Here is a 57,671-nt window from a genome sequence, read left to right on the forward strand (position 1 = left end):
GAGGATTAATTATCACTGCATCGGGTGAACATATACATACATTCTAGTATGCAGCATAAGACTTGAACTGAAAAGTGCTTTTTTGTTTATAAATAGAATGTATTTGTTTACATTTGCATAATTAATACACTCACACATGGCAACTTATACTCATTTCGCAAAACAACCCGATGTCTTGAAACATCTGATACTCTGTGAAGTACTCAAGAATGAAACTCCGCAAGTATATGTAGAGACCAATTCGGCATGTGCCATCTATCCGATGACACAAACCCCGGAACAACAATATGGCATCTATCATTTCCTGGAGAAAGCAGATGAGGTCCCATCTCTAAAAGATTCTGTATATTACCAACTGGAAAGCGGAGAGATGGCAAAAGGAAATTATTTAGGTTCACCTGCCTTGGCTATGAATGTATTAGGGAAGCAAGCAAAAAGGTTTGTATTCTTTGATTTAGAAAAGAGTGCACTGGAGAATGTGGGTACCTATGCCAAACAAATCGGATTAAGTGCCTCTGTAGAGATACATCATGCCGACTCTTCGAGAGGTGCCATAGAGCTACTGCCTTCACTTCCCACATCCTCTTTCATCCATATCGATCCTTACGAAATAGACAAGAAAGGAGATTCTGGAGTAACCTATCTCGATGTCCTGATACAGGCTACTCTATTAGGAATGAAGTGTTTATTATGGTATGGATTCATGACCGGAGATGATAAAGCATCTTTGGACAACTATATTACATCCAGTCTGGAAAAGGCCGGCATCAAAGATTACACAGGTGTAGAGCTTACCATGAATTCAATAAGGAAAGACAGTGTATTATGTAATCCCGGCATTTTGGGAAGTGGTATTCTGGCGACCAATTTATCCCAAACCTCCACAGATATAATCCTTGATTACAGTAATCAACTGGTTGATATATACAAAGATGCTAAATACAAAGATTATGATGGGAGTTTATATATTCAGCATCTTTGATATCAACTTATTAACAATTTTATTTTAATCCATCTACTATCAATCAGTATCCTCCTCCCAATGCATGATAAAGATTAATAACTCCCTGTATTTCATCAAAACGATTGGAAGCGACGGATAATTCCGCCTGCAACAGAGTCTGACGAGCAGTAAGTACTTCCAGGTAGTTTTGCGAACTGTGCCGCATCAACAGTTCGGAACTACGCACCGCGGACTGAAGCGAAGTGACCTGCTGTTTGGAGAGTGCCAAACGGCCTTGCGCCTTCTGCCATTGCACCAACGCATCGTTTACTTCCGTTCCTGCATCAAGCAAACTTTGGCGGAAGGTGAGTAACGCCTCTTCCTGTTGTGCTTTCGCTATTTTCAGATTAGCAATATTCTGCCCGCGATTGAAAAGTGGCTGAACCAATGAGCCGACAGCGGAAAGCAACCACTGTCCGGGATTGGTTATAGAGCCACCTGCCGAGTTTGTCCATCCTGCGGAACCACTCAACGTGATAGAAGGATAAAAAGCAGAACGTGCCTGATTCGTTGCATAAAAAGCCCCAGCCAGTTCAGCTTCCTTTTGACGAATATCCGGACGACGGTGCAACAGTTGCAACGGTACTCCGGTTGAAAGGGATTCCGGGAAACGCTGGTTGTCAAGCGTAGAACGTGTTATCAGCTGCGGAGCCATACCCAACAGGGCGGAAAGAGAATTCTCCATTTCACTGATTTGCTGTTCAATAGAAAGTACAGAGGCATCTACCGATAGCTTGCTCGCTTCTGTTTGGGCAACAGCCATTTCCGTAGTTTGCCCGGCTCTTTTCAATGCTTTCATTACACGCAGGTTCTCATCCCATGTTTCAGCCGTGCGACGGGTAATATCCAGTTGCTTATCAAGCATCAATAAGGTGTAGTAACTATTGGCAATCGTTGCTACCAGTTGTGTCTGTACCGCTTGCCTATAGGCTTCACTCTGTTCGAGGGCGGCTTTGGCTCCTCGTTTGGCATTGGTCAACTTTCCGAAAATATCCAGTTCCCAGTCTGCCGATGCTGCCAGATCATAGGTCTTGGAGGTTTTCGAACCATCCACGCTACTCAATGTCCCTTGCGGAGTGAGCGATACAGAAGGCAGATAAGCCAACTTGGAAGAAAGCAGTAATGCTTCCGCTTCTTTCACTTTCAAACGAGCGATATTCAAATCGGTATTATTCGCAATACCCGTTTCAATCAGTTGCTGCAGTTGCGGGTCAGTAAATAGCTCCTTCCACGAAAGGGAAGCAATGGAAGCGGTATCCGCTGCAACCACCGGCTGCCGGTAAAGACTGTCGGTAACCGTCATATCCGGACGTTCATAAGTCCGGTACACATGACAACCACTCAATCCGGCCGACAGGAATAAACATATTATTATCTTTTTCATACACTTCAACAATTAAAGATTCTCCAACTCTGCCGGTTTACGTGCCGGCATCAGTTTTTCCTGAAGATACTGGAACACCATAAACAATACAGGTACGATAAACAACAGGGCAACCGTACCGATCAACATTCCACCTACGGTTCCTACACCGATGGAAATATTACCGTTCGCTCCTACTCCCGATGCAAACATCATCGGTAACATACCAAATATCATCGTAAGGGAGGTCATCAGGATTGGACGCAGACGGACTTGCGCAGCCGAAACAGCCGCTTGTATGATTGTCATTCCCTGACGACGGCGTTCGGAAGCATATTCCGTAAGCAGAATAGCTGTCTTCGACAACAAGCCGATTAGCATAATCAAACCTGTCTGTAAATAGATATTATTCTCCAGCCCGAACATCTTGGCAAAAAGGAAACTTCCGGCAAGTCCGAATGGTACAGAAAGAATCACCGCAATCGGAATGAACAAACTTTCGTAGAGCGCACAAAGAATAAGATAGATAAAAACTACACAGATGATAAATACCAGTGTTGTGGTATTCCCTGTGGAGGATTCTTCACGTGACATACCGCCGAACTCAAAGCCATAACCTGCCGGTAATACCTGTTCCGCAACCTCACGTACCACCTGAATAGCTTGTCCGGAACTGTAACCATCTGCCGGAGCACCATTGACGGAGATGGCAGAGAACAGATTGAAACGCGTTAGCGACTCTGCACCGTAGACTCGTGTCAAAGTGAGATACTGACTGACAGGAGACATCTCTCCGTCGGAATTGCGGACAAACATATTATTCAATGCTTCGGTATCCAGACGGAATTCCGGTGAAGCCTGTACCATTACACGGTAAAGTTTGGAGAAACGGTTCATATTGGATGCATAGTTACCACCGATATAGCCGGACAAAGTACTCAATACATCTGAAGGTGACACTCCATTCCGCTTACAAAGGGCGGCATCCACTTCTACCAGATATTGAGGGTATTTTGTATCGAACGAAGTAGAGGCACGTCCGATTTCAGGCCGGGCATTCAACGCGTCAATCATCTGACGGGTGTATTTCAGCAGATCTTCTACCGAACCACCTTTCTGGTCCTGGATATAAATCTCAAAACCACTACTTACCCCATACCCGGGAATCATCGGTTGTGCAAAGGCCATAATCTGTGCAGAAGAAATATCATCCGTACGCCGGTAAATCTCGTTAATAACAGCATTGATACCGTCTTCCTTTTCCGTACGTTCATCCCACGGTTTCAGACGAACGATAAACATACCGTTTGATGCTCCCTGACCGCTTATCATACCGTTACCCGTCACTTTAGAGAACATTCTGATTTGTGGTATGTCATGGATACGCTTATCTATTTCATCCATTACGATCTTGGTTTCTTCCAGACTGTTTCCGGGTGAAGTACGCACGTCTACAAAGATAGTTCCCATATCCTCTTGAGGAACCAATCCGGTCTTGGTGGTTTTCATCAGAAGAAACAATCCCGCACAAGCGACTAACAGCAATGCTCCCGCCAGCCATTTACGTTTCAACATGAAAAATACACCACTCTTATATTTCAGAACCAACCGATGAAAAGCACTATCAAATGCCATGTGGAAACGGGATGAGAAACTCAACTTCTCCCCTTTAGCAGCCTCCATGTGTGGTGTCATTATCAGTGCGCAGAGAGCGGGACTTAAAGTTAATGCGTTAATTAGAGATATTGCTACGGCAACAGCCATGGTCAGTCCAAACTGGGTGTAGAACGTTCCGGTAGTTCCTCCCATAAAACATACGGGAATAAATACCGCCATGAAGACAAAGGTGGTAGTTACCAATGCCGAAGTAATGCCACCCATAGCATCAATGGTGGCCCGGTAAGCAGATTTATATCCCTCGTCGAACTTTGCCTGCACCGCCTCCACCACAACAATAGCATCATCCACCACCGTTCCGATAACCAACACCAGTGCAAACAATGTCAACATATTCAGACTGAAACCTGCGGCATAGAGAAAAGCAAAAGTACCCACAAGGGAAACGATGATAGAAATGGCCGGAATAAACGTAGATCGCAAACTTTGCAGGAAAACGTAAACCACAAGTACCACTAACAGAATGGCTTCAATCAAGGTTTTTATCACATTCTTAATGGATGCATCCAAAAACTCTTTCGAACTCATCAGGTCTACCAGCTCCATCCCTTTAGGCAATCCTTGAGCAATTTCTGCTGTCACCTTATCTATTTCCTTAATAATCTCATTGGCGTTCGAACCGGAAGTCTGCGCAATCATACAGTTGGAACCGGGATGCCCGTTCACTTCACCGATGTATGTATAAGAGCTGGCACCTAATTCGATACGTGCCACATCTTTCAGTCGTAGCACCTCTCCTCCTGCCTGCGAACGGATCACCAGATTGCCATAATCCTTTTCTTCTTCATAACGTCCGCGATATTTCAGTACATACTGAAAAGTATTCTTCGATTCGGCGCCAAGCGTTCCCGTAGGGGCTTCCAGATTCTGTTCGTCAAGTACCGTCGTGATGTCGGACGGAACCAGTCCATATTTGGCCATCTTAGCCGGATCGAGCCAGATACGCAACGAATAGTCGGCTCCCATCACATTCACCTCACCCACACCGGCAATACGTGAAAGACGGGGTTCGATATTGATCTTCAGATAGTTATTCAGAAAACTTTCATCGAACGTGTTGTCGGGGCTATACAATGCCAATGCTTTGATATTACTTGTCTGGCGCTTGCGGACAGTGATACCGCTGCGGGTGACTTCTGCCGGTAATAATCCCTGTGCCGTAGCAATACGGTTCTGCACGTTAACTGTCGCCATATCGGGGTCAGTCCCCTGACGGAAGTAAATGGTTATTCTCGCTGAACCGTTATTGGTAGAGGAAGAGGTCATGTACATCATATTCTCTACTCCGTTGAGCGCTTCTTCCAATGGCACGACTACACTCTTCTGTACTGTTTCCGCATTAGCACCGGTATAGGTAGCGGAAACGCTGACGGTAGGAGGTGCAATTTCAGGAAACTGTTCAACGGGAAGCTGCGAGAGTCCTATCAATCCGATGATAAGAAAAACAACCGAAATTACTCCTGCGAGAATAGGCCGGTCTATAAATGTTCTGATTTTCATAACGGCATCTTATTCTTTAGTCGGATCACTCTTGATTACTGTTCCCTCACGCACCAGTCCGGCACCTTCGGCTATAATAACATCACCCGGCGCAAGTCCTGTTTCGACGATATATTCAGTACCGTTATTCAATCGGAACACTTCTACCGGAGTTGATTTCGCTTTGCCGTCGACTACTTTATATACAAATATACGATTCTGTAATTCGTAAGTAGCCGCTTGCGGAATGATGATACATCCTTCTTTGATAGTAGGAACTACGACTTTACCACTTCCACCGTTACGCAGGAACTGGTCGGGGTTGGCAAAAACAGCCCGCAACCCAACAGCACCGGTTCCTTCATCCACCGTACCGCTGATAGCGTCTACCTTTCCGGTATGAGAATAGGTTTTTCCATTACTCATAGTCAGTTCCACTTCGTCCATGTTTTCTATCGCTTTTTTAAGTGAGCCATACTGTTGCACAAAGTCGAGTATCTGATTCTCCGTCATGGAGAAATAGGCATATACTTCGCTGTCGTCCGAAACAGTGACTAACGGTTCGGTGATACTGCTGCTCACCAACGCCCCTACCCGATAAGGAATCATGCTGGCTACTCCGTTCACCGGACTTTTCACTTCGGTATAAGAAAGGTCATTGCGCGCATTCACTTCCTGTGCTTTAGCCTGTGCCAATGCCGCTTCTGCTGCCGCTTGTTCATTGCGGGCTGTTTGCAAATCGAACTCGGACACAATCTGTTCTTTGTAAAGTTCAGCTTTGCTATCCGCTGTCAATTTAGCAGTGGCAAGTTTGGCTTCCGCGCTTTTTACATTAGCCACTGCTGTTTCCAACGCTGCTTTATAAGGAACCTGGTCGATAATGAAAAGTGTCTGTCCTTTATGAACGGGATCTCCTTCATTGATACATATCCCGGTGATTATGCCACTCACCTGCGGACGAATTTCAACATACTGCCGCCCTCGTAGCGTAGCTGTATAATCGGATTTCAAAATCTGGTTACTTTGTGTTACGGTAAGTGTTTTGTACGTGGCATCTGCCTCTTTCTGTTGCGAACCTCCACAAGCGCATAACAGAGGCAAACAAACCAAGGCAAAAATGATTAGTTGTTTCATTGTAGCTATATTTAAATGATTGTTAATGATTTATAACCCATTATTCCATAAAAAACACGACTGACCAAATCTAAGAATTATCAAACAATAAAATAAGAATGTAGTGACGAACGGCAAGAATATGATGACGAACGACAAAAGGGAATGCTTGGGGTTTCAGAACAATCTTTTATCTTTGCAAAGAAGTGAGAAAATATACTTCCGGGAGTTAAACGAGCAATGAGAAGAATATGAAACGTACTAATATACCTGTTTACATCGACTTGCTTTTCTGTCTGGTAATCATGCCGCCCATTATCATGTTAGTGCCGGTAGACAAATGGATTGTACACCACACGGTCTTTATGCTGACCCTGATTGTCTATCTCTACGGTCTGTACTTCATCTACCGTAAAGTGAAACTACCGATGCTTTTCATGCAACGGAAGTTCGGACATATCTTATTGCTCATGTTATCGCTTATCTTTATCACATGGTTGCTAACCCACTTTCCATACCCACCGGAACCCAACAATATAGACCCGATGATGCATAAAGCCCGGCAACACATGCGGGCGCAAACTGTGTGGTTCTTTTTCCTGGTAGTGACGGGGTTCAGTCTTTCCATAGAACTGATCTTTGAGCTTTTCCGGCAAATTCTTTCCAAACAGGAGATTGAAGCGGAAAAGAACAAGGCGGAACTGGCTCTCTACAAGGCACAAATCAATCCGCACTTCCTTTTCAATACATTGAACGCTCTCTACGGACTGGTACTTACGAAGTCGGACAAAACAGAATCCGCCTTTATCAAGTTTTCCAATATCCTGAAATATATGTATGCCCAGACTACTTCAGATCTGATTTCCATAAGCAACGAAGTAGAATATATACGCCAATATGTTGATTTGCAATCTTTGCGTTTAAACAAGCATACGAAAGTGGTATTTGAAACCGAGATGGATGACGAACAGATACAGATTCCTCCGATGATTCTCATTACTTTTGTCGAGAACAGTTTCAAATACGGCGTTTCGTCCGACACGGACTGTACAATTTTTATTCGTATCATTGTAAAGGAAGGGCAGCTTATCTTCGAAACCGAGAATATGATTATGAAGGAGAACCATCAAAATCCTCATGCCATCGGAATAGACAATTGCCGTAAACGGCTGGAACTTCTTTATCCCAACCGCTTTATATTGCTTACAAAAGAAGAAAACGGATGCTTCAAAACCTATCTTAACATTCAACTACGATGAAAAAGCTGACTTGTATCGCTATTGACGACGAACCGATTGCATTGCTCATCATCAGCCAGTTTTGCGAACGAAAAGGCGGACTGGAACTTACTACTTTCAGCGAACCGCTGACCGGGCTGAAAGAAATAGCCCGGTGCAAACCTGATCTGGTCTTTCTGGATATTGAAATGAATAGCATCAGCGGACTGGATATTGCCCATGCACTTCCTCCCGAGAGTTGTCTCATCTTTACGACAGCCCATGCACAGTATGCACTGGACGGCTTCGACCTCGATGCCGTGGATTTCCTGCATAAACCCTTCGCTTACGAACGATTTGAAAAGGCAGTGGAGAAAGCGATTGTCTTTATCGAAGCACGCCAGAACAAACTGCCGGAAAACATCATAATCAAACAAGAATACAATAATATATCTATTCCTATCTCCGATATTCTTTATATCGAAGCAATGGAGAATTATACGAAAATATTCCGTATAAACGGCAACTATATATTATCGCGCACAAGTTTGAAAAGTATTCAGGAGATGTTACCCGAAAAGGCTTTTCTACGTACGCACCGCTCGTATATCATTCCGATTAATAAAGTGGAACGATTTTCTAAACGGGAAATAAACCTGACCGGATGCCGGATTGTAATCCCCATAGGAAGACAATACGCAGAAAATGTCTATGCTACATTGACGGCCAGGAATATGACACTATAAACAAGTATACAGAATACCGGAGCTTTTTAAATTAGCTCCCGGCCTTCTGGGTATAAATTAATTTATCTCTTTGGCTGATTGTCCACAAGCCATCTATCAGTCGTACATTTTTCGTATCATCGTCCTCCACGTTCCACGCATAACCTCCCGAAGGCAGGCTACGTCTCTCCAATATTTCATTGGGCTGATTATTGGAAAAGAAAAGTTCCAGCTGTGTAGAATCGGGACTAAAAACAATGAAAGCAGAAGTGTCACTATCATCCACCGCCTCTGTACGAATCCCTTTCTCGAACAAGCGGATACAGTCTTTTTGCACTTCACACCATACGTATCCGGCAGAACCGATACAACCATGTTCATCCCGGTCACCTCCCACAAGCGGAGATTGCGGATACTGAACTAATTTGGTAGCCGGCATCCCCGGTGTATATTTTCCTGTATAAAACACTTCCAGCGTATCATTCAGAAGTAAACCGTTGACTTCTTCTTTATTCGCATCCATCGTACTGAATGAAAGGGTATCATTCTTATCAGTGACAATCGTTACCGTATTCATGGTTGCATCACTTACAATTCCTTTAGAACTGCTCACTTTCGACGAGCAACCTGCCATGAGGCACAGAGTGCCTACCGCTAATAGCATTGTTTTCATTTTCTTTAAATTTTGCTTTGTTTTAAATTAATGCAAAGATAAAGGTTATACATCAATATCCCGCTTCTACAAAATAAATTAATTTCGGGACAGTTTGTTCAGTTGCACTGCCTAAAATGCCTATATTGGACAACGATCTATTAGAAATTCAGTCTACCTTTGTGATGTAGATAATCAAAAGTAAATACGGAATGCCATGAAAAAAACTTTTCAAATCCCAACTCCCGAAACTCTGGAAGCCTTGACAGGTAAGGAACTTTATGATCTATGGACTTCACTTCGCCAACTTATCGAACAGAAGTACAATATGGAACAAATGTGGAATCATGGAGGAAAAAAATGGACCTACGAATACAAATATCGCAGAGGCGGAAAAACTCTATGTGCCCTATACGCCAAAGAGCAAACGATTGGGTTCATGGTTATTTTAGGTAAAGATGAACGCACTAAATTCGAATCCATGCGAGAAATGTTCTCCAATGCGGCTCAAAAGATATATGATGAGACGACCACTTTCCATGATGGGAAGTGGCTTATGTTCGAATTAAAAGATACTTCTTTATTTAATGATATAGAGCGGCTCCTATCTATCAAACGAAAACCCAACCGATGATTGAATCAGAAATAAATAAGAGGTATTGTCAAAGTTGCGGGATGCCTCTCCGCTTTGATGTAGAGAAATATCTGGGTACTAACTCCGACGGTTCGCGAAGTGATGAATATTGCTATTACTGTCTGAAAGACGGAAAATATATCGTTGATATTCCGATGTCGGAAATGATTAATATCTGGATAAAATACACCGACAAGTACAATGAATATGCAGATACTGCTTATTCGCCGGAGGAACTTAGGCACATCCTCAACGAACGGTTACCCCATCTGAAACGGTGGAAACAGAAGCTGGAAACCTGTAATATCCATCACCAGAAGATTCAGGATATAATCGTTTATATCAATAATCACTTATTCGATACTTTGGATACAGACATGCTTAGCACGATAAGCGGACTTTCCAAATATCACTTCAGAAGAGTGTTTCAAACTGTTGCCGGAGAAAATATCGGAAGCTACATACAGCGTTTACGTCTCGAACATATAGCACATTTATTAGTATCCACCGAGTTTACATTAAATCAGATTTCGGAACAGACAAACTATCAGACCAAATTTAGTCTAGCCAAAGCCTTCAAAAAACATTTTGGCGTATCGAGCTCTCAATATAGAGAGAAGTACAAGCCGATGTATGATGAGCAACATGCGGTTATCACTCCTGAAATCCGGTCGATTCTGCCAATGAAAGTATTTTGTATCGAGGTTGGTGAAAAATACAAAGATGAGCTCCGATACAAATTAATATGGAACAGACTGACCAATTACGCCAAGCAACATAATGAAGAAAAGTTGAATTATAAGTTTGTCAGCCTTAGTATGGATGACCCGTCCATAACTCCCATGAATAAATGCCGCTTCTATCTCGGGGTGACAATTGATGACACTGAAAATGATTCGCAACCGGGAGTGATGGAAGTTCCCGGTGGACGTTATGCTGTATTCAGACATATTGGAGACTACTCTTTGTTGCATAAGTTATACCGGACTATTTATGAAGAGTGGTTTCCGGAAAGTAAATATCGCCCTCAAAGTACCTTTAGCTTTGAGATGTATATGAACCGTCCCTACTCTACTCTTAGAACAGAATTAATGACCGACATTTATATTCCGGTCACAAAGAAATAAGAAATTATCAACACTCTAAAAACAATGTATTATGGGAAAGATTTCAGAAATCATGCTATTGAAACAACCGGAACAATCCGCTTTGGCTGTTGAAGTACACACGGATATGAATGGAATGCCGGAGGCTATCGGGAAGAACTTCGTAAAAATAGACTCTTTATTTAAGGCACAAGGCGAAGTCACTACTGATATTCCTTACGTTGAGTATCCCGACTTTGAGAGTCTGACTGAACACAATATAAAAATGATTATTGGTCTAAAATCATCCAGAGAGTTACAGGGTGAAGGGGCTATACGATCTATTACGATACCGGAAAGAAAAATAGTTTCCTGTCTGCATAAAGGAACTTACAATGAACTGGCTGTCCTGTACAATGAAATGATGGAATGGATAAAAAACAACGGTTACAAACCTTCGGGAACATCCATAGAATATTATTACAGCAATCCCAATGTACCCGAAGAGGAGCAGGTGACGAGAATAGAAATGCCACTATTATGAATATTTACTTCATCTAGTTATTTCTTTCCTTACTATCAATAACTATCGAATATACATTCCAGTTTTCGTTCAACTTAAGTCAAACTAACGCTTGACTTAAGTTATTCTTTCGTTTGACTTAAGTCAAACGAAAACTCATTAGGCAACGAAAAAGATATTGTATTCAAAGATAACAACTAAAAATAGCATAGCGAAAAATTAGTTCTTATACCCTGAAGTACCCCACAAAATAGATCAAACACAACAGATGCAGACATCATTTTTGTATCTTTGCCGGATACAGAATAAACATGAAAAGAGAAATTCTATATCAAAAGATAGCCGGTACCATCGCCTGGCAGATAAAAACAGGTATATGGAAAGCAGGTGAGAAATTACCTTCTTTACGTACTATCAGCAATGAATATGGCGTGAGTTTAAACACGGCAATCCAGGTATATTATGAACTGGAAAAGGACGGATTTATCATCTCCCGCCCCAAATCAGGGTACATTGTCAATTATAAACCATTAAATTTGTCTGCTCCGGCAACAACACAACCTGCAACTCAATCTTTAGGAAAAGAAGAGGCTGACTTAATCATGGAAGTATATCATTCCATCGAAGATTCGTCCATCACCCGTTTCTCACTGGGAATACCGGAAGACGTTCTATTGCCTATTGCAAAGCTCAATAAGGAATTAATCAAGGCAATGTATTCACTTCCGGGAAACGGTACCAGGTATGAAGACCCGCAGGGAAATATTCGGTTAAGAAACTATATTGCCCGTTTTGCATATAGCTGGAATGGAAATCTGACTGAAGATGATATTGTCACTACCACGGGAGTGACCAATTCTATCTCTTTAGCATTATCTGTTATTGCCCGAAAAGGAGATACGATAGCTGTTGAAAGTCCTGTTTATTTCGGCATATTGCAGTTGGCCAACAGCATGGGACTCCGGGTGTTGGAACTGCCCACCAACCCTGTAACAGGTATTGAGCCCGATGCTTTAAGAAAAGTATTACCGCAGATTAATCTATGCCTGCTTATCAGTAATTTCAGTAATCCACTGGGAAGTTGTATGCCCGATGAGCATAAAAAAGAGGTAGTGCAGATGTTGGCTGAATATAATATTCCTCTGATTGAAGATGATTTATACGGTGATGTATTCTTCGGACATTCACGCCCTAAGCCATGCAAAGCTTTCGATAAAAAGGGACTTGTGTTATGGTGTGGCTCTGTGTCAAAGACATTAGCTCCCGGTTACCGGGTAGGCTGGATTGCCCCCGGTAAATTTAAGGATGCTGTTATTCGCCAAAAACATATTCATTTAATATCCACTCCTACCCTCAATCAGGAGGCCATTGCCAACTTTATGGAAAACGGCAGGTATGAGAATCATTTGCGCAGGTTGCGCCATGAATTACATTCCAACAGTCTTCATCTGGCACAATCTATTACCGACTATTTCCCCGAAGACACTAAAATCATAACTCCGCAGGGAGGTTTCATGCTTTGGGTGGAACTAAACAAAAAGATTGATACCACAGAATTATATTACAAAGCCATGCAACACAAGATCAGCATTGCTCCCGGACGCATGTTTACACTGCACGACCAGTACAGAAACTGTATGCGTTTGAGTTTCGGTCAGCAATGGAGTCCCTTTATCGAAGAACGCTTGCAGGTTTTAGGAAACATTATCAAAGAATCATTCTGATTGGCGGACATACTCCTTTACCACCTCTCCGAGAGTCTTCAGCCCTTTCTCTATTTTGTCTTCAGGCATATTGGAGTAGTTTATTCTAAGCGTATTTTCCTTGTTGCCATTCGGATAAAAAGAACCTCCCGGAACAAAAGCAATCTTTTTCTCCAGACTTCTGACTAAAACTTCGCGTGCTGAAATCCCCACAGGAAGTTCTATCCAGGTAAATAGTCCGCCTTCGGGACGAGTAAACTTTATTGTATCCGGAAAATAACGTTCTATACTTTCAATTGCAACATTCCTGCGCTTTCTATATACTTCGACTATTTTTGCAATATGTTTATCAATATCATATCGCTTCAGATATTCGGCAATGGTCATCTGGGCAATAGTGTTGCATTGTAAATCCGTACCTTGCTTGACTAATACATATTTGCGGATAATATCTTTATCCCCCGCAATCCAGCCAATCCGGAAGCCGGGACAGAATATTTTCGAAAAACTGCCTGTACACAAGATATTTCCAGCCTCATCAAAAGACTTTATAGAGGGCAAAGGTTCTCCCTCAAACCTTAACTCGCCATACGGATTATCCTCAATAACTGCAACACTGTATTTGGCAGATAATTCAGCTAATTTCCTGCGTCTTTCCAGACTCCACGTTTTTCCTGTAGGATTCTGAAAGGTAGGTATCGCATATATCAGTTTTATATGCGGAGTGTTACTCAAAACATCTTCCAAAACGTCCATCATCATCCCTTCCTCATCCGTGGGAATTTCAATGAAGCTACACCCATACGCTTTGAATGCGCTAATCGCAGCCAAATAGGTCGGGCTTTCACAAAGCACGACATCTCCTTCGTCCAAAAAGACTTTTCCGGATAAGTCTAATCCTTGTTGCGAACCATGAGTTATCAAAATATTGTCTTTATCGAAAGCAGTGCCCAAACGCCTGTTCATCCGGTTGGCAATCCATTCCCGCAAAGGAGCATAACCTTCCGTTGTGGTATATTGAAGTGCTTTTGTACCTGCTTCTTTCAATACAATCTGATTGATCTCATTGATTTCATCTATTGGGAAAAGTTCCGGAGCAGGCAGACCACCGGCAAACGAAATCACATCTTCCTGTTCAGTCACTTTTAATATCTCTCTTATTTCCGAAGCCTTTATATAAGACATTCTTTTAGCAAAATTCAACTTCATAACCTTTAAGTATATTAGGAGATTAAAACAACACTGCAAAGTAAAGCAAAAAAGAAAGACGAGAACAGATACACTTTTTTATATATTGACAGGTACAGATGAGGGAGTTTTCAAAGGATAGCTATATGAAGTTAATCTCCCATATTACTTATTTCGTCATGAGGAATCAGGGCATTCGTCGAATAATCCTATACAGAGCCCTGTTTAAACTTACCTTTGCACAGAAAACAAAAGTAATCGATAGTAACTATGGAAGAGCAAATACTAATTTTTCGCACCTCGGTTAAGAATGTACGGGATATCAAACATATCGCAGCGCTTTTCACCCTATGTCCCCAAATCTACAAATGGAATGTAGATATGGAGGACTGGGAAAAAGTGTTGAGAATAGAATGTCAGGGAATCACCCCGACTGAAATATCAAAGGCATTACGCGCCATCAACATTTATGCGCAGGAACTGGAATGAAGCAGAGAGAAAGCCATAAACTAATAACGAGGTAAATCCTTTACTTCTTCATAATATTTTTCTATTCCAATCTCTTGCATCCGTCTGTTGATGGCTACAAATCTCTTATATAAATGTTCATCAAAGCCAGTATTCTCACAAGGGAAATGGCTACACTGGAAGCAATAATCCACTTGCTTCTCTTCACTGCATACACGAACATTACAGGTTTTGAACAACTTGCATTTTTCTTTTCTGCACCCCTGACAAGTCGCCATATATAAATGATTCAAAAACTCTTTAAAATCGGGATATTTTGCAAATACAGGCTCATCAAGCATCTCTACAAAACGTTGTGCATAGACATCAAAATTGCCTAATACCTTCTTGAGTTCACCGCTGTGATAAGAAATATCTCCATTGGCAAAAGCAAAGCACTTTCCGCAATGCAGTCCACAAGGGGCAATCCGCCCCTTAATAAATTCACCATCCACCTTTTTCATTTTCACTCTTCAATCATTAATTCCATCTGTATGTCTCCTCTTTCATAAGTCGTGTGATATTCGGGAAGTTCCTTGAAGCCCAACTTATGATAAATATGGATAGCCGATTTCAAACGGGTATTGCTCTCTATAAAGATTCTTTTACCACCAAGCTCCTTCGCCTTATTTACAACAGCTTCACAAAGTAGTACTCCGATACCTTTTCCTTGAACCTTGGGGCTAACGGCCAACTTGGCTAACTCATAATCATACAACGGATGATCCATCTTGCACAAAGCACATACACCGACAGGTTCATCTTTATAAAGAGCCACTAAGATAGCTCCTCCCTTATCCAGAATATATTCCTGTGGATGGTCTAAAGCCTTGTAATCGGCCTCTTCCATCCGAAAGTAAGCAGTTATCCACTCTTCGTTAAGAGTCCGAAAGTCAGATTGATAGCAAGGTTCATAAGGAACAATTTTTATGTCCTTACTCTCACGTTCCTTTTTCGCCTCCTCTACCCGCTCCAACAGGGATTTATCCAACAAAAGATTCTCCCATTCTTCGATAGCTTTCCAAAGATCGTTCCGGGTTTGCTGCGTGATTTGCTCAATAGCTGCCGTAACATCTATGCACTGTTCCGAAAAAGAGTCGGACATTCTTTTTCCTTTGGCAGATAACATGACCATGTTTCTTCTCCCGTCGGATTTGTCCTTTGTCTCTTTCACTAATCCTTTAGCTACCATTTCTTTAATAATATTACTCACGGAAGGATGAGAATGACCAATCTCTTTGGCAATGGACGTAATGGTTTTTGCCTCCCCACGTGATAATACAAAAAATACAGGAAACCATTTCGGTTTGAGGTCTACTCCAAACATTTTATAGATGGCGGCTGCATCTACTGTTATTTTATCGGTCAACATGCGTAATCTGCTACCGATGGCTAATTTTCCTGTCTGATTAAAAAAGTCCATGTTTTTTATTAGTTGCGTTATTAAATACGTAATTGATTACGCAAATATATTAGCTTTTTATAATATGAACAAACATTTTTCGCAAAAATACGTAAGCAGTTACACAATTAGTTTCATTTATGGTTTAATAACAGGAAATTCAGTTCACCTACAGAGTGCTCCCCTGGATTTTTCCCAAAATTTTAGGGAACTGCCAGAAGAACAACAAAGTACAACAAATTGCCGCTGTCGCATCGGATATTGCTTCAGCCGCATATACACCGGCTACCCCCATAAAGTGTGGCAATATCAATGCCAATGGGGTCAGCAGAATTGCTTTGCGCAGCAAGGCTATGAAAATAGAAATTTTTGCTTGTCCCAAGGCTACAAACATATTTTGGCAGGCTCGTTGCAATCCGAAAATAGTCATACCACCCAAGAAAACAGGCATTGTCCAGCGGACTGTTTCTATCAGTCTTTCATCACTCGTAAAGGCGGAAGCTACTGTTGAGGGGAAAAGAATCATAAACAACATCAGCAGTAAGTTGAATGAGAACATGGTTATCAATGCGACACGAAAACAGTCTTTGACACGTTGTTTATCGCCGTGCCCATAATTATAACTCACAATAGGAACGAACCCTTGCGCAAATCCTGTTAATGGGACACTTGCAAATTGCATCGCACTTTGCAAGATGGTCAATGCGCTGACATAAATATCTCCAAAATCTTTCAGGCTGCTGTTCAGAACAAAGCCAACCAGGCTTTCGGTACTTGCCATAATAAACGGTGATACGCCCAAAGCAAATATAGAAAGTATTATTTCCCGGTTCAACGCCATATAACGTTTTTCTAAAGGGAGAGAGGCGTGCCGGGAGAAAAGGAAAGTTAAAACCCACACTGCACTACATGCCTGTGAAAGCACTGTAGCCAGAGCTGCACCTTTTACTCCCATATCGAGCCAAAAAATGAAAATCGGGTCGAGGACGATATTCAACAGTGCTCCTATTAATACCGAGTACATGGCGATAGCAGGACGCCCTTGTGCATTGATAAAAGAATTTAATCCTGTGGATATTTCCACGAAGATAGTTCCTAATAAATAGATAGAAAGATAGTTGACTGCATACTCCAATGTATTTTCTGAAGCTCCTGTAAAGAGTAGAATCGGCTCCATAAAGGTATACGCGATGAGAGAAGTAAACAAGGTAAATAGTATTAACAGGATAAAGCCATTACCCAGAATTTTTCCGGCACGTGAACGATCCCCCTGTCCGAGTGCGATAGCCGCTAACGGCGCACCCCCACCTCCTACTATCGCTGAAAAAGAAGAAATCAGTATAACAAGAGAAGTCGTTACTCCTACACCCGCCAATGCCATCCGTACCAATCCCAGGGATATGACCAATATAAATACGGTCGACCATGCTATAAAGCAAATTAACAAATTGCGCTGCCACAGCCGGAAGTGCCATCTTAAAAACAAGCGGTAACATGCGCTCTGTCCCCCAGTCGTTCTTCATATTTATTTATCATCCCAAACTTCTTTTTCTAAAATCAGTTGCAAAGTTATAAGAAAAACAGGCTTCCGATTTAAAACCATTGGATAAAATAAATATAATACATCAGTTATCTCCGTGTAAGAAATCCATAGATATACTGATTGATAAGGTTGTGTTGTTCTTCCGTTCCATTCTCCCCCATATTACTATGCGTTATTCCGTCCAATTTCACAACCTTCATCCGGAATTGTTCCTGCTCCTTTTCAGTGGGTAATACTCCTGAATCCGCATCATAATCGCATCCTCTTAACGTATAAAGTCGAGGATTCCGTGTTCTAGGCATTATCATTCTGCGATGATCCATAGATATGGCTTTATTTATCAACTGCGGATATCGGGTAGCAAATAACATGGTCATATCTCCGCCATTGGAATGTCCTATCAATATAAAGTCATTCCAATTTAATTGTGGCTTCAATTTCTTAAATTCCTGAATAGTAAAAAGAATATTTGCCACTCCCCTTTCCCAATTTGGCATGCGTGTTTCCATGAAATTACCTTCCATGGCCAAAAGAGGATCATCTGCCAATTCATGTTGTATGCTTATTACGTAAAAGCCTTTCTGGGAAAGGAATCGTGTTAGATAGGCATAAGTCTGATTGGACTTATTATTTTTATTTCCATCGTAGCCGTGGCTAAATATAATGACTTTTGTTTTCGAATTCACTTTGTGCGGCTGATAGACGGCTAGCGGTATCACTCTGTTTCTTGAAGCATCAAAAAGGCAAGTCAAAAACTCTATTTGTGAGAAACAAGAGAGTGCTGATAATAAAAGAACAAATACAATAATTAGTTTCTTCATGTCTATGATGTGATATTTATTATTCTATAAATCTAAGAGCAACTGAATTATAACAATGAATGCATAATGTAAGGAAGGGATTATAAAATGATTTTCTCATAAAGTTTGAACCACTCTAAACCGTAATGACCCAATCCTAAATCTACGGTATCAATGTATTCGAACCCATACTTTTCGTACAATGAAATAGCCGGAAGATTTTTCTCGTAAACATCTAACCGCACAGACTTTATCCCCGAACTTTGAGCCAATTCCAATGAATAATCCATTAATGCATGCCCTACTCCTATTTTCAAAAAAGAAGGATGTACAACAAAAGTATGTATCACAAAGATATGACTATAGTCCAGTTCTATTTTCCATTTGACATTCTCATAAGCCTTTTCCGGTTGATGATTTAAAATGACTGAACCGACAATTCTTCCATCATATCTTGCTACGTAAAGCGTTTCATCATTTACACCGGCAACCGCATCTTCCCGAACAGGATAAACACCTTTTATCCACCCGGGATAATTAGTCGTAACAGCCAGATAATCATTCAGTTCATCATACAGCTTTTCCAGTTCATCTATATCAGCAGAAGTTCCGGGCTCTATTATAAATTTCATATATACACACTGTTTATCTTTTTATCAGTTCTTCAATCTTTCCACCTGTAATATAAGGTATACATTCGGATATCTTCTCAATACTCCAATCCCACCATTGCAATTTCTGCAATTGGACAATCGTATTCTCATCAAAACGCTTCCGGATTTCTTTGGCTGGTGTCCCACCTACTATCGTATAAGGAGGAACATCTTTAGTAACCACTGCCCGCGACGCAATGACCGCTCCATCTCCGATATGAACTCCCGCCATGATAACAGCTTCATATCCAATCCAGACATCATTACCTATTACTATATCCCCTTTATTATCCCAGGCAGAGGTTACATCTCCTTTATCTAAATTCCATTCCTCAAAAAAGATAGGAAACGTATAATTGGATAAAGAACCCAATGTGTGGTTTGCGCTGTTAAAAAGAAATTTGGCTCCACAAGCAATGGAACAGAATTTGCCAATTATCAATCGGTCTTTATTAATCGGATAATGATATAATACATTGTTCTTCTCAAAAAGAACAGGATCATTTACAAAGTCATTATATATTGTATAATCACCTACCATAATGGCAGGATTCTTAATCACTGTATTCAGATAAACAGTCTGGAAATCATTGGTGCGAGGATATGTTTTTGAATTCATTGTGTCAGCAGAAGAGGATTTATATTACATAGCAAATATACAAGATAAATTTCAGACTATCACACAACGAACTAAATATGTATCCCATATTGATGCTTCACTTCAGCCATCACAAACGTGCTTTCCAGTGATCCCAAGCTATCAATCGTCCCCAACACATTCAGAATAAACTCCTGATAGTATTTCATATTGGGAGCATGAATCTTCAACAGGTAATCATAACTTCCTGATATGTTATAACATTCGGTTACTTCAGGAATATCCTGTATGATCCGTGTAAACTCGGCTGCTATATCCCTGTTCAGACGTCTAAGCTTCACACTGCAGAATACGACAAATCCCTGATTCAGCTTTTCCGCATCCAACACGGCAATATACTTCTTTATATATCCTCCACTCTCCAACCGTTTAAGACGTTCAAAAACAGGAGTTGAAGAAAGGCTCACCCGTGCAGCCAGCTCTTTAGTTGTCAATCGGGCGTTTTCTTGCAAAGTACGGAGTATTTGCAAATCGACTCTATCCAGTTTATCAAAAGTATCCATAAGAAAAATATTCTTCTAAAAGGTGATTTTTAGGAATAATGCAGATACATTATTCCATATAACGGCACAAAAATAGCTTTATTTTCTATATTTAAGCCATATATTGTTCGATATATCTACATCCCATAACTTTGCAAGAAAATAAAGAAAGAATATAAAACTTAAAAAACATACGATTATGGCAACAAAGAATTTACATTTCGAGACTTTACAAGTTCATGTAGGACAAGAACAAGCAGATCCGGCAACAGATGCCCGTGCAGTACCTATTTATCAGACTACCTCTTATGTATTTCACAATTCCGCTCACGCAGCCGCACGTTTCGGCCTGCAGGACCCGGGAAACATCTACGGCCGCCTGACCAACTCCACTCAAGGAGTTTTTGAACAACGCGTAGCCGCTCTTGAAGGAGGAGTAGCAGGGCTGGCAGTTGCTTCGGGTGCCGCTGCTATCACTTATGCTTTCGAGAACATCACTCGCGCAGGCGACCATATTGTAGCAGCCAAAACTATTTATGGAGGAAGTTATAACTTACTGGCTCATACCTTACCCAGCTATGGCATCACAACAACATTCGTTGATCCAAGTGATTTATCGAACTTTGAAAAAGCCATTCAGGAAAATACGAAAGCCGTATTTATCGAGACGCTGGGAAATCCGAACTCAAATATCATTGATATAGAGGCAGTAGCTGAAATAGCTCACCGCCACAAAATTCCTTTGATTATTGATAACACGTTCGGTACTCCGTATCTAATCCGCCCCATCGAACACGGAGCAGATATCGTAGTACATTCTGCAACAAAATTCATTGGCGGACACGGTTCTTCATTAGGAGGAGTTATTGTAGATTCGGGAAAATTCGACTGGGTAGCTTCCGGCAAATTTCCACAACTAACCGAACCTGATCCGTGCTATCATGGCGTACGCTTCGTTGATGCAGCCGGTCCGGCTGCCTATGCCATCCGTATCCGGGCTATTCTGCTGCGCGACACAGGTGCCACCATCAGTCCATTCAACGCTTTTATCCTGTTGCAAGGCTTGGAAACTCTTTCCTTGCGCGTAGAACGCCATGTAGAAAATGCATTGAAGGTAGTGAATTTCTTAAACAATCACCCGAAAGTGAAGAAAGTGAACCATCCGTCATTATCCAATCATCCTGACCATGCACTGTATCAACGTTACTTCCCGAATGGTGCCGGTTCCATTTTTACTTTCGAGGTAAAAGGCGGACAAGAAGAAGCACACCGCTTCATCGACAGCCTGGAGATTTTCTCCCTGCTTGCCAATGTTGCCGATGTGAAATCATTGGTGATCCACCCGGCAAGCACTACCCATTCACAGCTCAATGCACAGGAACTCGCCGAACAGGAGATTTATCCGGGCACCGTACGTTTATCAATTGGAACGGAACATATTGATGACCTGATTGCGGATTTGGATCAGGCGCTTGCCAAAATCTAACATTCAATCATTGAACTTTCCATGACTGCAAGATGTTATACCTATATAACATTAAAAACATTGCAGTCATGGAAAAATATTTAATACACAGCAACGAACTGCATCTGATAGACGCAGAGAAAATCCATCAAGCCGTAGAAAAGATGGTGGAATCACTCGATTTAGCCGCAGGATCAACCACTAACTTCGATCTCTATCAGGTTGTGGAAAACTACTTTAAAGATCTCGAGAAAAGGAGAAAAATTAATCATGTACTGGGAATCAAAGAAGATAGATATGAACTAGCCGAAGATTTCGGTATAAAATAAATAAGAGATTTATTCAATCACACCAGACAAGTTTTCCAAAAAATAAGGGAGTTGCACGTTAAGTACAACTCCCTTATTTTTTGAATTATCAGAGTATAACAATCAATTTCCCTGATGCACAGTAAGCTGTGGGAAAGGAAAGTTAATACCTTTTTCATTGAAGGTTTCGTAAATTGCTTTATTGGTATCGAAATAAACACCCCAATAATCTCCACTATTTACCCATACACGTACCACCACATTCACACTGCTGGCATCCAGCGCATGAAGAGCTATAAACGGAGCAGGTTCATTCAAGATACGTTTATCTTCAGCCAGAATATCACGAACTATCTGCTGAACCTTATTGTAATCTTCTCCATAATCTATACCAATAATCCATTCAACACGGCGGGTTTCCTGATGACTGTAGTTGGTCACTACTCCACTGCTCAATGAACCATTTGGAATATAAATCAATTTGTTGTCCGAAGTAGTAAGGATGGTATGAAATATCTGGATTTCTTTTACTGTACCGGCTGAACCTTGCTGTGTTTCTATCCAGTCACCTACCTTATAAGGTTTGAACAAAAGAATAACCAGTCCCCCGGCAAAATTCTGCAAATTGCCGGACAAAGCCATACCGACAGCCACACCGGCAGAAGCCAATAAAGCCGCAAACGAAGTTGTTTCAACTCCCAAGGCGCCGACAACAGAAATAATTAAAAGGATTGTCAACAGAATATTTACCAGACTTCTAACGAAAGTTTTGATACTAACATCCACCTTTCGTTTATCCAACAGACGTCTTATAAACTTGTTGAGCAACGAGATAAGGAAACGTCCGACAATAAAGACGATGACCGCAATCAGTATACGTTCTCCGGCACGAATACCGAAGTCTATCAGTTGTTGAGTAATCAGCGAAAGTTTATCCAATCCGTCAGCATTGGCAATCGCTTCTTCCATTAATTTATCTGCGGCCACTTGCACAGAATCCGCAGCTTGTGTTGCTTGCAATAATAGTAGCATAATTAAAATATATATTAAGTGAATAAATTGCTGTTTTGCTATTTCAACAATCTACAAAGTTATATTGTTTTTAGCGAATCTAAAAGTTTTTTTTGCTTTCCTCCTGCAAAAGCTGTATTTTTGTAACCGATTCACTGGTAGGGGTGCCTTAACATGACGGGCTGAGAACATACCCATAGAATCTGATCCGGGTAATGCCGGCGTAGAGAACTAATTAGTAAGCAAAAATGAAAAGAATTGTATGGATGGCCGTCGCCTTATTGGGCGCAGGCATCACTGTTCATGCACAGACGAGTGCAAAGGACAGTATGAGAGTAGTAAACCTGCAAGAGGTGCAGGTAGTATCCACACGTGCCACAGCCAAAACTCCCGTGGCATTCACCAATATAGGTAAAGCAGAACTCAAAAAGGTAAACTTCGGACAGGATATCCCCTATCTGCTAAGTATGACTCCTTCCACATTGACCACATCGGATGCAGGAGCCGGTATCGGTTATACGACACTTCGCGTACGTGGAACCGATGGCACACGAATCAACATCACAGTAAACGGCATACCGATGAACGATGCCGAAAGCCATAACCTGTTCTGGGTGAATATGCCCGACTTTTCTTCTTCCGTAAAAGATATGCAGGTGCAGCGCGGAGCAGGTACATCGACGAACGGAGCAGGTGCTTTTGGAGCCAGTGTCAATATGCAAACCGAAGGTGCATCTATGAAACCATACGCCGAATTCAATGGTTCATACGGTTCGTTCAATACACACAAGGAAACAGTGAAAGTGGGAACCGGCTTACTCAATAACCACTGGACGTTTGACGCCCGCCTTTCCAATATCGGTACGGACGGATACATAGACCGTGCTTCGGTGGACTTGAACTCTTACTACCTGCAAGGAGGTTATTTTGCAGAAAACACCTCTGTGAAACTGATTGCATTTGCCGGAAAAGAAAAGACATATCATGCTTGGGGATATGCAACAAAAGAGCAAATGGAAGAATTCGGCAGACGTTACAATCCTTGCGGGGAAATGTACACCGATGCCAACGGCAAAAAACATTATTACGACGACCAAACAGATAATTACCTGCAAAAGAATTATCAACTTCTCTTCAATCACACTTTCTCAACGGCTTGGAACCTAAACGTTGCCTTACATTATACCAAAGGTGACGGTTATTACGAAGAGTACAAAGACGGCAGATACCTGATAGAATATGGGTTAAAGCCATTTACAATAGATGGAACCGAAGTAGCTAAAAGCGATTTAGTCCGTCAAAAGAAGATGGATAATAAATTCGGCGGCGGTGTTTTTTCTCTCAATTACACAGCCAACAGGCTAAGTGCATCCCTGGGCGGCGGATTAAATCAATACCGGGGCAATAACTTCGGAAGAGTTCCCTGGGTGAAAAACTACGTAGGTTCTCTATCTCCCGACCATGAATATTACCGCAACAAATCCAAGAAGACCGATGGAAATATTTATCTGAAAGCGAACTACGATCTTACCAGAGGACTAAGTGCTTATGCCGATCTCCAGTATCGCCACATCAACTATACCATCGACGGAAACAATGATAAATATGACTGGAGCAAGAATGCGCTGCGTCCACTGGCAGTAGATAAAAAGTTCGATTTCTTTAACCCGAAAGTAGGATTAAACTGGAACATCACTTCCAACCATCGTGTGTATGCCTCTTTCTCGGTTGCTCAAAAAGAGCCGACAAGAAACAATTATACGGATGGTGATCCGGACTCGTACCCCAAAGCAGAAAAGCTGCTCGACTATGAAGCAGGATATACCTTTGCCAACCAATGGCTGACAGCAGGTGCAAACTTCTACTACATGGACTATACCGACCAACTGGTTCTGACCGGAGCCTTAAACGATATAGGTGAAGCACTGACCGAAAACGTGCAGGACAGTTATCGCATGGGAATCGAAATCATGCTGGGAATCAAACCGTGCAAATGGTTTCAATGGGATATCAACGCTACATGGAGCAAAAACCGTATTCAGGATTTCGTAGAGAGCCTGCCGGGCTACCACTATAATAACGACGGTAGCTCTACTTCTCTCCCAACTATTCAGATAAAGCATAAAGACACTCACATTGCTTTCTCACCAGACTTCTTACTCAACAATCGTTTCTCATTCAATTATAAGGGATTCGAAGCTGCCCTGCAATCACAGTTCGTAAGCAAACAGTATATGACAAACGCAGAAGTTGAAGAACTGACTCTTGATAAGTATTTTGTCAGCAACCTCAATCTGGCGTACAGCTTCCGTCCCAAGAAAGTACTGAAAGAAGTCACTGTAGGATTTACTGTATACAATTTGTTTAATGAAAAATATGAAAATAACGGCTGGGCATCAAGTGACTACACCGATACGCTGGAAAATCGGGGAAACTATGCCGGATATGCTGCACAAGCAGGAACAAACGTTATGGGACATGTTTCTTTCCGCTTTTAATCACACAGAGTTATGGAATTGAATTTTCTGGAAATATTCGGTACGATTGTCGGGCTGATCTACCTTTGGTTAGAGTACCGGGCAAGTATCTACCTTTGGATAGCGGGCATTGTGATGCCTGCCATCTACATCTTCGTATATTACAAAGCCGGATTGTATGCTGACTTTGGCATCAATATTTACTATCTGATAGCCGCTATCTACGGTTGGTTCTTCTGGATGTGGGGACACAGGAAAAAGAAAGGTCAGCAGTCAGCAAATATTTCAACCAATAACAACCCCAAAGACCTTCCTATCGTACATACTCCATGGAAATGTTACTTACCTCTTTTTCTGGTATTTATTGTTGCATTTATCGGCATTGCGTGGATACTGATCGAATATACGGACAGCAACGTGCCCTGGCTGGATAGTTTTACCACGGCATTGAGCATTGTCGGTATGTGGATGCTGGCACGCAAATACGTCGAGCAATGGTTTGCCTGGATTCTTGTGGATATTGTCTGCTGTGGACTTTATATCTATAAAGACCTTTATTTTACTTCTGCTTTGTACGGACTTTACTCCATTATAGCTATCTTTGGCTACTTTAAATGGAAAAAATTAATGAATATACAATGATAAACGAACACTATACTCCCGAAGCCGTGATACTTGCCAACGGTGAATATCCTACACATGTACTTCCCCTGAAAATGCTGGAAGAAGCTAAATTCGTGATTTGCTGCGATGGAGCAGCCAACGAGTATATTTCCTGCGGACATACCCCGGATGTGATTATCGGTGACGGAGATTCTCTTTCACCGGAAAACAAAACGCGCTTTTCAGATATTATTCACCATGTAACCGATCAGGAAACGAACGACCAAACCAAGGCTGTTCGCTTCCTGCAAGAAAAAGGCTACAGGAAAATTGCTATCGTCGGTGCTACTGGAAAACGGGAAGATCATACTCTCGGAAATATCAGTCTGTTACTGGACTATATGAAAAACGGCATGAAGGTACGGACGATCACCGATTACGGAGTATTCATTCCCGCAAGCGACACACAGACTTTCGCCTCTCATCCCGGCCAACAAATATCTATCATCAATTTTGGCGCTAAAGGATTGAAGGGCGAAGGATTGATTTACCCGCTTAGCGACTTTACCAATTGGTGGCAAGGCACGCTTAACGAAGCGATAACTGATGAGTTTACTATTCATTGCACGGGAGAGTATTTGATATTTCTTGCTTATTGAAAAAGAAGACTGAAGCGGGGCGAGAATGTTCGGCACCACTCCAGTCATTCGGAAAATAAGGTTTATTACTTACTCAGGTTTCTGAAGTAAGTTGAGTTAATTATTAGTAGCATAGACTTTATATATCTTTGTGAAATTAGTATTCAATCCTTTTCTTACTTGTGTGATGCGCAAAGTAAAATCGTCTCCTCGTTCTCCATAATAATAAGAGAAAGTGTTATTCCATTGAGATGTAGTTTCCTGATACACCATATCAGAAGATCTGACTCCGTAAAAATCAAATAACCCCCAAATAACTTCTGCATCATGCATAAACCATTCCCATTGATACATCGCGGATATAAAACCGTTCAGATCCACAGAGAAGTTATTATCGGAAGATGTATAAGTGAAATTGTGTGAACCATCATTATACAAAAAAGTCATATTACCATCTGAATAAGCCGGTTTCCAATACTGGATAGCACCAGTGCCTTTATATTCCACTCTATTTAAGTAATTCATATAATAATCCATATCCGTTATATAAACAAATGTGCTTACACCCCCACTTTCGCTAGTACCGTTCCACATCTTTGTCAAATATCCATTAGAACCTACAAAGCCCGTATTGACGATTTTCCCGTTAAGCCACAGATAAGCCTTCGTGTCATCATAAGTAAATGTATACGTTTTACTTGGAGTCTTATACCTCATGATACGTCCTCTGCCATCATATTCGAAGGTATATGTATCTTTATCGTCAACGACTATTTTCGTCACTTTAAATCTAGCGGAATAGGGCTTATAAGGATTATTATCATCGGTTCCACCTATTTCACTTTCCTCTCCATCATTTTGCTCCGGAGAGGAAAGTTTGTAATAGACAAACTTCAAATAATAGTCTTCATAGTTTATCACCAAAACAAGGATATTCTTTCCCAGCGTGTAGATTTCATAACGGATATCGGATATAAAGATGGAATAAAAATCTCCAGATAAGTCCCATTTCTGATTCACACTGTTTCCATTAGGATATGTCAACTTGCAGTTTCCATCCTCCGTAAATTCAAGATTCGGTTCTTCCGAAATATCCTCTTTGGATTGTTCTATCCCATCCTCATCGACCACTGTTTTAGATGACAACTTCCATTCTCCAAAAAGCATTTTACGTGCTTGCACATTTCCGGTTTCCAAAACAACCGTCTCATCTCCGTCAGAAATACAACTTGATATTGCAAACAGACAAAGCATTATTGCTAAAAACATTTTTATTCGTGCGATTACATATGTTACTTTCATATTCTGTCCTCCATTTATTTGATTTCAAATTCAACTCTGCGGTTTATCAATCTCCCTTCTTCCGTGTCATTAGAAGCTATCGGTTTAGTCATCCCATAATAAGTATAGGAAAGTTTGGAAGAACCAACCCCTTTCTTTATTAAATAATCGTATACAGCTTTCGCTCTTTTCCTGGAAAGTTCCATATTGAAATCTTCTTTACCCACATTATCCGTATGTCCTTTAATTTCAACACTAAGATTTGTTCTTTGCATCAACATGGCTATCTTATCAAGGTAAGCATATGAATTTTTGTTTATTGCACTCTTGCCAAATTCAAAATTGATAACATCTACTGCGCAGATTGTCTTTCCGGCGATAGTTTTTTGGGCTACCACTAAATCGAGAATCTCTTCCAACGTATAACACGGTTTTTTCTCCTCAATGATTACAGGTACTTCCTCTTCTTCTACCACAATCGGTTTCTCAACAACGGGAACGGGCTTTTCCTTTTTAGGCATCTTTTTAAATATACTCAAAGGAACGGACACAGCTGCCGTAATTTCTATGTCCTGATGTTTCCGTGTACCGGTAATATCATATATTGCCCGATTGACTGCGATAGCTTCCCCATCTTTTTCTTTACTTCCGTAAGTGTCAGTGATGCCATACTGATAATTTGCTTCCAAAGCCAAATGAATCTTTTTCCCTGCTGCAACTTTAATAGGAATCCGTATTCCCAACCCTGCAGCCACGCTAAAATTTACTTTAGAGAAGTTCGCGTCGTTTATATCCAGAGGTTCCCATTCATAAGCCTCACCATCATGGAATTCGGTATAATTAACTTCGCCTCCTCTGCCAATCCCTAACACGGGGGCTACATAGACATAAGGACCCACTTTAGATGGATTAGTAAAATTAAAGATAAAGGGCAGACGGAAATCTGTGTATTTCGTCTTTAGTTTATAAGAGATATTGCTATCTCCTATTTTAGTTCCACGTGACAAGAAGAGAATTTCCGGTCGGACAGAAAATTTTCGGTTTCTACCCAAATCAAACTCGGCAAATATCCCACCAACTCCATTAGAAATCCAGTCCGAACTGTACTGGTCAAGATTAGAATAATGCATATTAGACAAATGCATTCCTCCTTTTACTCCCAATCTTACTCTTTCAGATTTATCACCCGATTGAGCCATCACTAAAAAACAAAAACAGCACAGGGAAAAAAATAATAAACTCCTTGCTTTCATAAAAAATGTGTTTGTTCTGTCCGCAGTCCCTTAAGGCAGAATTTACAAAACGGAAGCGTGGAACTGCGTGCCATTCCGTTAACGAAGGTCCTGAGAAAACCCAATAACACAAAATGGACAGCAGCCCCACGCCTATAGCGCGAGAACCGCTCATGCCATTCTTGTGTTATTTTGAAAATTTCTCAGGTTTTCGTTAACAAGAATGAAGCACAACGCTTCTTACAATATCACTATAAAAAATGTTCAGGGACACTTCCCTTCAACGATGCTTGCAAAGATACACACTTTTTAGCAATTCTCCATATCTCATTTCCAATAATTCCCGTTTTCTCACCTATCAAGAACAACATTTATAAGAAATACATAATATGAAAATAAAAGTTCAAAACTCGATCCTATTTAACACATCAATATACTCTCACTCTGAATAGGGTGATACTTATACAATTGAATCGAAAATACCTTTATTCATTACGGTGCGGAAATGAACTAAACAGTAGCTTCCAATAGTCAGTAAGAGATAACCTGTCTTAATACTGTATTTAGTTTCCTGGCTTTTATAAATAATAATTAGATCTGCACTTCAGTTTTCGTTCTACTTAAGTCGAACGATAGAACCACTTAAGTTGAACTATCGCTCCACTTAAATGGAACGAAAACCCATTAGGAAACGAAGAAAATAATAGTTCTAAGAAGAATTACTAAAAACTGTATTGCGTTAGATTAGTCCTTGTAACTATGAATTTAGCTCAAAATCGTACGAAAAGCAGCTAAATGAGAATAAAATGAGGTATCTATCATTTTAAACGAAATGAGGATTCTCCTCTCCCTTGTATAATGTAGCTATACACTGTGAAAAGAGACTTCTCACTACGCTTAGAACAATAGATAAAACCGAAAATTCAATCCAAGACCTCTTCTGAAGTGATAAAAAGTGAATACTACAATGAAAGGAGATAGCTCTTGAAATCAGCAAAGTCTTTCGTCATTTGCAAACTCTTCTTCTCGCCTTTCATAAATTCCTGCAACTTGGCAGGTATCTCTACTGATTCACCGATAATGCTTTCCACTGTTTCAAGGAATTTAGCCGGATGAGCCGTTTCAAGGAACACACCTGCTTCACCCTCTTTCAAGCCTTCTACCAATGCGCGGTATCCGCAAGCTCCGTGAGGATCAAGGAGATAATGATGTTCTTTCCAAGTTTCTTTCACCGTTTCACGGATCTGCTCGTCGGTATAAGTTGTTCCTGAAATTTCGACAGAGATAGCAGCATGCGAACCATTATACAAATCAAGCACACGGGCAAAGTTACTAGGATCTCCCACGTCCATAGCGTTAGCGATTGTTGCAATAGACGGACGGGGATTGTATTTGCCAGTTTGCAGGTATTGATAGAAAATATCGTTGCGGTTGTTGGCAGCAATGAAACGCTTCACAGGCAATCCCATTTTCTTTCCGAACAATCCTGCGGTGATATTTCCGAAGTTTCCGCTAGGTACACAGATTACAACATTATCAGCTTTTCCGGCACGTTTCAATTGTGCATAAGCATAGAAATAATAAAATGCTTGTGGCAGGAAACGGGCTACATTGATGGAATTGGCAGAAGTCAATGACAGATGTTCATTCAACTCCTTATCCATAAAAGCAGCTTTTACCAATGCCTGGCAATCATCAAACGTTCCGTCCACTTCGAGCGCAGTGATGTTCTGCCCCAGTGTAGTGAATTGTTTTTCCTGTATTTCGCTGACTTTTCCTTTCGGATAGAGCACATATACATGAATACCGTCCACACCCAGAAAGCCGTTAGCCACGGCACTTCCCGTATCACCGGAAGTGGCTACCAGTACATTTACATTCTTCTGTCCTTCCTTCTTAATAAAGTATCCCAGCAGGCGCGCCATGAAACGACCGCCTACATCTTTGAAGGCCAATGTCGGTCCGTGGAAAAGTTCGAGCGAATAGATGTTATCTGCAACCTTAACCAAAGGTACATCGAAACTTAATGTATCATATACAATCTGTTTCAGCGTATCGGCAGGAATATCCTCACCGAAGAAAGCATCGGCTACGCGATAAGCAATTTCCTGAAAGGATAAACTATCAATCGTATCGTAAAAGTCCTGTGGAAGAGGTTTGATAGACATAGGCATAAACAGCCCTTTGTCGGCAGCAAGCCCTTTTACCACCGCTTCTTGCAGTGAGGCAACAGGTGCTTGTTTATTCGTACTATAATATTTCATAATCTGTGGTGACTTATTTCATGAATTCTTTTATAAACTCGTCTTCTTTCAGAAGTCCGTAACTACCGTTGCAAGCAGCTATTTCATCATACGTCTGCACTTCGTCCGGCTCGATACCCGGATACCAGATAAGAAACGGAATGGGATCAGATGTATGAGTACGAAGCTCACAGGGAGTAGGATGATCGGGCAATACAGCAATGGCTACTGGTTCGTCCCAATCTTTCACTGCTTCATAAATAGGACCTACGGCACGTTTATCAAGATTCTCGATAGTGAGAAGTTTCAAGTCGATGTCTCCTTCATGTCCGGCCTCATCACTGGCTTCGATATGCAGATAAACAAAATCATCCGTCTTCAATGCTTCCAAGGCAGCGGCCACTTTGTTTTCATAGTTCGTATTATAAAGTCCGGTTGCTCCCTCTACTGCGATGCGACGTAAATCAGCATAGTAACCGATTCCGTTTATCAGATCGACAGCCGAGATGACTGCTCCTTTCTTTACCTGTGGGAAAGTCTCGGAGAAAGTAGGCATCTGCGGACGGTAACCGGGACTCCAGGGCCAAATACTGTTCGCAGGATCTTTACCTTCTGCCATACGTTTCAGATTTAATGGATGATCTTTCAGCAATTCCTGTGATTTCAGAATCAGATCGTTAATCAGATCTGCCGTTTCTTGCGCTTCCGGAACCAATGGTTTCACCATCAATGGACGGAAAGGTTTCAAAGGTACATCATGCGGAGGTGTACAATCCAGTTCTTTATTACCTCCCTTGATAACCAATAGATGGCGATACTGAACTCCCGTATGAAAGCGTACGCGGTCATTGCCCAGTTTTTCTTGCAGATATTGAATCAATACATCTGCTTCTTCCGTAGATATATGTCCGGAGGAGTGATTCTTCAGAATTTCTCCTTCCACACAAATCAAATTACAGCGCATTGCCATCTCACCCGGTTTCAGATCCACACCAATACTGGCAGCTTCCAGCGGTCCGCGACCTTCATATACCTTTGGCAAATTATATCCCAACACGGACATATTGGCAACTTCACTACCCGGATGGAAACCTTCCGCCACAGTAATCAGGCGGCCGTTACGTCCCATGCGAGCTAGCTTATCCATATAAGGCGTCTTTGCATATTGCAGGAGCGTCTTGTCCCCTAATGACTTCACTGGCCAATCGGCCATTCCGTCTCCCAATATGATAATATGCTTCATAAATTGAAAATTGAGAATTGAGAATTAAAAAATGAAAGAAAGCCTTAGATCCGTTTCCGAATGGTATTTCTCAATTTTTAATTCTCAATTTTTAATTTATTAAACGTTTGCGATACTCATGATGTCGGCAAATACTCCGGCAGCCGTTACGCCGGCACCGGCACCGTATCCTTGAATCATCATCGGATATTCTTTATAGCGTTCCGTAGTGAGCAGGATAATATTGTTGCTGCCCTCCAGTCCGTAGAACGGATGGTTGGCTCCTACTTCCTGCAGGCCGACGGAGGCTTTTCCATTCTCCAGTTTGGCGACGAAGCGCCAGTGCTTGTTTTCTTTTTCCAATACCTGGCGACGGGCTTCAAAGTCTGCGTCGAGACTTGGAACACGTTTCCAGAAATCTTCCAGAGAACCTTCGAAGAAGTCATTCGGAACAAAGAGGTTCTTTTCAACATCTTCCTGTTCCAGACGGTATCCGGCTTCACGTGCCAGAATCACCAGTTTACGGATCACATCTTTTCCACTCAAGTCAATACGTGGGTCCGGTTCAGAGTAGCGTTCTTCCTGTGCCATTTTGATGGTACGGCTGAAAGGAATATCGGCGCTGATTTTATTAAATATATAGTTCAGTGTACCAGAAAGCACCGCTTCAATCTTCAGAATCTTGTCACCGCTATGAATCAGGTCATTAATTGTATTGATGATCGGAAGACCTGCACCTACGTTTGTTTCGAACAGATACTTCACACCCCGTTGGCGGGCAATCGTTTTCAGTTCACGATAGTTTTCATAAGCGGAAGAAGCCGCAATCTTATTGGCTGCTACCACAGAGATATTGTGTTGCAGGAAATCTTTGTAAAGCGATGCGATGTCAGCGCTGGCCGTACAGTCTACAAATACAGAATTAAAGATATTCATTCCGATAATCTCGTCGCGGATGGTTTGCAAGCTGCTGTCCTTGCCCTTTTCCAGCAGTTCTTCCCGGAAGTTGGCGAGATCGAAACCTTCACGGCTGAACATTGCCTTGGCTGCATCAATGATGCCTACTACATGAAGTTTCAGTCCGTTTTCCATCATCAGCTTTTGTTGCTGGCAACGAATCTGTTCTACCAGACTACCCCCTACCGTACCGACACCACAAATAAAGAGGTTCAATACTTGATATTCGGAGAGGAAGAAAGAGTCGTGAATAACATTCAATGATTTACGCAAGGATTTGGAATCGACCACAAAAGAGATATTGGTTTCCGAAGCTCCCTGTGCACAAGCAATTACGTTGATGCCATTACGTCCCAGTGTACCGAAAAGTTTACCTGCAATACCCGGTGTGTGTTTCATATTCTCACCTACAATAGCAACTGTTGCCAGATTTCTTTCTGCCAGAATCGGAGAAATCTCGCCCATCTCTATCTCTTTCGCAAATTCCTCGTTCAGCACTTCACAAGCCAGGTCGGCATCGGCATTACGCACACCGATAGAAGTACTGTTTTCCGATGAAGCCTGTGAGACGAGGAACACGCTGATTCCATTCTTTGCCAATGCTTTAAAAATGCGGTAGTTTACACCGATCACACCTACCATACCAAGACCCTGAACAGTAATCAGACTTGTGTCGTTGATGGAGGAAATCCCCTTGATAGCCTTGCTCTGCGGGTTGGAAACTTCTTGTTTGATAACCGTTCCCACTCCATCCGGGTTGAATGTATTCTTTATTATAATAGGAATATTCTTGTGACATACGGGATAGATAGTCGGCGGATAAACCACCTTTGCGCCGAAGTTACAAAGTTCGGTCGCTTCTACGTAACTCAATTCCGTAATCGTATAAGCCGTTGAAATAACACGCGGATCAGCCGTCATAAATCCGTCTACGTCCGTCCAGATTTCCAGACTTGCCGCATCCAGCGCCGCAGCAATAATGGCAGCCGTATAGTCCGAGCCACCGCGTCCGAGGTTCGTTACATCCCCTGTTGTTTTATCTGAAGAGATGAATCCCGGCACCAGCGCTACTTTAGGAATAGACTGGAAAGCCTCTTTCACCAGTTTATTAGTCAATTCTGTATCCAGCGTGTGCTTACTATGCTTTCTTTCCGTCTTGATAAAAGTGCGCGAATCGAACCATTTTGCTCCCTCAATCAGTGCGGTGACGATGATCGATGAAAGGCGTTCACCATAGCTGACGATTGTATCCGAAGTCTTCGGGGAAAGGTCTTTAATCAGGTAAATTCCCTGAAAGATATCCTTCAATTCGTTCAGTAGTTCGCCAATCTGACGTTGCAACGATACTTGCTTTTCTCCGGCAGGAATCACCTCCTTAATCATCTCCACATGACGGTAAACGATTTCGCGAAACTCACCCTCATAGGCTGAATCTCCCACTGCCGCCATCTTCGATGTATTTATCAATTTGTCAGTGATGCCTCCCAATGCGGAAACAACTACAATTACCGGCTCATTTGCCGACTCTACAATTCTCTTTACGCTTAAAATGCTGTTCACGGAACCTACGGATGTTCCGCCGAATTTCATTACTTTCATGAAGATACTTATTTAAATGCAATGTCCTGCAGTTTGCTTTTTACAGAACGATTGGTTGTTTACGAATAAAATTGAATTTGAATTTTGCCTGCTTATACAAGCGTGAATCACGTAGATACACAAAAACTATCCATTAACCCCTAAGGGTCATGGTACACATGGATGTGACTGTATGTGGATAGTACTTCATCATAGTCCTTGTTTCTACTCTTGTTTTTGATAAGTGTCGCAAAAGTAATAATAAAAACGTTCAATCTATCACTTTTTTCGGTTTTTTTCTGATAAAAAGAATCTTCCGCCTTCTCTTTATCCGGTCATCCGCCTTCACTTTTATGACATTTTGTTACTTATTTACCAAATCTATTATTATATTTGCGAAAACAATCGCACAAAATCAGTTTATGAGCCCATTAAATACTTCCGTATTGTTAATATACACCGGTGGAACAATTGGTATGATTGAGAATGCCGCGACAGGTGCTCTGGAGAACTTTAACTTCGAGCAACTGCAAAAGTATATCCCCGAACTGCAAAAGTTCAATTTTCCAATTGACACCTATCAGTTTGATCCTCCGATGGATTCGTCGGACATGGAACCGGACATGTGGCGGAAGCTGGTACGCATTATTCATGACAACTACAATCGTTACCACGGCTTCGTCATCCTGCACGGAACGGACACGATGGCTTATACCGCTTCCGCACTAAGTTTTATGCTGGAAGGACTGGACAAACCCGTTATTCTCACAGGCTCACAGCTTCCCATCGGCGTACTCCGCACGGACGGAAAGGAAAATCTGATGACCAGCATCGAGATTGCTGTCGCACAAAACAAGGAAGGGAGGGCGCTCGTACCGGAAGTGTGCATCTTCTTTGAAAACCATCTGATGCGGGGAAACCGCACGACCAAGATGAATGCGGAAAACTTCAACGCGTTCCGTTCTTTCAATTACCCGGTATTGGCGGAAGCCGGAATCCATATCAAATATAATAATGTGCAGATTCACGTAAATGGTGAAGAGCGGGAATTGAAGCCTCATTATCTGCTAGATACCAATGTAGTGGTACTGAAACTCTTCCCGGGCATCCAGGAAAATGTGATTGCCGCCATTCTGGGGATTGACGGATTGAAGGCTGTCGTGCTCGAAACATACGGTTCGGGAAATGCTCCCCGGAAGGAATGGTTTATACGCCGACTTTGTCAGGCCAGCGAACGTGGCATTGTGATTGTCAACGTGACGCAATGCAGCGCAGGAATGGTAGAGATGGAACGTTATGAAACGGGCTACCAGTTGTTGCAGGCAGGTGTTGTCTCCGGATATGACAGTACGACGGAATCTGCTGTGACGAAATTAATGTTCTTACTGGGACATGGATATACAGCGGACGAGGTGCGCGACCGGATGAACCGTTCGATGGCAGGAGAGATAACTCTGTAAATTCCCTGTTTGTTTTACGCATTGAACAGATTTTATCTGAATTTGTTTTGCGCGTTGAACAAATTATGCCTATTTTTGTATTCCATAGAAAACAAATAAAGATATGGATACACTAATCAGAAGATACAAAAGGTTATTAACAGCTACTTCCACGACCTATATCAGAAGCCTGATGAATACAATCAATTGGGATAACCGTCTGATTGCTATCCGAGGAGCTCGCGGAGTTGGGAAAACAACTTTAATGCTTCAATACTTAAAACTTCATTATGCCAATGATAGCCAAAGTGCCTTATATACAAGTTTAGATAGTCTGTATTTCACACAGCATTCTCTTAGCGAACTCGCCGAACAGTTTTACCTGAAAGGAGGTAAATGCCTGTTCTTGGATGAAGTGCACAAATATCCGTCATGGAGCAAGGAAATTAAAAATATATATGATGAGTTTCCTGAACTGAAAATAGTATTCACCGGGTCATCCTTACTCCAACTGCTGAATGCGGAGGCCGACTTGTCTCGTCGATGCATATCATATAATATGCAAGGGCTATCCTACCGTGAATATCTGAATTTATACCATCAGATTGACATCCGCCCTTACACGCTGGAAGAGATATTGGACAATAGTGATGGAATTTGTAATGAAGTGAATTCCCAATGCCGTCCCCTCGCCTATTTTGAAGACTATTTGAAACATGGATACTATCCTTTCTATTTGGAAGGAAATGCGGAATACTACACACGTATCGAAAATATAGCCAACCTGATACTCGAAATCGAACTTCCCCAGCAATGCGGAGTGGACATCAGTAACGTGCGAAAACTAAAAAGTCTGCTGGGAATCCTCTCCTCCGAAGTGCCTTTTATGGTGGACATCACTAAACTCTCTGCTATGGCAGAACTTTCACGTACTACTATTTTGGCCTATTTACAGTATCTGGACAGAGCTAAATTAATCCACCTTCTTTATTCGGATAATGACTCTATCAAAAAGTTACAAAAACCGGATAAGATTTATATGGAAAATACTAACCTGCTTTATGCATTGACCTTTAAAGATGTAAACAAAGGAACATTGAGAGAGGTGTTCATGGTAAACCAACTCGCCTATCAACATCGTGTGGAATATTGCACGCGTAGCGCAGACTATACGATAGACAGTAAATATACGATAGAAGTTGGCGGGAAAAGCAAAGACGGGAAACAGATAGCTAACACTAAACAGGCATTTATTGCCGCAGATGATATTGAATATTCGGCCGGAAATAAGATTCCACTCTGGGCATTCGGATTTTTATATTAAAGAAAGAGAATATGGCAAAAGAGAAAACCGTATATGTATGCAGTAATTGCGGACAGGATTCACCGAAATGGGTGGGTAAATGTCCGTCGTGTGGAGAATGGAATACGTATGTTGAAGAAATTGTACGGAAAGAACCTACCAACCGCCGTCCGGTGTCGGGCATTGAAACACAGAAACCCAAACCACTGGCACTTAGCGATATTGAAGCGGACGACGAGCCACGCATTAATATGCACGACGATGAATTGAATCGCGTATTGGGTGGCGGACTTGTACAAGGTTCTCTTGTCCTGATAGGCGGTGAGCCGGGAATCGGTAAATCCACGCTCGTCATGCAGACCGTACTGCACATGCCGGAAAAGAAAATCCTTTATGTGTCCGGTGAAGAAAGTGCACGACAGCTTAAACTCCGTGCCGACCGTCTCTCTGATACTTCCAGCGATTGCCTGATTGTTTGTGAGACTTCGCTCGAACAAATTTATGTGCATATCAAGAATACGAATCCCGATTTAGTGATTATTGACTCTATACAGACTATTTCCACCGAGAGTATCGAATCATCTCCCGGAAGTATTGCGCAAGTCAGAGAGTGTTCGGCATCTATTCTTCGTTTCGCGAAAGAAACGCATACCCCTGTGTTGCTGATCGGTCATATTAATAAAGAAGGAAGTATTGCAGGACCTAAAGTATTGGAACATATCGTAGATACCGTCCTTCAATTTGAAGGCGATCAGCATTATATGTATCGTATTCTGCGCAGTATCAAGAATCGTTTCGGCAGTACGGCAGAATTAGGGATTTATGAAATGCGTCAGGATGGGTTGCGCCAGGTGAATAATCCTTCCGAGCTTTTGCTTAGTCAGGATCATGAGGGAATGAGTGGAGTGGCTATTGCTTCCGCTATCGAAGGGATCCGCCCGTTCTTGATCGAGACACAGGCTTTGGTCAGTTCTGCTGTTTATGGAAATCCTCAACGTTCGGCAACCGGTTTCGATTTAAGAAGAATGAATATGCTGCTGGCTGTTCTCGAAAAGCGTGTCGGATTTAAGCTGGCACAGAAAGATGTGTTCCTGAATATTGCCGGAGGATTGAAAGTGAATGATCCGGCTATCGATCTGCCGGTTATCAGTGCGATCCTTTCTTCCAATATGGATGCAGCCATTGAACCGGAAGTTTGCATGGCGGGAGAAATCGGTCTGTCGGGAGAGATACGTCCTGTGAATCGAATTGAACAGCGTATCGGTGAAGCTGAAAAGTTAGGTTTCAAACGTTTCTTGCTGCCTAAATATAACTTGCAAGGGATCGATACCCAAAAACTGAAGATAGAATTAGTACCGGTGAGAAAAGTAGAAGAGGCGTTCAGGGCTTTATTCGGATAAGCAATAAATTTCTATCTCTGCTACTTATAAGCCAAAATATTTTCACATATATAATATTAATAGAATATCTCAATCTTTTTAACAACACCTATTTTATAGCATCAACGCAATAGATAAAAAGAAATAAAATTGTATATTTGCACAATTATAATTAAAACGAGAAACAAAAAACAGTAAGCTTTAATTCTGACATATTAGTATTTGCTATTATTTCTTGTGTAGTAAAACGACCAAATAAAAAGCTCGAAAGAAATAAACTTGGTGAATACACCTTCAACGGGGTGTGTTCCTACGGTTTATTTGGTTCGGGCTGGGTGCTTGGTCGTACCTTCTACATTCTGAATAAATACGAGGTCACACCTTTTTTATGCCCGAATACACCCCCTTAAAATTGCATAGCCTATGGTATAAATTTTCAATCTTCTTATAATAGAATATTGCTTCACAACATTTCTCCGATAGAAAAACGACCAATTTATTCTAAAGCCCAGAGAAAGGTATAGGTGAATGCATCCCGTTTTATTTTGTTACGAACTGGGTGCGTTTCGCTTTGTATACTTCCCTCCAGAGAAAAGATACAAAGTGGAGCGCACTTTTTCCATAACAAATTAAAACTTATTAAACAATGACAGACGAAGAGCTTCAATCAAAAAGCATCGATTTCCTCCGCTTTCCACTAATTGTAGGAGTAGTGCTAATTCATGCACATTTTTCCAATGTAATTATGAATGGTGTTAATGTTAATATATTGCATGAATACTCATGCCCGATATATGATACAACATCTTATTTTTTTTCAGAACTAATTGGCCGTATTGCCGTTCCACTGTTCTTTTTCATTTCCGGCTTTTTATTCTTTTACCGATCGAAGGAATTCTCACTATCAGTATATAGACATAAATTAAAGAATCGTGGACGCTCTATCTTGCTCCCCTACTTATTTTGGAACCTAATGATTATTTCATATTCCATTCTCATACAAACGATTCCGGGACTTTCGTCAAGTACCAATCAGTTAATGGATATGTATTCATTGACTGATTGGTTAGATGCTTTTTGGAGCATAAATGGAGGATGTCCTATTTGTTATCAATTCTGGTTTTTACGCGATTTAATAGTTATGATACTTTTTTCCCCGTTGATATATATACTTGTGAAATACTTCCGTTGGTTTAGTGTCTTTGTATTAGGAGTATTGTGGTACTTTAATTGGTGGTTCTCTCTTCCCGGATTTAGTATAGCAGCCTTTTTTTTCTTCTCTGCAGGAGCTTATTTCAGTGTTCAAAACTGTAACTTTGTTGCATTGCTAAAGCCTTGCCTATTTCCTTCAGCAATGTTTTATTCTCTATTGGCGCTTGTATGCATATATTTTAGGGAACAACCATGGATAAACTTTATCCATTCATTGAGTATTCTTACAGGTATTGTTCTTGCCATTTCTCTATCAGCCCACTTTATAGAACGAAGAATGTGGACTGCAAATACTTTCCTTGTAGGTGGCGCTTTTTTCATTTATGCCTTTCATGGTATACCATTAGGAGTTATCTTAAAATATACCCTTAAATACCTTCCCGTTTCAAACGATATGATATTTTTGAGTATTTACTTTTTGAGTGCAGGATTTATCATTCTTACAAGTTTGGGAATTTACAGTCTATTGAAGAAATGGCTTCCCCGTTTCTTAAGTGTTGTGACAGGGGGACGCTAAAGATATAGTTTGAAATCAAGTGTTGTATGGCTATAACACTTGATTTTTTTTGATACCTTTGTAGCAAATTCTAAATCGATGATACAAGAATACCAACTCCGCATCCTTCCCGAAATCGCAGCAAACGAACAGCGATTGAAAGAATATCTTTCTAAAGAAAAAGGTTTGAACCTGCGTGACATCACTGCTACCCGAATCTTGAAACGAAGCATCGACGCACGTCAGCGGACTATCTTCGTCAATCTGAAGGTACGGGTATACATTCGTGAGATGCCTAAGGATGACGAATACGAACATACTATATATAATAAGGTAGAGGGAAAACCGCAAGTGATTGTCGTGGGTGCAGGTCCTGGCGGACTATTTGCAGCCCTGCGTCTCATCGAACTGGGGTTACGTCCCGTTGTTATCGAACGCGGAAAAGATGTGCGCGAGCGAAAAAAAGATTTAGCACAGATCAGCAGGGAACACACGGTTGACCCGGAATCGAATTACAGTTTTGGCGAAGGGGGTGCAGGAGCTTATTCGGATGGGAAACTCTATACCCGGAGCAAGAAGAGAGGGAATGTAGATAAGATTCTGAACGTATTTTGCCAGCATGGAGCTTCGACTTCGATATTGGTGGATGCGCATCCGCATATCGGAACAGACAAATTGCCACGTGTCATTGAAAATATGCGGAACACCATTATCGAATGTGGCGGAGAAGTACATTTCCAGACACGAATGGATGCATTGATTATTGAGAACGATGAAGTCAAAGGTATCGAAACAAATACAAGAAAGACTTTTCTCGGACCCGTGATACTGGCAACCGGACATTCGGCGAGAGATGTATATCGTTGGCTGGCTGCGAATCATGTGGCGATTGAAGCGAAAGGCATTGCAGTCGGTGTCCGTTTGGAGCATCCGGCAATCTTGATCGATCAAATACAATACCATAATAAGAATGGACGGGGCAAATACCTGCCCGCTGCTGAATACAGCTTTGTAACACAGGCAGAAGGCAGAGGAGTATATAGTTTCTGTATGTGTCCCGGAGGTTTCATCGTTCCTGCCGCCAGCGGACCGGAACAAGTGGTAGTAAACGGCATGTCTCCTGCCAACCGTGGGTCACGGTGGAGTAATTCGGGAATGGTAGTGGAAATTCAACCGGAAGATTTGGGAAATGAAGAATTAAAAATGAGGAATAAAGAATTGGCTGCGCAACAAGATGAACAGCTGATGGCACTAAACCCGAATTTGAAAAGTTCACAACTTTCAGAGATTAATTCACAGTTACTATCTGTTCTTCACTTTCAAGAGGAATTGGAACGTCAATGCTGGTTGCAGGGAGGCAGACGACAGACTGCTCCGGCACAACGCATGCTGGATTTTACCCGCAAGAAATTGAGTTACGATCTGCCCGAGTCATCCTATAGTCCGGGATTGATTTCGTCTCCACTTCATTTCTGGATGCCATCATTTATTAGCAAAAGGCTATCTCTTGGTTTCCAACAATTCGGACGAAGCAGTCACGGATTCCTGACAAATGAGGCAGTAATGATTGGTGTGGAAACACGAACTTCTTCCCCCGTTCGTATCATACGCGATAAGGATACTCTACAACATGTCACCGTTCGCGGATTATTTCCTTGCGGAGAAGGCGCAGGCTATGCCGGAGGAATTGTGTCTGCCGGGGTGGACGGCGAACGATGTGCAGAAGCAGCAGCCAACTATTTCAATCATTAATTAAACTTACACTAAAATGAATTATCAACCCGAAATAGCAATCGTAGAAGCCAATACATTGACCTGTCTCGGTCTGAAAGGAATCCTGGAGGAAATGATTCCTATGGCAACCATACGGACTTTTCATCACTTCAGCGAACTGATGGACGATACTCCCGATATGTATGCCCACTATTTCATTTCCGCACAGATTTACGTGGAGCACAATGCTTTCTTTCTCCCCCGGAAACGAAAAACGATTGTATTGGCAAGCGACAGTCCGCAATTCCAACTGTCCGGCGTACCTGTACTCAACATTCACGAATCCGAAGAAGAGCTGGTGAAAAACATATTGAAACTTCACCAACATGCTCACCATGACGGTTATCCGGTAAAAGATATGCCACCCATGCCTCCGATGCAGCCTCATCAGGAAATTCTATCCGCCCGTGAAATAGAAGTGCTCGTACTGATAACCAAAGGATTAATCAACAAAGAAATAGCAGATAAACTGAATATCAGCCTGACTACCGTTATCACTCACCGAAAAAATATCATGGAGAAATTAGGCATTAAGTCCGTCTCCGGGCTGACTATTTATGCTGTAATGAACGGATATATCGAAGCTGACCGAATCTGACCTCTTAAAAAATAAGTCATAATCCTAATAAATGAGGATTGACCGTCATCTATATTTGCCGTTACTTTGCACCAGATAAATTAACAGCAGATGAAGAGAAAGAATTTTATGATTGCCCTTACGCTCCTGACGACAGGTACAGCATGGGCAGAAGATTTCCCGAAAGACTCACTAAAAATAGTAGACATCGAAGAAGTGGTAGTGATTGCCACTCCGAAAGAGAATCGTAAGTTGCGTGAATTACCGGTGGCAGCCACTGTTTTATCACAAGATAATATGCGTGCCAATCAGGTGAACTCTGTGAAAAACCTGACAGGCATCGTCCCTAATCTGTTTATCCCCGATTATGGTTCCAAACTGACCACTTCCATTTATATCCGCGGAATCGGCTCACGTATCAACACTCCGTCCGTAGGGCTTTATGTAGACAACATCCCTTATATCGACAAATCAGCTTTCGACTTCAACTATTGCGATATTGAACGTATCGACGTACTTCGTGGCCCTCAAGGAACCCTGTACGGACGTAATACAATGGGCGGACTTATCAAGGTACATACTAAATCTCCTTTCACTTATCAGGGAACCGATATGCGAATGGGAGCAGCGACCTACAACAATTATAATGTTTCGCTCACCCATTATCACCGTATATCCGACCGCTTTGCTTTCTCTACGGGTGGCTTTTATGAACATACGGGCGGCTTCTTTGAGAATTCTGCACGAAACAATGAAAAGATAGATAAAAGTAATGCCGGTGGTGGACGTTTCCGTGGTATCTATATGCCGACATCCAATCTGAAAATAGATATGACCCTTAGTTATGAATACAACGATCAGGGCGGTTATCCCTATTATTATACCGGAATTACTCAAAACGGCATAGCAGAAGCTAAAAGCAAAGGTAAAGAACTGACTGAAGACCGGGCAGATTATATCGGAAAGATTTCATATAACGAACGTAGTAGCTATCGCCGTGGATTAATGAATGCAGGAGTCAATTTGGAATACCAGGCCCAGAACTTCATTCTTAGTGCCGTCACAGGCTATCAAAATCTGAATGACCGAATGTTCCTTGATCAGGATTTTACAGAAAAGGCGATCTATACGCTGGAACAAAAACAAAAGTCAAATACAATTTCCGAAGAAATCGTATTGAAATCAAAAGCCAATAAAAGATGGCAATGGGCAACGGGTATTTTTGGTTTATATCAAACATTGAATACGAAAGGTCCCGTGACGTTTTGGAAAGATGGAGTGAAAAATGTTATTGAAGGAAATGCAAACAATATTTTTGCAGGCATGGGCCCCACTGCTCCTGAATTGCATCTAACAGTAAACAACCCGACCATATTAGTAGGTGGTAATTTTGATACTCCCATTTGGAATGCCGCAATCTTCCATCAATCAACATTAAATGATCTTTTTGTAGAAGGATTATCACTGACTGTAGGATTGCGCTTAGATTATGAAAAAATGAATATGAAATATAATTCAATCAGTGATCCTACGGATTTCAATTTCAGCATGAAAATGGCAGCAATGCCACCGAGACCACCTATGGCTTTAGAGGCTAAGAACTTGATTGCCAATGCCGGTTATGATGGAAAAATCTCGGATGACTATGTACAACTACTACCTAAATTTGCTTTACAATACGAATGGAAGAAAGGCAACAATGTATATGCAACCGTATCTAAAGGATATCGTTCCGGCGGTTATAACGTACAAATGTTCTCGGATCTAATCAGTGGAAATCTACAAAACTCCATGATAGATGCTATAAAAGAAAGTACAGAATTTGCCGCAGCTGCCACTATGATTGACAAATATGCAAAAAAAGCAAATGTACCTGAAGTCAAAGAAGCTACTCGTTATAAACCTGAATATTCATGGAACTACGAAGTAGGCACTCACCTGACTCTTTGGGAAGGTAAACTTTGGGCAGACCTTTCTGCTTTCTACATGGATATGCATGACCAACAGATCTCCCAGTTTGCCGCAAGTGGTTTAGGGCGTACAACTCTCAATGCAGGAAAAAGCCATAGCTATGGAGCAGAAGCCTCTCTTCGTGCCAGTCTGACTAGTGAACTAAGTCTGAACGCAAGCTATGGATATACTTATGCTACCTTTACAGACTATGTGGAATACGAAAAAGATACAGAGGGACAACTTTCTGTAAAGGCTGATTACAATGGCAAATATGTTCCCTTCGTCCCCAAGCATACCTTAAATATCGGTGGAGAATATGCCATCACCTGCAGCCCACGTTCTATCTTCGACCGGGTTGTATTCCAAGCGAACTATAACGCTGCCGGACGTATCTACTGGACTGAACAAAACGACGTCAGCCAATCCTTCTACGGCACACTCAACTGGAGAACGAATCTGGAAATCGGTGATGCAATGATTAGTTTCTGGGCACGCAACTTCCTGAATAAAGACTATGCTGCCTTCTATTTCGAAACGATGAACAAAGGTTTCATACAGAAAGGACGCCCTATGCAATTGGGGGTAGATCTTCGATGCCGCTTCTAATCATTATTACTCATAGGAATATTATTTAGTCTTTTTATTGTCAGCTAAAGATTTCATACATATAAGACAATGATTTTTAGTTCATTAGCAGCTGACAATAAGCGCTGACAATAACCCAAAAACAGGCTGGCAATAAAAGATTCGGACTTTTATTGTCAGCCTGTTTCTTTATAGATTGATGACATAGAATACGGGATAGAAGGACGTATGCCCCTATGAAGTATGTATTATAAAGCCGTTATGCTTAATCTATCCAATAGGCATTATTCTGTTAGACCTACGCTATTCTTAACTCTCCATGGCTGTGGTAGCTTCTCTTCACGGCCGTGGAGAGATCTTGTCACGGCTGTGGAAAGAAGTCACCACGGCCGTGACGAACTAAAGATACCGGTACTTTAGTAGAACTATACCGGCACCTTAACGGAACTTTATCGGTGTCCTGGCATTACTTTACCTACAGTTTCATATTAGTTTGTTTATACCTAAGATTATCTTGTCCACATCTAATACACTTCACCACGATTAAGCAAGCTTCTCCGTTCCATCAGGCAAACGCTTCATCTGATAAGCGATACGCTCCGTCCCATTCTTTACATAAATGATGCCGCAACGTTGAAAGCCATACTTCGTCAGTATATGTTGCATGACCTTATTATCCCGGTGAGTATCTACCCGGACATTAGGCCAACGTTCGAAACACCAGTCCAGACAAGCTCCCGACACCCCTTTCTGTTTTCCGTTCGTTGCCAACCGGTGAATCACTCCATAAGGTTCGTCATTGAGCCACGCGCCTTCATAAATTTGTAGATAAGTAGGATCTTCTCCCAAAATGAAACAAAAAGTTCCAAAGATTTCTCCTTGTTCACCAGTACAGACAAAGCTATGACCCTCTTCAATTTCCTGACGAATCAATGCTTCAGACGGATAGCCGTCAATCCATTGAGTCGTATTTCCGGTAGTACGCATAAAAGCACGGGCATAGTCATAAATCTCCATTACTAAAGGGAGATCTTTTATTTCGGTAGACCTGATTTCCATCATTTGAAAAGTTATTCAGAAATAAAACAGATAATAAAATTACTCGTTAATCGCTCCACAATGGGGGCATAGACCTTTCTCTTTTAGTTTCTCCCCGCAATGTCCGCAACGATACTTATACCCAATGTTCCGATAGACCTTCTTCGCAAAAACCAAAATAAAAAAGGCTAGGAATAGATAACCGATATAGATATGTGTCATCAGGATAAAGAAGAAATAACAGAAAATACAACAGGACATCAGTCCCAGCAGATAAAAGATAGCTGCAGCGGGAGTCAATTGCCGGAACAAATCATCCAATACCGCCAAAGCGACTATCAGAAACAACCAGATACTCAACAGGAAAACAGAGAGAATGAAAGGTACTTTGAACGGCGACAAAGTTGGATTGAAATAGAAATGTTCCCACGTTTCCGGCACAAAGACCTGCATAGACTCATAGATTGTTGCACTGAACGCCATCAGCAGACAGAGAAATAATGGATAAACACTGTCTATATCATTAAAATAAACCATCTGCAACTGCTTCCGACGGAAAGCACGGAACAAATAAGCTCCAACAAATAAAGCAAAAATAACCACAAAATAAGAGGCATGTGTATCGCTGAAAAGATGAATAGCCTGCGAAATACTATCAGTCGGTACAAATGACTTCTTGAGTTCTTTCTCACGTATCCAGCCCTGTTCATCTTGCGTATGTGCCAGTTTCACCCAAATGCTGTCTACACTATCGGCAGGATGAACCGCAAACTCTGCAACCACTACCCTATCCCCCCTATTCAACTGAATAAAAGTATCTTTTATCGGGAGGCATTCCAAAGAGATGGAATCATCGACTACTTCCAAGTTTGTATTCCATGTATAATGGCGTTCATACAGGTAAGTCAGCGAATCTTTTGTTTTCTTCGACAGCTCCTCCGAATCCAGAGCAGGCGTTTTATAATAACAAGACGAAAGCAAAAACAGACACAATAGCAAGCTCATGACAGACTTCACCACAGAGAATGCAGAAAACACAGAGTTACTATAAGACACGGACGACATAGAAGACACAGAGAACATGAAGAAGAATTTTCCATCTCTCTTCCACAAACCGTTCAAACGAGCGGTTCCGGAAGGATGAGTTGAAACGTTGTCTCCTCTACGTCCTCTGTGACGAATAATTCCGTGATTAATTATCCTCATTGTGCCGCCTTTACTTTCATTTGACAATTCTTACAATCAAATTCCAGACGAAAACGTTTGCCGTCATTCGACACCAAATAATAGGGTTCTTTATAAGGCGAACGGACCCGTTGATGGATAGGACACCAGCCCATACTATAGCGCAAACAATGTTTGCAGAACATCAGTACCGCATCTTCCACTGCTTCTTTTTCGTATGCTGCCGCTACCTGTTGTACCCCATGCTCCTGATAGAAAGAAGCTGCACGGGTGTTCATTACATTCCCCAGATAGGTTAATGTAGTTTGCGGAAAAGCATGACTCGTTGGCTTCCATACTGCCAATTCCTGACGATAATTGATTCGACGGGCAATTATCAATTGGTCGATTGCCTGTCTGCGGAAATCGGCTAACACTGAAGCTGGCAAAAACCAATTTCCGGTAAAGGATATTTCTATTTCTTTTGCTTCAAAAGGTGTATTCCCCAGTTTGGACAGTTGCGTTTTCAGATTGTCCGTCTGTGGAGTGCGGGCAAGTTCTTTCTCACGAGGGAGGGTGATTGTGACGCTATTATCATCTTCATCAGTCAATGTCAGGGAGAAACCAAAATTATTGTCGGCAAGCAAGATTTTCACTGCGATTTTCCTTTCGGCAGATTTGCGGGAAAGGATTCGTTCAAATTCCTGGTCGAAATTACGATACAGTGTAGTACGCGGCTTAATACGGGGCATTTCCTGCGGATAGAGTTTGTTACTGTCCACCCGGTTGATACGGAAACCCTGCAAACGTCCCTGTTCGTCGATATAGCAAACACCGTCTCCATTGTTAAAGGATTTAAGTCCGGCAACTGTCAGATAGTTGCCCCGGGCCTCTTTCATGGTTCCCATCTCTTCACCCAGCGACTTAGGAGTGTCGAAAGAGAAAATCTCTTTATCACGTCCATTCAGGAAATAATGCGTGAATCCACGACTGAAACTCTTATCGAGTTGTGGTTTAAATTCGAAACTACACGTACCCGAAGAAGCACGTACATATTCCGGACGACGGGCAAAGATCGCATCCAGTTTCTGGCGATAAGCGGCCGTCACATTCTTCACATAAGATACGTCTTTCAGTCGTCCCTCTATTTTAAATGAAGAAGCTCCGGCATCCAGTAGTTGCTCCAGTTCGTCGCTTTGATTCATATCTTTCAGGGAAAGCAGATGTTTGTCTTTGACAATCACTTTCCCGTCCGCATCTACCAGACTAAAAGGCAGACGGCAGAATTGTGCACACTCTCCACGATTGGCACTACGACCGAAACAGGCTTGACTAACATAGCATTGCCCGCTATAACTGACACAAAGAGCACCATGTACAAATACTTCCAAAGGTACTTCCGGACAGCTTTCATGAATCTTCTTTATTTCACGCAACGATAACTCCCGCGCCAACACCACTTGACGGAAACCTGCTTCCCAAAGGAACTTCACTTTTTCCGGCGTACGATTGTCCATCTGCGTACTGGCATGAAGTGGTATCGGAGGAAGATTCAGTTTCGTGATTCCCATATCCTGTACAATCAGTGCATCGACACCGATCCGATAAAGTGCATGAATCATCTCCTCCGTTTCTTTCAACTCCTCTTCTTTCAGAATCGTATTGACCGTGACATAAATACGTGCATTATACAAATGAGCATGCTGCACCAATGCTTCAATATCTTCCAATGAGTTCACAGCTGCCGCACGGGCACCGAATTTCGGAGCACCGATATATACAGCATCTGCACCATGGTTGATAGCTTCAATACCACATTCCAGGTTTTTCGCCGGAGCGAGAAGTTCTATTTTACGCTGCTTTATCATTTAATATCATTGATGTTGTAAGGTGTTTCCTGATAAACAAAGTAGTTCAACCAGTTGGAGAACAACAAATTGGCATGAGCACGCCAACGTACCAACGGGCCTTTTTCAGGATCATCGTCTATATAATAATTGCGGGGAATCTCTATTGGCAGGCCTTTATCCAAGTCACGGCGGTATTCCGTATCCAGTGTCAGCGGAGAATATTCAGAGTGCCCCGTGACAAAGAACTCACGCCCGCCCCGTGCCATTGCCATATAGACACCGGCCTCTTTCGATTCGGAAAGCAACGTCAGTTCCGGAACTTTCAGAATATCTTCCCTGCGCACTTCCGTATGACGGCTATGCGGCACATAGAAACAATCGTCAAAACCACGGAAGATGGAATGGAAAGGTTCCAGTACACGATGCTCAAAGATGCCGAACATTTTCTCTTCCAACGGATATTTAGGAATTCCATAATGATGATACAATCCGGCCTGCGCTGCCCAACATATATATAAGGTAGAAGTGACATGCGTACGTGCCCAATCAAAGATTTCCGTAATCTCATCCCAATAGGTCACTTCTTCGAAGTCCATCTGTTCTACAGGAGCTCCGGTGATAATCATACCATCATACTTCTCATGACGCATCTGATCGAAATCCGTATAGAACGTTTTCATGTGTTCTATCGGTGTATTCTTCGACGTGTGGCTCTTAATCTTCATAAACGAAATCTCCACCTGAAGAGGTGTATTCGAAAGTAAGCGCACCAAGTCTGTTTCCGTTGTAATCTTCAACGGCATCAGATTCAGAATCACAATCCGTAGCGGACGAATATCTTGCTGCGTAGCGCGGGAAGTGTCGATCACAAAAATATTTTCTTCCTTCAAAAGCTCTATCGCAGGTAGTTTATCGGGTAAATTTAAAGGCATAATCGCTATATATTAATAATTTGAGTGCAAAAATACGAAAAATATAGCAGATTATAGGGAGGTTGCTTATTTAGAAGACGTACAAATTAAGTCAATTTAATCATCGAAGCATAACAACTAATCAATAAAAGCTTTATTTTTGCCGAAGAAATTAGTACTAATAATTTAAATCTTAGAAAAATGGCTTACGTAATTAGTGACGATTGTATTGCTTGCGGAACTTGCATTGACGAGTGTCCGGTAGAAGCTATCTCTGAAGGTGATATCTATTCTATCAACCCAGATGTATGTACTGACTGTGGTACTTGCGCAGACGTTTGTCCGTCTGAAGCAATTCACCCGGCTGAATAATACAAGCTACAAAAAATGTACAGGCTGCTTTCTACGGAAGGCAGCCTTTTTTATTTCTTGTCTTCACCACAGATTACACAGATGGACACAGGTTATTTATATTCAACTAAATAAAAATTCCCTCACTGCAACATATTACAGCAAGGGAATCACAATTTAAACATATATTGAACAATAAAAAATCTTTTAATCTGTGTTCATCCGTGTAATCTGTGGTGAACTCTTATTTCAATTTAGCTAATGCTTCCTTGATACGACGGATAGCCTCTACGATATTTTCATCGCTTGTAGCATAACTCATGCGGATACATTCAGGAGCACCAAAAGAGGCACCACCTACACAAGCCACGTGAGCTTCTTCAAGCAAGTACATTGCCAAATCATCAGAATCTGCAATCTTACGTTCACCGTTGCTCTTTCCAAAGAAAGCATCGCATTTCGGGAACAAGTAGAAAGCACCTTGCGGAACGTTTACTTCAAATCCCGGAACTTCTTTAGCCAACTTCACAATCAGGTCACGACGGCGTTCGAATGCTTTCTGCATTTCTTTTACCGGTTCTTGTGTTCCTGTATATGCAGCTTCAGCAGCTTTTTGAGAAACAGAGCAAGGACCTGAAGTGTACTGACCTTGCAACTTGTTGCAAGCTTTTACAATCCATTCCGGACCGGCAATGAAACCGATTCTCCATCCTGTCATAGCGTAAGCCTTAGATACACCGTTTACAATCACTGTACGTTCCTTCATTTCAGGGAATTGAGCGATACTCTGATGTGCGCCGATATAATTGATGTGTTCGTAAATCTCATCAGCGATTACTATCACCTGCGGATGTTTTGCCAATACTGCAGACAATCCGGCCAATTCTTCTTTTGTATATACAGAACCTGTCGGATTAGACGGAGAGCAAAGAATCAATGCTTTCGTCTTCGGAGTAATAGCTGCTTCCAGCTGTTCCGGAGTAATCTTGAAATCTTGTTCGATACCTGCCGAAACGATTACGGGAGTACCTTCTGCCATTTTCACCATTTCCGGGTAGCTTACCCAGTAAGGAGCCGGCACGATTACTTCGTCACCCGGATTTACCAATACAAGGATTGTATTACAAACAGATTGTTTGGCACCATTTGCACACGAAATCTGGGCGGCAGTATATTCAAGACCGTTTTCTTTTTTCAGTTTCTCAACAATAGCATTGCGCAAAGCCGGATAGCCCGGTACCGGAGAGTAGCGGGAAAAGTTATCATCTACGGCTTTTTTCGCAGCTTCTTTGATGTGGTCAGGAGTATTAAAATCAGGCTCTCCTACACTTAAGTTAATAACATCAATGCCTTGTGCCTTGAGCTCGTTGCTCTTTTGAGACATGGCAAGCGTCGCCGACGGCGACAAGCTGTTCAAACGATCTGATAATTGATTCATTTTGTATCTATTTTATTGTTGTTGAGTGAAAATCGCTGCAAAATAAGCGATAATATTTGATATATGAAAACAAATTGGCAATTTACTTATTAAAATGTAAAGTATGTCCCATTCTTTCTTTCTTTGTTCTCAAGTATCGCTCATTATACGGATTAGGAACTGTTTCAACAGGCACATTTTCTACAATCTCCAATCCATAGGCTTCCAAACCAACACGTTTTACCGGATTATTTGTCAAAAGTCTCATTTTGTGTACTCCCAGCTCACGAAGGATCTGTGCACCTACTCCATAATCACGTTCGTCAGCAAGATGTCCTAAGCAAATATTCGCATCAACGGTATCCATACCGTCTTCCTGCAACTTATAGGCTTTCATCTTTTCCATCAGACCGATGCCACGTCCTTCCTGATTAAGGTAAACCACCACACCTTTTCCTTCTTTTTCGATCATTTCCATCGCTTTATGCAGCTGCTCGCCACAGTCACAACGCTGCGAACCAAGGATATCTCCAGTAGCACAAGATGAGTGAACACGTACCAGGATAGGTTCGTCTTCACTCCACGTACCTTTAAATATAGCCATGTGCTCCAATCCGTTTGATTTCTGGCGGAAAGGAATCAGACGGAACATCCCGTGTTCAGTAGGCATGTTTACTTCCACTCCTTTTTCCACAATGGATTCCTGTTTCAAACGATAGACAATCAGGTCATGGATAGAGATCAGTTTCAGTCCATGTTCATCTGCCATCTGGCGGAGTTCGGGCAAACGTGCCATTGTTCCATCTTCACTCATGATTTCCATCAAGGCACCTGCGGGGTAAAGTCCTGCCAGACGAGCCATGTCAATCGTAGCTTCCGTATGTCCGGCACGACGAAGCACTCCTTTTTCTTGTGCATATAACGGATTGATGTGCCCGGGACGCCCGAAGGTTGCCGGTGTAGAAGTAGGATCGGCCAACGCCTGAATAGTAGCGGCACGGTCGGAAGCAGAAACACCTGTTGTACAGCCTTCCAGTTTGTCAATGGTAACCGTAAAAGGAGTTCCCAACACGGAAGTATTGTCACTTACCTGATGCGGCAAATCCAACTCCTTGCAACGAGACACTGTGACAGGTGCACAAAGCACCCCACGCGCATGCTTCAACATGAAATTCACTTTCTCGGGAGTTATCTTTTCAGCGGCAATAATCAAGTCGCCTTCATTTTCGCGGTCCTCATCATCCACTACTATGACAAACTTGCCTTCTTTGAAGTCGGCAATCGCATCTTCTATTCTATCCATTTTAATAGTCTCTTTCATAACACTTATTTATTGATTTTCTGTATGATGAATTGAATTTGTTCATTGTTCTTTATAATCCGTTCCATATCCTTAGCCAGACGAACGCGGAACGCCCAGATGCGGAAATAGAAAAATAAACCGATAGGGAAAATAACTCCGGCTACCAGATTCAACCAATATATATGGAACGGGCGCACATGAGCAGAAACGGAAATAACCGGATAATTGTTTAATGCACCGATCAAAGTGGCAGATTTCGTATTGGACATTTCTTCAACCAACGCTTCCAGCTTCTCATTGATAGCCATTACTTCGTTGTCATCTTCGCTTGACATCCACAATTTAAAGTAATTGGGTGCTTTTTCCAATCGTTTCTTGGCAGCATACGCTCTGCACTCTGCTGTGAGTTGTTCCAAATCACCAGTCAGACGTGGATAATCAGGATCATGGATAATCACTTCTTTCTTAAATATATGGCGTACACTACGGATTCCCATAATCTTCTTGAACCAGTTGATATAGGCATCTGCATTAAGCACAACAGAGTCCTTATTCGATTTATAGGTAAGGAAAACTCCTAATGGGGCAAGGACCGCACTACTTGTCCACATTCCCATCCATACTATCCACTTACCGTCACGGGCCATTTTATATCCTGTATTATCTATGATATAGTAAATAATAAATACCAACACGGATACAATTACCGGCATTCCCAACCCTCCTTTGCGGATAATTCCACCCAATGGAGCTCCGATAAAGAAGAACAGCAGACAAGAGAGTGAAATCGTTATCTTCTTATGCCATTCCGTCTTATGCTTGCGAATACTATAATCATTGTTCTCCATCGTGAATTTCTTGAACCCAAGATCGTTGGCCACATTCTCCGCCCGACTGACAGCAGAAGAAAGCACCTTCTGTTTCTGCGTTAAAGAGGCTACCTCGTAAAGGCTGTCCACATTATATTCATGGATATCCGCCTTTTCTATTTTGACCGTATCTTCCTTTGTCAATCCATAAGAAGCGCGGAAATTCCCTTCTGCCACTTCCCTGTAATATTGTCGTCCGATACTATCTCCCACTACCGTCATTGAGTCGATAGAGCTTTGCAACTGCGCCATATCCTTAGCACTGGACTGCTTGCCCATAATGTCGCCATCAACCATATTGAAATCGGAATTAAATTCAATAATGGTATGTTTTTCCCGGAATGACTCACGCCGATAAGGCACATTCTGCGATTTCAGGCTCTGCGCTTTCAGGTTCTCGAATAAATCGCCACTATATAAATGCAACCAGAGATGTTGTTTATCTGCAGTCATCTCCAGACGTCCGGAGTCGGCATATATAATATGTGCGTTTTCGAATCCGTCCTTCATATTATAAATCAGCACATCATATAGCATACCGGTCTTCCGGTTCTTCTTAGCTACCTTTAAATTATAATCCTTTATTTCAGAATAGAAAACTCCTTCCGGAATATCCAACTCCGGAGATTTCTGTTTCATCGAAAGAATCAGGGTTCCCAGCTTAGCCTGGGCGATAGGACCAACAACATTTTGGAAATAGAATGAGACACCGACAAGTCCGCAAACAAAGAAAGCGAGCGGACGCATGATTTTAAGTAGAGAAATACCCGCAGCTTTCATTGCAAGTAATTCATAACGCTCGCCAAAGTTACCGAAAGTAATCAAAGAAGCCAGTAACACTGCCAATGGCAACGATACTGGCACTAATGTTAATGCGGAATAAAAGAAGAATTGAGCCATAACGCTCATCTCCAACCCTTTTCCGACCAATTCGTCTACATATCTCCACAGGAACTGCATCATGAATATGAACAGACAGATGAAGAATGTACCAATAAAGAGCATCAAAAAACTCTTTACGATGAATATATCTAATTTCTTTATGCGTAGCATCTTAATAGGTTCGTGCAATTAGGATGCAAAATTAGCACAAAAAAAGGAGCATCGAAAATTTTTAGTTGAAAGTTAACTAAAAACCACAAGTTCTTCTTAATTTAGCTACTTGCGACTCCCACAATTCTTTCATATCGGCTACTTCATCCGGCTCTGCGAAATCGGTAATTTCCAACACATAGTCACTAGTCAGCTCATTATAAGTCATCTTGATTTCAAAATAATCGCGTTCGTTTTCATCATCCTGCCAACGGAAGCGGATAAAAGAGAAAGAGCGAATGGCAATAATCTCTGCTTTCCTCTGTTCTGTCTTGCCCCAATGAAACTCTACTATTTTATCGTCAGAAATAACTTTGTCTGCAAACCAGTCCTCCAACCCGGTCGGTGTACTAATAGCTCCCCAAAGAATATTTTTAGACGTTGCATTCAACAAATACTCCAAATGAATCTTTTCCTTTTTCATAGCAATTTCGAATTGTTTTTACGTGTGCCAAGATAAATACTTTTTTCTAAATACGCTGCATAAATCAGACACTTTATTAATTATTCTTTCATTATCGGGCATCAAACTCCCTATTTATAGAGAAAATCAAGACCCGTATTAAAGAAAAAACACAAAAAAGTTATGAATTGTTTTGGAGATTATAAAAAATCATCTATCTTTGCACCCGCAATCGAGAAACGATGGCGGGATAGCTCAGCTGGTTAGAGCGCATGATTCATAATCATGAGGTCCCCGGTTCAATCCCGGGTCCCGCTACTTGATAAGAATAAGGCATTTGGGAGGCTTCCACTTCTGGGTGCCTTTTTCTTTTTATCTCTTCGCGAAATCATTGTGAAATCTTCAATTACATTTCTACCAGAAGCCAACGTTGAACCATAAAAATAGCCTCAACTTACAAAAAATTGAGGCTATCGAAATATCATTTAAAAAGTTTTTCTATTCCCATTCTATAGTCGCATTAGGTTTCGGCGACATATCATAACAAACGCGATTTACATTCTTCACTTCTTTCAGAATACGGTCTGTTATCTTCATCAGGATAGGCCAATCAATCGGCTCAATAGTAGCCGTCATAGCATCCACCGTATTGACAGCGCGAATAATAACCGGCCAATCAAAAGAACGAGCATTGTCACGTACACCCACGGATTTAAAATCAGGCACTACGGTAAAGTATTGCCATACTTTTTTATCCAGTCCGGCAAGTTGGAACTCTTCACGCAGAATGGCATCGGATTCACGCACTGCCTCCAAACGATCACGTGTAATAGCACCTAAACAACGTACACCCAAACCAGGTCCAGGGAACGGTTGACGGTAAACCATTTCATAAGGTAAACCTAACTCCAAGCCACAAGCACGAACTTCATCTTTAAATAATTGGCGCAATGGTTCTACAAGTTGGAATTTTAAATCTTCGGGCAAACCACCTACATTATGGTGAGATTTCACCATTTTAGCAGTTTTCGTTCCACTTTCCACAATATCCGGATAAATAGTACCTTGACCTAAGAAATCAATACCGTTCAACTTACGCGCTTCTTCTTCGAACACACGAATAAACTCGCCACC

48 protein-coding genes, 1 tRNA gene, 1 pseudogene and 1 riboswitch (2 of these 51 only partly in view) are annotated in these 57,671 nt (G+C 41.8%); of the genes and pseudogenes, 23 read left to right on the plus strand and 27 right to left on the minus strand.

Going from position 1 to position 57,671, the window contains the following annotated elements:
- Window positions 1-47, plus strand: partial view of a hypothetical protein gene (locus NQ505_RS00900; RefSeq protein ID WP_008999018.1) — the end only. The gene continues 448 nt to the left of window position 1, outside the view; the window shows 47 of its 495 coding nt (coding positions 449-495); its start codon lies off the left edge, out of view; its stop codon occupies window positions 45-47.
- Window positions 48-136: 89 nt separating this feature from the next.
- Window positions 137-982 carry a hypothetical protein gene (locus tag NQ505_RS00905; protein WP_008999019.1) on the plus strand — a complete coding sequence of 282 codons (846 nt, stop codon included), beginning with the start codon at window positions 137-139 and terminating at the stop codon, window positions 980-982.
- 43 nt (window positions 983-1,025) lie between these two features.
- Here the strand turns inward: NQ505_RS00905 and NQ505_RS00910 are convergent, their stop codons facing one another.
- Genes NQ505_RS00910 through NQ505_RS00920 form a run of 3 tightly spaced genes read right to left on the minus strand, consistent with a single transcriptional unit; the run spans window position 1,026 to window position 6,656 of the window.
- Window positions 1,026-2,387, minus strand: coding sequence for an efflux transporter outer membrane subunit (locus NQ505_RS00910; RefSeq protein WP_008999020.1), 1,362 nt, complete (start codon window positions 2,385-2,387; stop codon window positions 1,026-1,028).
- Window positions 2,388-2,399: 12 nt separating this feature from the next.
- A complete protein-coding gene (locus NQ505_RS00915; RefSeq protein WP_008999021.1) occupies window positions 2,400-5,543 on the minus strand; it encodes an efflux RND transporter permease subunit in 3,144 nt (1,047 codons plus the stop codon).
- A gap of 9 nt (window positions 5,544-5,552) precedes the next feature.
- Window positions 5,553-6,656, minus strand: coding sequence for an efflux RND transporter periplasmic adaptor subunit (locus NQ505_RS00920; RefSeq protein ID WP_008999022.1), 1,104 nt, complete (start codon window positions 6,654-6,656; stop codon window positions 5,553-5,555).
- A 230-nt stretch (window positions 6,657-6,886) separates the two neighbouring features.
- Between NQ505_RS00920 and NQ505_RS00925 the strand changes: the two genes are divergently transcribed.
- Entirely contained in the window at window positions 6,887-7,894 is a 1,008-nt protein-coding gene (locus tag NQ505_RS00925) for a sensor histidine kinase (protein ID WP_008999023.1), read from the plus strand.
- Window positions 7,891-8,598 carry a LytR/AlgR family response regulator transcription factor gene (locus NQ505_RS00930; protein ID WP_008999024.1) on the plus strand — a complete coding sequence of 236 codons (708 nt, stop codon included), beginning with the start codon at window positions 7,891-7,893 and terminating at the stop codon, window positions 8,596-8,598. Before NQ505_RS00925 ends, NQ505_RS00930 begins: the two co-directional genes overlap by 4 nt.
- Window positions 8,599-8,629: 31 nt before the next feature.
- On the opposite strand, the gene NQ505_RS00935 is transcribed toward NQ505_RS00930, so the two are convergent.
- Window positions 8,630-9,250 (minus strand): hypothetical protein, encoded by a 621-nt coding sequence (locus NQ505_RS00935; RefSeq protein WP_032853508.1) that lies wholly within the window; start codon window positions 9,248-9,250, stop codon window positions 8,630-8,632.
- 196 nt (window positions 9,251-9,446) lie between these two features.
- Between NQ505_RS00935 and NQ505_RS00940 the strand changes: the two genes are divergently transcribed.
- From NQ505_RS00940 to NQ505_RS00955, 4 genes are all read left to right on the plus strand, one after another.
- Window positions 9,447-9,863 carry a DUF3788 domain-containing protein gene (locus NQ505_RS00940; protein ID WP_008999026.1) on the plus strand — a complete coding sequence of 139 codons (417 nt, stop codon included), beginning with the start codon at window positions 9,447-9,449 and terminating at the stop codon, window positions 9,861-9,863.
- Window positions 9,860-10,990: a GyrI-like domain-containing protein gene (locus tag NQ505_RS00945; RefSeq protein WP_008999027.1), complete on the plus strand. Its 1,131-nt coding sequence runs from the start codon at window positions 9,860-9,862 to the stop codon at window positions 10,988-10,990. Before NQ505_RS00940 ends, NQ505_RS00945 begins: the two co-directional genes overlap by 4 nt.
- Before the next feature lie 31 nt (window positions 10,991-11,021).
- Window positions 11,022-11,492: a GyrI-like domain-containing protein gene (locus tag NQ505_RS00950; RefSeq protein WP_008999028.1), complete on the plus strand. Its 471-nt coding sequence runs from the start codon at window positions 11,022-11,024 to the stop codon at window positions 11,490-11,492.
- A 290-nt stretch (window positions 11,493-11,782) separates the two neighbouring features.
- A complete protein-coding gene (locus NQ505_RS00955; RefSeq protein WP_008999029.1) occupies window positions 11,783-13,195 on the plus strand; it encodes a PLP-dependent aminotransferase family protein in 1,413 nt (470 codons plus the stop codon).
- On the opposite strand, the gene NQ505_RS00960 is transcribed toward NQ505_RS00955, so the two are convergent.
- On the minus strand, window positions 13,187-14,383 hold the full coding sequence (locus NQ505_RS00960) for a PLP-dependent aminotransferase family protein (protein ID WP_008999030.1): 1,197 nt from the start codon (window positions 14,381-14,383) through the stop codon (window positions 13,187-13,189). The two genes, NQ505_RS00955 and NQ505_RS00960, sit on opposite strands and share 9 nt — an antisense overlap.
- Before the next feature lie 249 nt (window positions 14,384-14,632).
- Here NQ505_RS00960 and NQ505_RS00965 point away from each other — a divergent pair, with 249 nt between their 5' ends.
- The gene (locus tag NQ505_RS00965; RefSeq protein ID WP_008999031.1) at window positions 14,633-14,851 is read left to right on the plus strand and encodes a hypothetical protein; all 219 of its coding nucleotides are present in this window, start codon (window positions 14,633-14,635) and stop codon (window positions 14,849-14,851) included.
- Between the two features lie 20 nt (window positions 14,852-14,871).
- Here NQ505_RS00965 and NQ505_RS00970 read toward each other — a convergent pair whose 3' ends face one another.
- From NQ505_RS00970 to NQ505_RS01000, 7 genes and pseudogenes are all read right to left on the minus strand, one after another.
- Complete coding sequence (locus tag NQ505_RS00970; protein WP_008999032.1) at window positions 14,872-15,333, minus strand: DUF3795 domain-containing protein; 462 nt, start codon at window positions 15,331-15,333, stop codon at window positions 14,872-14,874.
- A gap of 2 nt (window positions 15,334-15,335) precedes the next feature.
- Complete coding sequence (locus NQ505_RS00975) at window positions 15,336-16,292, minus strand: GNAT family N-acetyltransferase (RefSeq protein WP_008999033.1); 957 nt, start codon at window positions 16,290-16,292, stop codon at window positions 15,336-15,338.
- A gap of 148 nt (window positions 16,293-16,440) precedes the next feature.
- Window positions 16,441-17,807 (minus strand): annotated as a pseudogene (locus NQ505_RS00980) (MATE family efflux transporter).
- Between the two features lie 93 nt (window positions 17,808-17,900).
- On the minus strand, window positions 17,901-18,635 hold the full coding sequence (locus tag NQ505_RS00985) for an alpha/beta hydrolase (protein ID WP_008999035.1): 735 nt from the start codon (window positions 18,633-18,635) through the stop codon (window positions 17,901-17,903).
- An 80-nt stretch (window positions 18,636-18,715) separates the two neighbouring features.
- On the minus strand, window positions 18,716-19,246 hold the full coding sequence (locus tag NQ505_RS00990) for a GNAT family N-acetyltransferase (protein WP_008999036.1): 531 nt from the start codon (window positions 19,244-19,246) through the stop codon (window positions 18,716-18,718).
- Between the two features lie 13 nt (window positions 19,247-19,259).
- The gene (locus NQ505_RS00995; RefSeq protein WP_004306418.1) at window positions 19,260-19,886 is read right to left on the minus strand and encodes a CatB-related O-acetyltransferase; all 627 of its coding nucleotides are present in this window, start codon (window positions 19,884-19,886) and stop codon (window positions 19,260-19,262) included.
- Window positions 19,887-19,957: 71 nt separating this feature from the next.
- Window positions 19,958-20,428, minus strand: coding sequence for an Lrp/AsnC family transcriptional regulator (locus tag NQ505_RS01000; protein ID WP_004299136.1), 471 nt, complete (start codon window positions 20,426-20,428; stop codon window positions 19,958-19,960).
- Window positions 20,429-20,606: 178 nt separating this feature from the next.
- Here NQ505_RS01000 and NQ505_RS01005 point away from each other — a divergent pair, with 178 nt between their 5' ends.
- Together NQ505_RS01005 and NQ505_RS01010 are read left to right on the plus strand one after the other, a co-directional pair.
- On the plus strand, window positions 20,607-21,893 hold the full coding sequence (locus NQ505_RS01005; protein ID WP_004299135.1) for an O-acetylhomoserine aminocarboxypropyltransferase/cysteine synthase family protein: 1,287 nt from the start codon (window positions 20,607-20,609) through the stop codon (window positions 21,891-21,893).
- A 68-nt stretch (window positions 21,894-21,961) separates the two neighbouring features.
- Entirely contained in the window at window positions 21,962-22,201 is a 240-nt protein-coding gene (locus NQ505_RS01010; protein WP_004306417.1) for a hypothetical protein, read from the plus strand.
- A gap of 102 nt (window positions 22,202-22,303) precedes the next feature.
- Here the strand turns inward: NQ505_RS01010 and NQ505_RS01015 are convergent, their stop codons facing one another.
- Window positions 22,304-23,212, minus strand: a complete 909-nt coding sequence (locus NQ505_RS01015) for a mechanosensitive ion channel family protein (RefSeq protein WP_008999037.1) — start codon at window positions 23,210-23,212, stop codon at window positions 22,304-22,306.
- Between the two features lie 129 nt (window positions 23,213-23,341).
- A riboswitch (TPP riboswitch) is annotated at window positions 23,342-23,438 on the plus strand.
- Window position 23,439: 1 nt separating this feature from the next.
- On the opposite strand from NQ505_RS01015, the gene NQ505_RS01020 reads away from it, so the two are divergent.
- The 3 genes from NQ505_RS01020 to NQ505_RS01030 are packed head-to-tail and all read left to right on the plus strand — an operon-like array spanning window position 23,440 to window position 26,930.
- A complete protein-coding gene (locus tag NQ505_RS01020; protein ID WP_032853509.1) occupies window positions 23,440-25,689 on the plus strand; it encodes a TonB-dependent receptor in 2,250 nt (749 codons plus the stop codon).
- A gap of 12 nt (window positions 25,690-25,701) precedes the next feature.
- Window positions 25,702-26,310: a nicotinamide riboside transporter PnuC gene (gene pnuC, locus NQ505_RS01025; RefSeq protein WP_008999039.1), complete on the plus strand. Its 609-nt coding sequence runs from the start codon at window positions 25,702-25,704 to the stop codon at window positions 26,308-26,310.
- Window positions 26,307-26,930 carry a thiamine diphosphokinase gene (locus NQ505_RS01030; RefSeq protein ID WP_008999040.1) on the plus strand — a complete coding sequence of 208 codons (624 nt, stop codon included), beginning with the start codon at window positions 26,307-26,309 and terminating at the stop codon, window positions 26,928-26,930. Before pnuC ends, NQ505_RS01030 begins: the two co-directional genes overlap by 4 nt.
- Window positions 26,931-27,026: 96 nt before the next feature.
- On the opposite strand, the gene NQ505_RS01035 is transcribed toward NQ505_RS01030, so the two are convergent.
- The 5 genes from NQ505_RS01035 to thrA all read right to left on the minus strand — a co-directional run bounded on the left by NQ505_RS01035 (window position 27,027) and on the right by thrA (window position 35,443).
- Complete coding sequence (locus tag NQ505_RS01035; RefSeq protein WP_008999041.1) at window positions 27,027-28,211, minus strand: hypothetical protein; 1,185 nt, start codon at window positions 28,209-28,211, stop codon at window positions 27,027-27,029.
- Window positions 28,212-28,225: 14 nt separating this feature from the next.
- Window positions 28,226-29,443, minus strand: a complete 1,218-nt coding sequence (locus NQ505_RS01040; protein WP_157179075.1) for an OmpA family protein — start codon at window positions 29,441-29,443, stop codon at window positions 28,226-28,228.
- 941 nt (window positions 29,444-30,384) lie between these two features.
- Complete coding sequence (gene thrC, locus NQ505_RS01045; protein ID WP_008999044.1) at window positions 30,385-31,686, minus strand: threonine synthase; 1,302 nt, start codon at window positions 31,684-31,686, stop codon at window positions 30,385-30,387.
- A gap of 13 nt (window positions 31,687-31,699) precedes the next feature.
- Complete coding sequence (locus NQ505_RS01050) at window positions 31,700-32,908, minus strand: cofactor-independent phosphoglycerate mutase (RefSeq protein ID WP_008999045.1); 1,209 nt, start codon at window positions 32,906-32,908, stop codon at window positions 31,700-31,702.
- Window positions 32,909-33,007: 99 nt separating this feature from the next.
- Window positions 33,008-35,443: a bifunctional aspartate kinase/homoserine dehydrogenase I gene (gene thrA, locus NQ505_RS01055; RefSeq protein ID WP_004299126.1), complete on the minus strand. Its 2,436-nt coding sequence runs from the start codon at window positions 35,441-35,443 to the stop codon at window positions 33,008-33,010.
- Between the two features lie 401 nt (window positions 35,444-35,844).
- Between thrA and NQ505_RS01060 the strand changes: the two genes are divergently transcribed.
- From NQ505_RS01060 to NQ505_RS01090, 7 genes are all read left to right on the plus strand, one after another.
- Window positions 35,845-36,882 carry an asparaginase gene (locus tag NQ505_RS01060; RefSeq protein WP_008999046.1) on the plus strand — a complete coding sequence of 346 codons (1,038 nt, stop codon included), beginning with the start codon at window positions 35,845-35,847 and terminating at the stop codon, window positions 36,880-36,882.
- Between the two features lie 103 nt (window positions 36,883-36,985).
- Window positions 36,986-38,185 (plus strand): ATP-binding protein, encoded by a 1,200-nt coding sequence (locus tag NQ505_RS01065; RefSeq protein WP_008999047.1) that lies wholly within the window; start codon window positions 36,986-36,988, stop codon window positions 38,183-38,185.
- An 11-nt stretch (window positions 38,186-38,196) separates the two neighbouring features.
- A complete protein-coding gene (gene radA, locus NQ505_RS01070; protein WP_008999048.1) occupies window positions 38,197-39,564 on the plus strand; it encodes a DNA repair protein RadA in 1,368 nt (455 codons plus the stop codon).
- A gap of 625 nt (window positions 39,565-40,189) precedes the next feature.
- Window positions 40,190-41,272 (plus strand): acyltransferase family protein, encoded by a 1,083-nt coding sequence (locus NQ505_RS01075; protein ID WP_008999049.1) that lies wholly within the window; start codon window positions 40,190-40,192, stop codon window positions 41,270-41,272.
- Between the two features lie 78 nt (window positions 41,273-41,350).
- Entirely contained in the window at window positions 41,351-43,003 is a 1,653-nt protein-coding gene (locus NQ505_RS01080; protein ID WP_008999050.1) for an NAD(P)/FAD-dependent oxidoreductase, read from the plus strand.
- A gap of 16 nt (window positions 43,004-43,019) precedes the next feature.
- Window positions 43,020-43,622 (plus strand): response regulator transcription factor, encoded by a 603-nt coding sequence (locus NQ505_RS01085; protein WP_008999051.1) that lies wholly within the window; start codon window positions 43,020-43,022, stop codon window positions 43,620-43,622.
- 90 nt (window positions 43,623-43,712) lie between these two features.
- Window positions 43,713-46,160 (plus strand): TonB-dependent receptor, encoded by a 2,448-nt coding sequence (locus tag NQ505_RS01090; protein WP_008999052.1) that lies wholly within the window; start codon window positions 43,713-43,715, stop codon window positions 46,158-46,160.
- A 522-nt stretch (window positions 46,161-46,682) separates the two neighbouring features.
- On the opposite strand, the gene NQ505_RS01095 is transcribed toward NQ505_RS01090, so the two are convergent.
- Genes NQ505_RS01095 through metA form a run of 4 tightly spaced genes read right to left on the minus strand, consistent with a single transcriptional unit; the run spans window position 46,683 to window position 51,123 of the window.
- Window positions 46,683-47,198 (minus strand): GNAT family N-acetyltransferase, encoded by a 516-nt coding sequence (locus NQ505_RS01095; protein ID WP_008999053.1) that lies wholly within the window; start codon window positions 47,196-47,198, stop codon window positions 46,683-46,685.
- 39 nt (window positions 47,199-47,237) lie between these two features.
- Window positions 47,238-48,383, minus strand: a complete 1,146-nt coding sequence (locus NQ505_RS01100) for a zinc ribbon domain-containing protein (protein ID WP_008999054.1) — start codon at window positions 48,381-48,383, stop codon at window positions 47,238-47,240.
- Window positions 48,380-50,209: a peptidase U32 family protein gene (locus tag NQ505_RS01105; protein ID WP_008999055.1), complete on the minus strand. Its 1,830-nt coding sequence runs from the start codon at window positions 50,207-50,209 to the stop codon at window positions 48,380-48,382. Before NQ505_RS01105 ends, NQ505_RS01100 begins: the two co-directional genes overlap by 4 nt.
- Window positions 50,206-51,123, minus strand: a complete 918-nt coding sequence (metA, locus tag NQ505_RS01110) for a homoserine O-succinyltransferase (RefSeq protein ID WP_004299113.1) — start codon at window positions 51,121-51,123, stop codon at window positions 50,206-50,208. The genes NQ505_RS01105 and metA overlap by 4 nt, the downstream gene beginning before the upstream one ends.
- Window positions 51,124-51,303: 180 nt before the next feature.
- Here metA and NQ505_RS01115 point away from each other — a divergent pair, with 180 nt between their 5' ends.
- Window positions 51,304-51,474 carry a DUF362 domain-containing protein gene (locus NQ505_RS01115; RefSeq protein WP_002559159.1) on the plus strand — a complete coding sequence of 57 codons (171 nt, stop codon included), beginning with the start codon at window positions 51,304-51,306 and terminating at the stop codon, window positions 51,472-51,474.
- Window positions 51,475-51,697: 223 nt separating this feature from the next.
- Here NQ505_RS01115 and NQ505_RS01120 read toward each other — a convergent pair whose 3' ends face one another.
- The 4 genes from NQ505_RS01120 to NQ505_RS01135 all read right to left on the minus strand — a co-directional run bounded on the left by NQ505_RS01120 (window position 51,698) and on the right by NQ505_RS01135 (window position 56,558).
- Window positions 51,698-52,891, minus strand: a complete 1,194-nt coding sequence (locus NQ505_RS01120; RefSeq protein ID WP_008999056.1) for a pyridoxal phosphate-dependent aminotransferase — start codon at window positions 52,889-52,891, stop codon at window positions 51,698-51,700.
- Between the two features lie 82 nt (window positions 52,892-52,973).
- Window positions 52,974-54,191 carry a bifunctional 3,4-dihydroxy-2-butanone-4-phosphate synthase/GTP cyclohydrolase II gene (locus NQ505_RS01125; protein WP_004299085.1) on the minus strand — a complete coding sequence of 406 codons (1,218 nt, stop codon included), beginning with the start codon at window positions 54,189-54,191 and terminating at the stop codon, window positions 52,974-52,976.
- Between the two features lie 5 nt (window positions 54,192-54,196).
- Window positions 54,197-56,095: an LptF/LptG family permease gene (locus tag NQ505_RS01130; protein ID WP_032853511.1), complete on the minus strand. Its 1,899-nt coding sequence runs from the start codon at window positions 56,093-56,095 to the stop codon at window positions 54,197-54,199.
- Window positions 56,096-56,171: 76 nt separating this feature from the next.
- The gene (locus tag NQ505_RS01135) at window positions 56,172-56,558 is read right to left on the minus strand and encodes an START-like domain-containing protein (protein ID WP_008999058.1); all 387 of its coding nucleotides are present in this window, start codon (window positions 56,556-56,558) and stop codon (window positions 56,172-56,174) included.
- 223 nt (window positions 56,559-56,781) lie between these two features.
- On the opposite strand from NQ505_RS01135, the gene NQ505_RS01140 reads away from it, so the two are divergent.
- Window positions 56,782-56,855 (plus strand) — tRNA-Met (locus tag NQ505_RS01140).
- A 180-nt stretch (window positions 56,856-57,035) separates the two neighbouring features.
- On the opposite strand, the gene guaA is transcribed toward NQ505_RS01140, so the two are convergent.
- Window positions 57,036-57,671, minus strand: partial view of a glutamine-hydrolyzing GMP synthase gene (gene guaA, locus NQ505_RS01145; protein WP_008999059.1) — the end only. Its footprint extends 669 nt past the window's final position; only the last 636 of its 1,305 coding nucleotides appear in the window; the start codon falls outside the window, past its right edge; the stop codon is at window positions 57,036-57,038.

It is taken from the genome of Bacteroides sp. D2 (assembly GCF_025147085.1).
Classification (GTDB): domain Bacteria; phylum Bacteroidota; class Bacteroidia; order Bacteroidales; family Bacteroidaceae; genus Bacteroides.

What these genes read in the sequence shown, in the direction of transcription:
- NQ505_RS00905 (WP_008999019.1), top strand. Translation starts at nt 137, where the DNA reads ATGGCAACTTATACTCATTTCGCAAAACAACCCGATGTCTTGAAACAT.
- NQ505_RS00950 (WP_008999028.1), top strand. Translation starts at nt 11,022, where the DNA reads ATGGGAAAGATTTCAGAAATCATGCTATTGAAACAACCGGAACAATCC.
- metA (WP_004299113.1), bottom strand. Translation starts at nt 51,123, where the DNA reads ATGCCTTTAAATTTACCCGATAAACTACCTGCGATAGAGCTTTTGAAG.
- NQ505_RS01075 (WP_008999049.1), top strand. Translation starts at nt 40,190, where the DNA reads ATGACAGACGAAGAGCTTCAATCAAAAAGCATCGATTTCCTCCGCTTT.
- NQ505_RS00945 (WP_008999027.1), top strand. Translation starts at nt 9,860, where the DNA reads ATGATTGAATCAGAAATAAATAAGAGGTATTGTCAAAGTTGCGGGATG.
- NQ505_RS00960 (WP_008999030.1), bottom strand. Translation starts at nt 14,383, where the DNA reads ATGAAGTTGAATTTTGCTAAAAGAATGTCTTATATAAAGGCTTCGGAA.
- NQ505_RS00910 (WP_008999020.1), bottom strand. Translation starts at nt 2,387, where the DNA reads ATGAAAAAGATAATAATATGTTTATTCCTGTCGGCCGGATTGAGTGGT.
- NQ505_RS00915 (WP_008999021.1), bottom strand. Translation starts at nt 5,543, where the DNA reads ATGAAAATCAGAACATTTATAGACCGGCCTATTCTCGCAGGAGTAATT.
- NQ505_RS00940 (WP_008999026.1), top strand. Translation starts at nt 9,447, where the DNA reads ATGAAAAAAACTTTTCAAATCCCAACTCCCGAAACTCTGGAAGCCTTG.
- NQ505_RS01090 (WP_008999052.1), top strand. Translation starts at nt 43,713, where the DNA reads ATGAAGAGAAAGAATTTTATGATTGCCCTTACGCTCCTGACGACAGGT.
- NQ505_RS00955 (WP_008999029.1), top strand. Translation starts at nt 11,783, where the DNA reads ATGAAAAGAGAAATTCTATATCAAAAGATAGCCGGTACCATCGCCTGG.
- NQ505_RS00970 (WP_008999032.1), bottom strand. Translation starts at nt 15,333, where the DNA reads ATGAAAAAGGTGGATGGTGAATTTATTAAGGGGCGGATTGCCCCTTGT.
- NQ505_RS01100 (WP_008999054.1), bottom strand. Translation starts at nt 48,383, where the DNA reads ATGAGGATAATTAATCACGGAATTATTCGTCACAGAGGACGTAGAGGA.
- NQ505_RS00995 (WP_004306418.1), bottom strand. Translation starts at nt 19,886, where the DNA reads ATGAATTCAAAAACATATCCTCGCACCAATGATTTCCAGACTGTTTAT.
- NQ505_RS01120 (WP_008999056.1), bottom strand. Translation starts at nt 52,891, where the DNA reads ATGAATCAATTATCAGATCGTTTGAACAGCTTGTCGCCGTCGGCGACG.
- NQ505_RS01060 (WP_008999046.1), top strand. Translation starts at nt 35,845, where the DNA reads ATGAGCCCATTAAATACTTCCGTATTGTTAATATACACCGGTGGAACA.
- NQ505_RS00925 (WP_008999023.1), top strand. Translation starts at nt 6,887, where the DNA reads ATGAAACGTACTAATATACCTGTTTACATCGACTTGCTTTTCTGTCTG.
- NQ505_RS01125 (WP_004299085.1), bottom strand. Translation starts at nt 54,191, where the DNA reads ATGAAAGAGACTATTAAAATGGATAGAATAGAAGATGCGATTGCCGAC.
- NQ505_RS01105 (WP_008999055.1), bottom strand. Translation starts at nt 50,209, where the DNA reads ATGATAAAGCAGCGTAAAATAGAACTTCTCGCTCCGGCGAAAAACCTG.
- NQ505_RS01005 (WP_004299135.1), top strand. Translation starts at nt 20,607, where the DNA reads ATGGCAACAAAGAATTTACATTTCGAGACTTTACAAGTTCATGTAGGA.
- NQ505_RS00935 (WP_032853508.1), bottom strand. Translation starts at nt 9,250, where the DNA reads ATGAAAACAATGCTATTAGCGGTAGGCACTCTGTGCCTCATGGCAGGT.
- NQ505_RS00975 (WP_008999033.1), bottom strand. Translation starts at nt 16,292, where the DNA reads ATGGACTTTTTTAATCAGACAGGAAAATTAGCCATCGGTAGCAGATTA.
- NQ505_RS01010 (WP_004306417.1), top strand. Translation starts at nt 21,962, where the DNA reads ATGGAAAAATATTTAATACACAGCAACGAACTGCATCTGATAGACGCA.
- NQ505_RS01035 (WP_008999041.1), bottom strand. Translation starts at nt 28,211, where the DNA reads ATGAAAGTAACATATGTAATCGCACGAATAAAAATGTTTTTAGCAATA.
- pnuC (WP_008999039.1), top strand. Translation starts at nt 25,702, where the DNA reads ATGGAATTGAATTTTCTGGAAATATTCGGTACGATTGTCGGGCTGATC.
- NQ505_RS00985 (WP_008999035.1), bottom strand. Translation starts at nt 18,635, where the DNA reads ATGAAGAAACTAATTATTGTATTTGTTCTTTTATTATCAGCACTCTCT.
- NQ505_RS01095 (WP_008999053.1), bottom strand. Translation starts at nt 47,198, where the DNA reads ATGGAAATCAGGTCTACCGAAATAAAAGATCTCCCTTTAGTAATGGAG.
- NQ505_RS01135 (WP_008999058.1), bottom strand. Translation starts at nt 56,558, where the DNA reads ATGAAAAAGGAAAAGATTCATTTGGAGTATTTGTTGAATGCAACGTCT.
- NQ505_RS01115 (WP_002559159.1), top strand. Translation starts at nt 51,304, where the DNA reads ATGGCTTACGTAATTAGTGACGATTGTATTGCTTGCGGAACTTGCATT.
- NQ505_RS00930 (WP_008999024.1), top strand. Translation starts at nt 7,891, where the DNA reads ATGAAAAAGCTGACTTGTATCGCTATTGACGACGAACCGATTGCATTG.
- NQ505_RS00990 (WP_008999036.1), bottom strand. Translation starts at nt 19,246, where the DNA reads ATGAAATTTATAATAGAGCCCGGAACTTCTGCTGATATAGATGAACTG.
- NQ505_RS01000 (WP_004299136.1), bottom strand. Translation starts at nt 20,428, where the DNA reads ATGGATACTTTTGATAAACTGGATAGAGTCGATTTGCAAATACTCCGT.
- NQ505_RS01015 (WP_008999037.1), bottom strand. Translation starts at nt 23,212, where the DNA reads ATGCTACTATTATTGCAAGCAACACAAGCTGCGGATTCTGTGCAAGTG.
- NQ505_RS00920 (WP_008999022.1), bottom strand. Translation starts at nt 6,656, where the DNA reads ATGAAACAACTAATCATTTTTGCCTTGGTTTGTTTGCCTCTGTTATGC.
- NQ505_RS01080 (WP_008999050.1), top strand. Translation starts at nt 41,351, where the DNA reads ATGATACAAGAATACCAACTCCGCATCCTTCCCGAAATCGCAGCAAAC.
- NQ505_RS01065 (WP_008999047.1), top strand. Translation starts at nt 36,986, where the DNA reads ATGGATACACTAATCAGAAGATACAAAAGGTTATTAACAGCTACTTCC.
- NQ505_RS01130 (WP_032853511.1), bottom strand. Translation starts at nt 56,095, where the DNA reads ATGCTACGCATAAAGAAATTAGATATATTCATCGTAAAGAGTTTTTTG.
- NQ505_RS01050 (WP_008999045.1), bottom strand. Translation starts at nt 32,908, where the DNA reads ATGAAGCATATTATCATATTGGGAGACGGAATGGCCGATTGGCCAGTG.
- NQ505_RS01085 (WP_008999051.1), top strand. Translation starts at nt 43,020, where the DNA reads ATGAATTATCAACCCGAAATAGCAATCGTAGAAGCCAATACATTGACC.
- radA (WP_008999048.1), top strand. Translation starts at nt 38,197, where the DNA reads ATGGCAAAAGAGAAAACCGTATATGTATGCAGTAATTGCGGACAGGAT.
- NQ505_RS01030 (WP_008999040.1), top strand. Translation starts at nt 26,307, where the DNA reads ATGATAAACGAACACTATACTCCCGAAGCCGTGATACTTGCCAACGGT.
- NQ505_RS01040 (WP_157179075.1), bottom strand. Translation starts at nt 29,443, where the DNA reads ATGAAAGCAAGGAGTTTATTATTTTTTTCCCTGTGCTGTTTTTGTTTT.
- NQ505_RS01020 (WP_032853509.1), top strand. Translation starts at nt 23,440, where the DNA reads ATGAAAAGAATTGTATGGATGGCCGTCGCCTTATTGGGCGCAGGCATC.
- thrA (WP_004299126.1), bottom strand. Translation starts at nt 35,443, where the DNA reads ATGAAAGTAATGAAATTCGGCGGAACATCCGTAGGTTCCGTGAACAGC.
- NQ505_RS00965 (WP_008999031.1), top strand. Translation starts at nt 14,633, where the DNA reads ATGGAAGAGCAAATACTAATTTTTCGCACCTCGGTTAAGAATGTACGG.
- thrC (WP_008999044.1), bottom strand. Translation starts at nt 31,686, where the DNA reads ATGAAATATTATAGTACGAATAAACAAGCACCTGTTGCCTCACTGCAA.